Source organism: Anaerotruncus sp. AF02-27 (assembly GCF_003465835.1).
Taxonomy (GTDB): domain Bacteria; phylum Bacillota; class Clostridia; order Oscillospirales; family Ruminococcaceae; genus Anaerotruncus; species Anaerotruncus rubiinfantis.
The window spans coordinates 43,639-94,032 of the sequence record NZ_QSBX01000007.1 but is presented as its reverse complement, the minus strand read 5'-3'; the positions used below and the strand labels follow the sequence as shown (position 1 = coordinate 94,032).

Below are 50,394 nucleotides of genomic sequence, written 5' to 3'. Positions count from 1 at the left end.
GCGGACCGTCTCTTTGGAGCCGATACGGCTCGCCTGTAAAGTGTTTGCAGGCCCTCCCGAAACATCGTTCGTTCCCTTTTGGAAGGAATCCCCCCTGTGGCCGCGCGCTGGGAGCGCAAAGCGCTGCGTTCAGTCCTGAGCTGGCCGTTTTATTGGGAGCGGCCGCGGCGCAGGTTGCGAAGCCTAAGGGAGCCGCCGCCTTTGCGAAGCAACCAGCGGCGGCGGGGGCCGCGGGGACTCCCCGCGCGTGTTCTTTCTCCTCTTTCTTGCACGAGCAAGAAAGAGGACCGCCGGAGGCAACTCCCCGGGCGCGCGAAGGGCGCGAAAATCAGCCGCGCATGTCGCGCCACTTGGTGATGGCGAAGTCCGCGATCGCATCGTAATCCTCATCGGTCCAGGCGGGCTTGGTGAGATAGTTCTCCATCAACTCCAGCCCAACCGTGTCGCCGCCCCAGGAGGCGGGCGCGCCGTGATAGGGCGCGGCCAGCGTGTGGCCGGTTTCCATATAGGCAAGAATGCTGTTGCCAAGCGCATTGTTCAGCTCGGTGGTTGACGGATCGGCATTGTAGGGGATGAAGTCGAACTCATCGGTCACATAGCGTTTGCCGGTTTCAGAGGTATTCAGCCAGACAAGGAATGCTTCGGCCGCCTCAATGGTCGCCATGTCCTTGTTCGCGTTGATCGCATAATACATTGGGACAAAAACCGGAATCGAAGAGTTGAATTTTTCGACCGTGAGCCCCTCCACTTGGATTTCCTCCTGGGTGATCGGCAGTTTGACCGGCACGAAGGTCAGGTGGGCTGCCATGTCCGCATCCAGATTCGCAATCGCGGGTGCGACCCAGTTTCCGTTTTTCATGAAGAGCGCCTTGCCGTCGACAAACCGCTGCAGGGTCGGGTCATATCCGTAGTTGGTCGCAACGATGAAATCCTGTCCGCGTGCGGTCGGGCCGTCGCTTCCGGCGAGATAGGTGGTCTTGAGGTCAAGCGCCTTTGCGAAATCGCGGATCGGCCCGCGCAGCTGTTCAAGCTGTTCATCGGTTGCGTTGGCGGCGGACGCCACGTTCGGGAAGACCGCGTTCAGCGCGACGTTGACCATGTGATCGCCATAGGTCCACTTTTCGCTGGCCGCGACCGCGAACACGCCGGTCAGATTATTGGCGAGATTCGATTTTTCCGCTTTGAAGGCATAGCTGTTGCCGTTGAGGGTAACGCTGGCAGCGGACGGTGCCTTGATATAGGCGTCAACCGCCTGTACAAAAGCTGCGAACTCGTCATACGAAGAAGCGACCAGGTCGTTGAAGACAGCGGTTTCATCCGCGTCCATCAGGTCTGCGAGCATCCGGTGGTCGAGGATGTAGCCATAGCCCTCCACGTTATAAGGCACCCCATAGCTGTCCGCGCCGTCGGTGGTCAGACGCATATTTTCCGGGATTGCATCCACCATGTCCTTGAAAGCGCCGGCGGGGGCCTTCTCGAAATTATAGGCCGCGCCTGAATCGCGCCATTCGATCAGCTCCTTATAGCCCTGGATGGTGAAAATGGCGGGCTGGTCGGCGGCTTTGCCCTGCATTTCTGCGCGCAGGGTTTCCATATGATCCTGGCCGGAACCGATCGAGAAGGAACGCACCTTCACGCCGGTTTCCTGCTCGTAAGCTTTACACATTGCTTCAAATTGGGTTGCGGTCTCGCCTTTGGAAGAATAGATATACAGTTCCGGCGTCCCGGTGGGGGTTCCTGTCCCACCGGACGCGGTGCCGGAGGACGAACCGCCTGATTCCTTTTTGGTGCAGCCCGCGCATGCGGCGGACAGGAGGATGACGGAAAGTAAAACAGATAACAGTCGATGTGCGTTTTTCATATGCTTTCTCCTTTGGAATCAAAATCTGGAAGGTCTTACGTTCTAAAAGTATGGTCGGTTTTTCAGCCGGTTATGCCTGTGGGACGGTATTTTCAGGAAGCCGTGCGGATATATTGTATGGAAGCGGTCCCAGAGTTTGCCGGAAAATTGCCAAAAGCATACGAAATTCGTAGAATTTTCTTGTTTTTTAGGCGGAAAACAAATTGACCGGAAAAATGATTCGTGATAAGATAAAATAGCTGATATTATAGCGTTGCGGGATATCCGGCCCGCCGCGCTTTTGCCGCCCAAAACGGCGGAATAGAAAGGGAGAATTGAATGGGAATGACAATTGGAATCGACATCGGTTCCACCACGGTCAAGATTGTCGTGGTACAGAATAACAACATGGTGTACCAGCGGTATGAGCGCCATATGTCCCAGGTGCGCCAGAAGACTCTGGAACTCGTGCGCGACGCGCGTGAAGCGATCGGTGACGAGCCGTTCACGATTGCGTTTTCCGGCTCGGCGGGGCTTGGCGTCGCGAAATCCGCGGGCATGCCCTTCATCCAGGAGGTCTTTGCCACCGGCGAGGTGGTCAAGACGATGGAGCCCGGCACCGACGCGGTGATTGAGCTGGGCGGAGAGGACGCGAAGATCATCTTCTTCACCGGCGGGCTCGAGGAGCGGATGAACGGCTCCTGCGCGGGCGGCACCGGCGCGTTCATCGACCAGATGGCGACGCTGCTCGACGTGACGCCTACCGAGCTTGATGAACTTTCGCTCAGGAGCGAAAAACTTTATACGATCGCGTCCCGCTGCGGCGTATTCGCCAAGAGCGACATCCAGCCGCTCCTGAATCAGGGCGCGCGCAAGGAAGATATCGCCGCCTCAATCTTCAAGGCGGTTGTCGACCAGACGATCACCGGCCTTGCGCAGGGACGGCGGATCACCGGCAAGGTGCTGTTCCTGGGCGGCCCGCTCTACTTCTTCAAAGGCCTGCGCCGGGAATTTGTCCGGTCGCTGCACCTCTCGCCCGAAAACGCCGTATTCCCGGAGATGGGGCGGTTCGCGGTTGCGCTGGGGACAGCGCTTTATGCGGAAAAAACCAGCCAGCCGATCGATTACGAAACATTGGTTGCAAAGATTGAGGACACCACCAATGAGGTGCGTGCCTCCCGGCTGCTCGACCCGCTTTTCAGGGAGAAAGCGGAATATGAGGCGTTTTGCGCGCGGCACGCGCGCGACACAGTCGAGAAACGGGACCTTATGGAATACGAGGGGGAAGCTTATCTCGGCATCGACTGCGGCAGCACCACCACAAAACTGGTGCTCATGAGCGAACAGGAGGAAATCCTCTACGAATATTACAGCGCCAACCGGGGAAATCCTGTCCAGATTGTGAAGGAGCAGCTCGAATACCTGCTGCCGAGGTGCGAGGGCCGCATCGAAATCAAGGGCTCGGCCGCGACCGGCTATGGTGAGGATCTCATCAAAAACGCCTTTTCGGTCGACGCGGGGCTGGTCGAAACGATGGCCCACCTGAGAGCCGCCCGGCATTTTAACCCGCTGGTCGACTTCATCCTCGATATCGGCGGCCAGGACATCAAATGCTTCAAGGTCCGCAATAATTCGATCGATTCGATCATGTTAAATGAAGCCTGCTCGTCTGGCTGCGGTTCGTTCATCGGCACCTTCGCCCAATCGATGGGCTATACGGTTGCGGATTTTGCCAAGCTCGGACTGCTGGCAAAATATCCGGTCGACCTTGGTTCCCGCTGCACCGTTTTTATGAATTCGTCGGTTAAACAGGCGCAGAAGGAAGGCGCTTCGGTGGAGGACATCTCCGCCGGCATTTCGATCTCGGTGGTCAAAAACGCGATTTACAAGGTCATCCGAGCCTCGTCTGCCGCCGAACTCGGCGAACACATTGTGGTGCAGGGAGGCACCTTTCTGAACGACGCGGTGCTGCGTGCGTTTGAGATGGAGCTTGGGCGCAATGTGGTCCGTCCGGAGATTGCCGGACTGATGGGCGCTTACGGCGCCGCGCTCTACGCAAAGGAGCTGGGACTCGCAGAGTCCACGCTGATTTCAGCGGCAGACCTCAGGGAATTCGTACATACTTCCAAATCGGCAATCTGTCAGCATTGCACCAACCACTGCAACCTGACGGTCAATTCATTCGGAAAAGGCAAAAAGTTTATCAGCGGAAACCGCTGCGAGCGCCCCCTTGGCAACTTCACGGTGGATACCCTGCCGAACCTTTACCGCTACAAGCTCCAGAAAATCAAAGAGCTCGCGCCGGTGCGCGGGCGGCGTGGGAAGATCGGTCTGCCGCTGGGACTCAATATGCTGGAGAACGTGCCGTTCTGGCATGCTTTTTTCAGTGATCTGGGCTTTGAAGTCGTGCTCTCAGACATCTCCACCCGCGAAACCTACACCAAAGGGCAGTTTTCGATCCCGTCGGACACCGTCTGCTACCCGGCCAAGCTTCTGCACGGGCATATTGAGAACCTGCTCGAAAAAGGTGTGACCGACATCTTTTATCCCTGTCTCACCTACAATTTTGACGAGGAAAAGGGAGACAACCATTATAATTGCCCGGTTGTCGCCTACTATCCGGAGCTGCTGCGCGCGAATGTCGCGGAACTCTCGCAGGAGCCGGTCAATTTCATCTATCCGCATGTGGGCATCCACATCCCCCGCAAAATGGGAGAAAAGCTTTATGGAGAACTGTGGAAGTCGTTCCCAACGCTCACGCTCCATGAGGTCCGGCACGCTGCCAAAACAGCATATGAGGCCTATGATGCCTGGATGCGGGATGTGAAGGCCGAAGGGCGGCGCGCGATCGATTACGCACGCGGGCACGGCAAAAAGATCATCGTGCTTTCCGGACGGCCCTATCACATCGATCCGGAGATCAACCACGGTATCGACCGGCTGATCTCCTCGTTTGGGATCGTAGTGGTTTCGGAGGACTGTGTGGCTGATCTGGTTGAGCCGGTCAAGGTGCATGTCCTCAACCAGTGGACCTACCATTCCCGGCTCTATAACGCCGCCAAATACGTCACCACCCAGCCTGACATGGAGCTGGTGCAGCTCGTGTCATTCGGCTGCGGCATCGATGCGATCACCACCGACGAGGTGCGCGTGATTTTGGAGGACGGCGGCAAACTCTACACGCAGCTCAAGATCGATGAGATCTCGAACCTGGGTGCGGTAAAGATCCGCATCCGCAGTCTCCTGGAGGCGGTTGCCGAACGGGAACGCATGGCAAAGGAGGTGGGCGTCCATGGCTGAGGAAGAGCGCGTAGTCTTTACAAAAGAGATGAAAAAGGATTACACCATCCTGGTCCCGACCATGCTGCCGATCCACTTTAAATTGATGCTCAACATCCTGCGGGAGTACGGATACAAGGTCGAGCTTTTGGAAACGAGCGGCAAAGAGGTTGTGGACTGCGGCCTTCGGAATGTCCACAACGACACCTGCTACCCTGCGCTGCTGGTCATCGGCCAGCTCATCAACGCATTGGAATCCGGCAAATACGACATCCACAAGGTCGCCCTGCTGATGACCCAGACAGGCGGCGGCTGCCGCGCTTCGAACTATATCCACCTGCTGCGCAAAGCGCTGCAAAAGAGTGGTTACGGCTTTATCCCGGTCATCTCACTCAGTATGGGGATGGAGAAAAATCCGGGCTTTACCCTTTCTCCGATGATGCTTGACCGGATTTTTTATGCGGTCAGCTACGGCGATCTTTTGATGCTGCTGGCAAACCAGTGCAAGCCCTACGAGATGGTAGCGGGCGCGACCGACGCGCTGGTCGATCACTGGGCCTGGCATTTGACCAATGAGATGAAAGGGCGCGGACTCCTGAGCTATAAACAGGTGCGCGCCAATTACAAAAAGATCATTGCGGATTTTGCGGCGATGCCGCGCTACAGCCAGAAAAAAGTGCGGGTTGGGGTCGTGGGCGAAATCTATGTCAAGTTTTCGCCGCTCGGAAACAACAACCTTGAGGAGTTTCTGCTTTCGGAGGGTGCCGAGGTGGTTGTCCCCGGGCTTTTGGATTTTTGCCTCTACTGCATCTACAATCAGCTCATGGATCACAAGCTCTATGGCCGCCCGGGGGCGGTCAAAGCGTGGGTTTTTGAAAAGGTGTTCCGGATGCTCACCAAAAAGCAGGAGGACGTGATTGTAGCAATCGAACAGAACGGCGAATTTTCACCGGGCGGGTACTTCCCCCATACCATCAATCTTGTGCGCGGATATATTGGCCACGGCGTCAAGATGGGCGAAGGCTGGCTGCTCACCGCCGAAATGCTTGAACTGATTGAATCGGGCGTTTCCAATATCGTCTGTACGCAGCCGTTTGGCTGCCTGCCCAACCACATCGTGGGCAAGGGCATGATGCGCGTCATCAAGGAACGAAATCCCAAATCGAATATCGTGGCGGTCGATTACGACCCCGGCGCCACCAAGATCAACCAGGAAAACCGCATCAAGCTGATGCTTGCGAACGCCACCGCCATCGAAGAGGAAGAGGAAAAGCTGCGCGAAGCGCTTAAGCTGGTACTTGAACGGGAAAAGGAAATCGCGCCGGAGCCGGGTTCCCTGCCCGAATTGGCGGTCGGCACCAAGATGTAAACGGCGGGACAATTTTCATTTTTCCGGGAAAGGATACGGAAAAAGACCAACTATCTGAGGCGCGGCCCTGCGGCCGCGCCTCATAAAACGGTAAAATTGGGGGCAAAACATGACGGCAGTGGAGCTTTGCGGGATACTCCTGCTCTTTTTCATCTACGCCTTCCTCGGCTGGTGCTTTGAGAGCACTGTCTGCTCGGTCAGCCAGCATAAGCTGGTCAACCGCGGCTTTCTGAGCGGACCGGTGGTTCCGGTTTATGCCTGCGGCGCGCTGGCGGTGGTTTACTGCCTGTCCCCTGTGCAGGATAATCTGCCGCTGCTTTACCTTTGCAGCGTGGTGCTCATGAGCGCGATTGAATATTTTACCGGCTGGCTGCTCGAAACCCTGTTCCACACCAGATGGTGGGATTATTCCAGCCATAAATTTAATCTGCATGGCCGTATCTGCTTGGCCAACTGTCTGATCTTCGGCCTGATGGCGGTTCTCGCGCTCAAGCTGCTGCATCCGCTTGTGCTGCATCTGGTCGGGTCGCTTTCGCTGGTGGCGCTGGTTTGGTGGGCCTCCTCCTGTACCACTCTTTTCGCGGTGGATCTTTTCCTGTCAGTGCGCACCGCGATGCAGCTTTCCGGCAAACTGGATGCATTGCAGGCGGCGCTGGCGGAGGCTCGTGAACGCACCGAGGCAGTCATCGCCGAAAAGAAGCTCGCGGCCGAACAATTTGGCGGGATGTCCCTGTCCGAACGGGTCGACGCACTGCTGGAGCGGGGAGAGAGCCTTTCTCTGCACGACCGGCTGCATGAACTGACCCACAGTCACAATATGCTGCACCGGCGTATGCTGGACGCATTCCCAACCATGAAACCAAGGCACAATAAAGCGTCGCTTGACGAGCTGCGCGCCGCGATCGCAAAGGCGCGCCGGGAATATCGCGACGCGAAGGCGGCCCGAAAAGCAAAGAAGGCAAAGAACGCCTGATACGAGGCGGGATTGCTTTTTGATATGGACAGAAGGAAAGGATGTGCGATCTGTATGAAAAGACGGTTGGCAGCGGCTCTTTCGGTGCTGCTTATGCTGGGGACGGCGGTTCCGGCGTTTGCGGAGCAGGCCGCCTATTCTCAGCTTGCAAATGCGGAAATCAACGAATCCACGGTGACCCAGGGCGGCTATATCTATACCGCGGTCAAAGGCTTTATCGAGCGGATTAATCCGGCGACAAACGAGCGGATTACCGTGGCGGCCCAAAAGGACGCCTACAGCGTCGCGGACTTTTCAGTTTTGGACAATTGGGTCTACTGGTACGGCAAAAACGCTGTCTACAAGGCGAAAACGGATGGGTCCGGCCTTGTAAAGCTTGCGGCTGGCGGCAGTGGAGACGCGGCGGTATCGAATCTGCGGGTCACACCGAAGGGAATCTTCTACTGCCTCGGCGGAAAAACAGGCGGGCGCGCGGTCTATCGGATGAAGCTCGATGGGGCCGGCCGCGCGAAGCTGGAGATCGAACCGGTCAGCCGGTTCGAAGTGGATGGAGATTTCCTCTACTACCTTCCGGAGGGGGATGAGACGCTTTACCGGTGCGGGCTCGACGGCGGGGATATTGCGCAGGCAGCGCGGCTCGAGGGGGATGAGTGGCTGCCGGAGGTCTACAACGGCACGGTCTATTATCCGGACGCTGGGAAATGGTACTATGTGAACAAAAACAACCAGATTAAACAGAGCAATACGCCGTCCAAAATCCCCAACGAATACTATATTTCCGGCCTGCCCAGCTTTGACCCGTTCGGGGCCACCCCCAGCCGCGTGTCAATTGTCACCGCGGCCACCCGGAAATCTTTTGCACTCGAGAATGTATCGCGCTATTCCCTGCTTGGCTCGAAGGAACATTTGTACTATTACCAGTCCGGCGACAAGAAAGGGCTCTACCGCTGCGGCTGGAATGGCAAAAACAAAGAGAAGCTCGCGGACAGCGGCACCCCCATCCTGCTCGCGAACGGCTATATGGTCTACCTGAAAGGGAATGATATTGCCTGGGTGAAGGATTGAACGGAACCTGGCATTAAAAAGCGGTCCGCCGGAAGGCGGACCGCTTCGCTTTCTATGTGGGATTACCCGGCGGAGGAGCTCTCCGTCGTGCGTTTGAAGAGATCGTAAGGATTGGTCACGCCGATGGGCTCGAGCTCCGGGTCATCATTGCCGCGGTACATGAGGCTCTCGTCTGACGCAACGTCAAAATAGAATTCATTCATCGTCTCCCCCATCACCCCGCCTTCAAAATTACGGGACTCCACTTGCAAAGTGATGGTTTTGTCAGCCTCGTGAAAGAGATAACTCCCTTCGATCCGGCCCATTCCCGCGAAGAGGTTTACCCGGAAGAGGAAGGTTCCGTCCTTCCGCAGGGTGAGGGTTGGCCAGTATTGTTCATCCACCCCTTCCGGTTCGCTGACGTATTTTCCGGCAACGGCGGAAAGATCGGCCTGAGGAACGGCGGACTCCGCTTGGGCGGGGGCGCTTTCCCGGCCCGGCGCGGATGGGGATGCGGACGGCGCCGGGCCGCGCGAGCAGGCGCAGCAGAAGGCAAGCGACAGAATCAGAAGGCCGGTCAGAAAACGTTTCAAATTGGATTCCTCCTTTTTTAAAACCAGTGTTTTTTCTTAAAGAAGAGGATGAACAGCCCGACAACCGCGGCGCTTACGCAGATGACCACCGGATAGGCATATGGCCAGTGGTATTCCGGCATGGCAAGGTTCATCCCGTACCAGCCCGCGATCAGGGTCAGCGGCAGGAAGATCGCAGTGATCACAGTGAACACCTTCATGATCTGGTTGAGGTTGATATCAACCTGCGCCTGATAGGCTTCCCGCACCTGGGTGACGTAGTCCCGCAGATTCAGAACATGATTTTCCAGCCGGTTGATCCGCTGGGAGAGCAGCCGGAAATAGCGCAGCATGCCCTTTTCGCACAGCCCGTTTTCATTCTGTTCAATCCCTTCACAGATGGTGAAGAGCTGTTCGTAATACCGCTTGAGGGCCATCAGCCTGCGGCGCAGCGAGACGATCTCCCGGATGCAGGAGCTTTTTTCGTCGGTGATGAGCGCTTCTTCGAGTTCGGAAATCTCCTGCTCGATCGCTTCAAGCGTGAGGTAATCGTTTGAGGTGAGACGGTCGAGAAACAGATAGAGCACCTGCCCCAGGCCGGTGACGCGGTATTCCTCCGAGCGGATCGTCTCAAAGACCGCGTCGACCTCGGGGCTGCCGTCGGTGATGAAGATCAGCAGATCATGGGTCAGGCAGACGCTGAATTGTTCGGCCGGCGCAAGCAGATTGCCAAGATCGGGCAGGGCGAACGAGATATAGTCGAACTGATCTCGGCTTTCATGCCGCGCAACGCCGCTTTCAAGCAGCCGTTCGAGCAGCGGCGCGTTTTTGCCGAGCAGTGTTTTTGCCTCTGCGAGCTTTGTGGGCGGCGCGATGCACAGCCGTGGCCCGGCGGCGGCCGGGTCGTCGGGCAGGAGGTTGCCGTCCCGCAGCAGATAAACCATAGCGGATCACTTCCAAAGCTGTTTTTTCCATTTTACCATGTTCCGGGGGAAAATTCCATGCGTGGGAGTGGCATTTCGGGTGTTTTTCTCATAGAATGGATTACTTGCCGAATACGGCGGAGTTTGTTATAATGAATCCACAAAAGAAATGGAAAGGGGGACCGTTTGCCAAAAAAATTTAGGGAGGTGGATAACGAAAAAGAAGGAACTCTTAAGCGCCAGAACCGCATTCTGCGGTTGACGAGGTGGGAGGCGATCGAAAATTCGGCGGATGCCTCTCCGTCACGCTTCCAGGCGAAGCTGTCTGCTGAAAACTTCCGGGCAACCGGATCGACAAAGGGGACAGCGGGAAGTTGAAATTGCATTCGATTACACCTGCGCCGCATTCCGCGCGGCACGGGCAGGTGGCTTTTGATACATCAATTTGAGCCGCGCGGAGAAATCAGAGGTTTCTATGTGTGGAATTGTTGGTTACGCCGGCAGGAAACATGCTGCCAGCGTCCTTTTGAATGCCCTTTCAGGGCTTGAATACCGCGGGTATGATTCGGCGGGCATCTCGGTTTTTTCCGGGGAAAGCATCCTGACTGTCAAAGCGAAAGGCCGGCTGCAATGCCTTGCCGACCGGCTGAAGGATAATCCCGCGGTTGAAAGGGCTGTCTGCGGGATTGGACACACCCGCTGGGCCACCCACGGCGAGCCGTCCGATGTGAACGCCCACCCTCACGCCACCGAAAAGCTTTCACTGGTACATAATGGGATCATCGAGAACTATCAGCAGCTTCGCAGCCAGCTTGCCGCGAAGGGTTATGAGTTTCTTTCCCGCACCGACACTGAGGTCGCCGCCAAGCTGATCGATTCGCTCTACGACGGAGATCCGGTTGGTACCATCCGGCGCGCGTGCGCGCTTCTCGAAGGCTCCTATGCCTTCGCAATCGTCTTTGCCGACCACCCGGGAGAGGTCTACGCCACACGGCTCGGCAGTCCGCTGATCGCGGCCAAAGGCGACGGGGAAAACTTTCTCGCCTCGGATGTCCCGGCGATTTTGCAGTATACGCGGGATTACTGCCTCATCGCAGAAGGCCAGATTGTGAAAGTCACTCAGGACAGGATCGCGCTTTATCAGGCGGACGGCTCCCCCGCTCCGGTGGAGATGCTGCGCGCCTCCTGGACGGTGGAACAGGCCCAGAAGGGCGGATATGAACACTTCATGCTTAAGGAAATCTACGAGCAGCCCCGCGCGCTCGCGGACACGGTGCATCCCCGCATCCTCGACGGGCTGCCCTCCTTTGAGGGGCAGGACGACATTCCGGAAGGTTTCTGGAAGCAGTTTGACCGGGTATCGATTGTGGCGTGCGGCACCGCGTGGCACGCGGGCATGGTTGGGAAATATCTGATTGAACGGTTGGCGCGCATCCCGGTGGAATGCAGCGTCGCGTCCGAATTTCGGTACTGCGACCCGATCCTTTCAAAGCGCACGCTGGTAATTGTGATTTCCCAGTCGGGCGAAACAGCCGATACGCTCGCCGCCCTGCGGCTCGCGCAGCAGAAAGGTACAACCACGTTGGCGGTGGTGAACGTGACCGGTTCATCGATCGCGCGGGAAGCGGATTATGTCATCCATACCTTCGCGGGTCCGGAGATTGCTGTCGCCTCGACGAAGGCATATTCGGTCCAGCTTTCGGTGATGTACATGATCGCGGTTAAGCTGGCGCTGTGCGGCGGAAAAATCAGCGCGGACACGGCGCGCGATTTGACCGACGGCCTGCTCGAAGCGGTCGGCGCGGCAAAAGAGGCGCTTGCGCTCGACGATGAAATCAAAGCCTATGTCCAGCGCTACGAGGCGCTTAAAGACCTCTTTTTCCTCGGGCGCGGGCTCGATTACGCGCTTTCGATGGAAGGCTCGCTCAAGCTCAAGGAGGTCAGCTATATCCACTGTGAAGCCTACGCGGCGGGTGAACTCAAGCACGGGACCATTTCGCTCATCACACCCGGCGTTCCTGTGGTGGCGATGGCCACACAGGAGGTGCTGCTGCCCAAAATGGTCAGCAACATCAAAGAGGTTCATTCCCGCGGCGCGGATGTCCTGCTCATCGGCAAGAAGGGGCTTGAGATCGACCCGGAAATTTACGGAAGGCGCTTCGATCTGCCCGCGCTGGACGATCTGTTTATGCCGATCCCGGGCGTGGTTGTGCTGCAGCTGCTCGCCTACCATACGGCGGTGCTGCGCGGCTGCGATGTGGATAAACCCCGCAACCTTGCAAAAAGCGTCACGGTGGAATAACCGTAATGCCTGATATACAAAAGCCAAAACCCCCGGCCTAACCGTGCCGGGGGTTTTTCTGTACGGAAAATTGACCGCTGGAACCTTTTCGGGTATAATGATAGTATTAAGAATATTAAGATTATATAAAGATTTCATAAAGATCAAAGGGGGTGGAACAGGGGCAGACCGATGTGACTAGATAAAGGGAGGTTACACATGAATAAAAATTTGAGAAACAAGATCAAGGAGGCGTTGACCGCGGTTGTGCCAATCTGCGGGATCGTATTGCTTTTGCATCTGACCATCGCCCCGTTACCGGGCGGGACAATGGCGCTTTTCGGCGTTGGGATGCTGCTGCTGATCCTCGGTATGGGTCTGTTTATGCTGGGAGCGGATCTCTCCATGATGGCGATGGGCGAACGCATCGGCGCGCGCCTGAGCGAAAGCCGCAACCTGCTGCTTTTGGTCGCGGTATCCTTTGCCATGGGGATGTTCATCACCATCGCGGAACCGGACCTGCAGGTGCTGGCCACACAGGTGCCGTCAGTGCCCAATATGACCCTCATCCTGGCGGTTGCATTCGGCGTGGGGGTCATGCTGGTGTTTGCCCTGCTGCGTATTGTGTTTCAGTTTAAACTGGCGCACATGCTGCTCGTCTTTTATGCCATTGTATTCCTTTTTGCAACCTCCACGCCGCCGGGCTTTCTGGCGGTGGCGTTCGATTCGGGCGGCGTGACCACCGGCCCGATCACGGTTCCGTTCATCCTGGCGCTCGGCATCGGCGTGGCGGCGGTGCGCGGGGGCAAGACCGCCTATGAGGACAGCTTTGGACTGGTTGGGATCTGTTCGGTTGGACCGATCATCGCGGTCATGCTGTTGGGCTCAACCTATCAGGCCGCGCCGGGCGGGGATGCCGCGGCGGTTGTCTCAAATCCCGCGAACGCGGCAGAGCTGGCCGGGCTGTTCCTGTACGGGTTCCCGCATTACCTGCGGGAGGTTGGACTCGCGCTTGCACCGATCATCCTGTTTTTTATCGTGTTCCAGATGTGCAGCCTGAAATTGCCTCGCAGCCAGCTCATCAAGATCGCGGTCGGCATGGTCTATACCTTTCTGGGGCTGGTACTTTTCCTCACAGGGGTCAATGTAGGCTTCATGCCCGCCGGCAACCTTCTGGGTGCAACCATTGCGAACCTGCCGTACAATTGGGTGATCATCCCGATCGGCATGGTGATCGGATTCTTTGTGGTCGCCGCCGAACCGGCCGTCCATGTGCTCAATAAGCAGGTGGAAGAGCTTTCGGGCGGGGCGATCTCCCGCCGCACAATGATGGCGGGGCTCTCGATTGGCATGTCGCTGTCACTTGGGTTTGCGATGACGCGGGTACTGACGGGAATCCATATCTTCTGGTTCCTGCTGCCCGGATATCTGCTGGCGTTGGCACTCACCTTTTTTGTGCCCGGCGTGTTCACCGCCGTGGCGTTCGACTCGGGCGGTGTGGCTTCCGGGCCGATGACCGCGACGTTCCTGCTTCCGTTTGCAATGGGCGCGTGCGGCGCTGTGGGCGGCAATATCCTGACCGACGCGTTCGGCATTGTAGCGATGGTTGCGATGACGCCGCTTGTGACCATCCAGATTCTCGGACTCATCTACCGGCTGAAAACCCGTGGCGGAACGCTGCAGGCACCGGCTGAAGAAACCGGGGACGCGGAAACCGTCGATATCATCGAGCTTTAAGGAGGGTTTGCGAGATATGTCGAATGAACCTGTAAAGATATCCCTGATCATAACCATCGTCAACCGCGGCCGCGGGGAAAAAGCGGCCGAGATCGCGGGCCGTTACGGCGGGCTTTTTAACCTGTGCATGCTTGGACGGGGCACTGCGGACAGCGTCCTGCTCGATTACCTGGGTCTGGGGGAAACTGAAAAGGATGTGATGCTCAGCGCGCTGGCATCGGCCAAAGCGCCGCTGCTGCTGTCTGAGCTCTCCGCCGGGCTGGAACTTGCACGGAATGGGAATGGAATCGCCTTCACCATCCCGGCCAGCAGCGTGGGCGGACCGAAAACGATGCATTTTCTGGCGGGCCGGGATACGGAGGCCTGTGAAGAGGAGGAAATCATGAACGAGAAGAAATGCGAACTGATCCTGACCGTCGTTTCCCGTGGATTGGCAGACCTTGTGATGGAGGCGGCCAAAGAGCATGGCGCGACCGGCGGCACCATCCTGCATGCGCGCGGCACCGGTATCCACGAGGCGGAGAAATTTTTCGGCATCCCAATCACGCCCGAAAAGGAAGTGGTTATGATCCTTGCGAAGAAGGAATGCAAGCGGGCGATCATGCAGGCGGTCTGTGAAAAGGCCGGCCTTTCCACAGAGGCGCACGGGATTTCCTTCTCGCTGCCGGTGGATGACGTGGTTGGCGCGTCGAGCTTCCAGGAGTGAGCTGACAAAATCAGAAAACAGAAAAAACGAACGGATACGGCATTGCCGTATCCGTTCGTTTTTTGTTTCAGGTTATACAGAGGTGAGCATCAAAACCGCGGTCATACACAGGATGCTGATCGGGATGCTGATCGAATTCATAACAGCCGAAGGGGCCGGATCGATGCCGCAGCGGTCGGTAAAGACCGGCGCGAGGCAGGAGATCGGGGAAAAGACCAGGAGCGCGATGATCTGGCGGTAGAGCTGCGGCAGCGGCAGCAGAAAATAAACGGCACAGGCAAAAACGGCCGAAAGCAGGTAACGGCCAGCGAGCACCCGGACGATGACGCGCGCGGCGCCGGTGCCGCGGCCAACTTCAAACAGCATACCGAGCATCAGCATGGCCAGCGGCGCGCTTGCGGAACTGATCATGGAAGCCACCGAGATGATTGGCTCGGGCAGCCCCACATGCAGCGGGGAAAGCGCCAGGAGCACGACGTATAAAACGAACGGCGGCATCGAAAAAAGTGAACGCAGCAGCGCACGCATGGAAAATTTGGCGCCGCCGCGGCCAAGCACCGCACAGGCAACCGAATAGCTGACCCCATAACACATGATCGAACAGGCGATGTCAAAGACGCAGACGACCACGATGGCGGCGCCGGAAAAGAAGGCCTGCAAAAACGGCAGCGCAAAGGTGCCAAGATTGTAGGTGCAGGTGTTCAGGACACTGTAGGCCGCCTCCGGGCCAGGCCGCCTCCTGCCCAGCAGCCAGCCGGCGCCGAGCATCGAGAAATTGATGGCAAAGCTCACAAGCAATACCAAAAAGAGGTCATGATCGATTGAAACGCCCTGGAAGTTCACCAGGACGGCGGCCGGCACGGTCACGTTGACCAGCACCTTGGAAAGGACGATGCCGTCCTCCTTGCGAAACAGACCAACCCGCTTGAGGAAGTAGGCCAGCGCGATCAGAAACAAAAAACCGCATGCTTTGGTGAGGATGCCCGCCATGGGATAGCCTCCTTGCTGTCATGATCGTAAAAATGGGGCCGGGATTTCCCGGCCCCAGGGTTTGGCGGGATCAGAGGTGATCCCGCGCGGGGGATTTGCCCGATACCGGATCAGATGTCAAACCCAAAGAAATTTTTGGTATTGTTATAGCAGATATCCTCCACCATCTTGCCGAGCAGCTCGCGGTTGTCAGGATATTCGCCGTCTTCGACCCAGCTGCCAATCAGGTTGCAAAGGATGCGGCGGAAATACTCGTGGCGGGTGTAGGAAAGGAAGCTGCGGCTGTCGGTAAGCATGCCGATGAAGTTGCCAAGTAGCGAGAGATTTGCAAGGCTCACGAGCTGCTGCTCCATGCCGGCTTTGGTGTCGTTGAACCACCAGGCAGAACCGTGCTGGATCTTATTGTGATAACCGGCGCCTTGGAAACAGCCGAGCACGGTGCCAAGCATCGCATTATCCGCGCCGTTGAGGGAGTAGAGGACGGTCTTGGGAAGTTCGTCGGTGGCGTCGAGCGCGTCGAAGAAACGGGTCAGCGCAAACGCATCGAGGGTGTTGCCCATGCAGTCAAATCCGGTGTCCGCACCGAGTTTTTCGAACATGCGGGAGTTGGTGTTGCGTACCGCGCCGTAATGCAGCTGCATGACCCAGCCGCGGCGCGCATACTGGCGCGCAAGGAAAACAAGGATGCCGGTCTTATATTTGAGCACATCCTCCGCCGAAAGGGTTTTGCCGGCGAGCGCGTCCTTCACGATGCGGTTGAGCTCCTCTTTGGAAGCGGGTGCGTAGAAAGCGAAATCCAGCGCGTGGTCGGAGGCGCAGCAGCCCATCGAAGCGAAGAAGTCGAGACGGCTTTCAAGCGCGGCACAGACCGAATCAAAATCGGAGACCGCGACGCCGGAGACTTCGGAAAGGGTCTTGATGTAACCAGTATACGGGGCCTGCTCGATATTCATGGCCTTGTCGGGGCGCCATGCGGGCAGGACTTTTACCTCCCAATCGGGATCTTCCGCGAGCTTTTTGTGCCAGCGCAGGTCGTCAATCGGATCGTCGGTGGTGCAGATGAGCTTGACGTTCGATTTGCGGATGAGGCCCCGCACGCTCATGCTGGGATCAGCCAGTTTTTTGTTGCAGGTATCCCAGACCTGCTGGGCAGTCGCTTTGCCGAGCACGCCATCGTAATCGAAGTAGCGCTGCAGCTCGAGATGGGTCCAGTGGTAGAGCGGGTTTCCAATCGCCTTGTCGAGCGTCTCGGCCCAGGCTTCGAACTTGTCGCGGTCGCTGCCGGAGCCGGTCACATTCTCCTCCGGGGTGCCGTTGGTGCGCATCTGGCGCCATTTGTAATGGTCGCCCAGCAGCCAGGGCTGCGCGATGTTTTCGAAACGGCGGTCCTCGGCGATTTCAGCCGGGTTGATGTGGCAATGATAGTCGATGATCGGCATCTTTGCCGCGTGGTTGTGATAGAGGTACTTGGCGGTTTCGTTTTGAAGCAGGAAATCCGCGTCCATGAATTTTTTAGCCATCTCAATCATCCTTTACTGTATTTTAAAATTGGGGTGAATAAAACGCAAAGGTTAGAACCGTGTGGTGCGCCGCTGGATAAGCTCCCCGGAGAGCAGGGTTTTGGAAGGGAAATCCTTGCCGCCGAAAACGCCGAACAGAGTGGAAATGGCGGTCATGCAGAGCGCCTCCACCCGGCTGTCGACCGTGGTGAGTTCCGGCTCACAGCAGCGGGACAGGATGGAGTTATTATACCCAATGATCGACACATCACGCGGGACCTGCAGGCCGTGGGAAAGAGAAGCCTTGATCGCGGCGACGGCAAGCTCGTCCTCGGAAGCGACCACCGCGTCGAACAGGACGCCGCTGTCAAAAAGCTTGCCCACCGCTTCGATGCCGCCCGCGATCCCGTGTTCGCAGTAGACGATGAGCCGTTCATCCACCGGCATCCCGGCCTGGGTGAGCGCCCAGCGGTATCCTTCGAGCTTCTGTTTGCCGCTGTAGGTATCGGTGTCATAGAGATAAACCACCCGGCGGCGGCCCGCGCTGAGCAGGCATTTGACGGCATCGGAGACCGAGCCGAAATCGTCGCAGAGGACACAGTAGACATTGTCCGCCTTGAGGTATCCGTTGATAAGGATCACCGGGACCTCCTGCGCGGCGGAAATGATATAGGAGACGTCGCCGCTGACAAAATGGGAGCCGACCAGGATCACCGCGTCAACCCGCTTGGAAAGCAGCACGCCAAGATAGCTTTTGCGGTCCTCCTGTTCGCTGCCGGTGCAGCAGAGCAGCGCGTCATAGCCGCGTGCGCGCAATTCCCGCTCCAGTGCGGAAACGGCGGAGGCGAGATAGATATCCGAGACGTCCATGCACATGACGCCAACCGTTTTGATTGAGTTCAGCCCAAGCCCGCGTGCAAAGGCGTTCGGCGTATAGCCTTTTTCCGCCATGACGCTGAGCACCCGCTGGCGGGTGGCTTCGCTCACGCCCTTTTTTCCGTTGATGACGCGGGAAACGGTGGCGATGGATACGCCGGATTTTCGCGAAATATCATAAATAGTCATTGCAAAATCACCCCTGCAATTGCATTATAAGCGAAACGTAAGCGCTTTACAAGTGCTTTCACATTTTGAGAGAGAAATTCGTCAAAAGCAACAAATGAGGACGAAAATTTAGAAAGAAACCACAAGTTTTGAAAAAAGGAGATTAAAATTTATGGATGACTATTGACTTTTTTCAGAGCTGCATTTATGATGAAAACGTAAACGCTTACGTCGAAGCGAAAAAGATGGAGGAGACGATCTGAATATGAAAAACCTGAACAAAGACATGGCCAAAAAAGTTTCCCGCCCCATCGCCGTCATGCAGTACGGCGAAGGCAATTTCCTGCGTGCTTTCGTGGATTATATGATCGATATTGCAAATGAAAAAGGTGTGACCGATATGGGCATTGCAATCGTCAAGCCCATCACCTTTGGTTCCCTTGAGCGTTTTGACGCCCAGGACAACCTCTACACCGTGGTTCTGCGCGGCCGTCAGGACGGCAAAACCGTCAACGACGCACGCATCGTCACCAGCGTCGAGGAGGCGGTCGACGCCTACACCCAGTACGACCGCTATATGGAAATCGGGTGCCTCGACACCCTGAAGATCATTGTTTCCAACACCACTGAAGCTGGCATCGTTTTTGACGAGACCGATAAATTTGAAAGCACACCGCCCACTACCTATCCCGGCAAACTGACCAAGGTTCTCTATGAGCGCTTCAAGAAATTTAACGGCGCCGCTGACAAGGGCGTTATCATCATCCCCTGCGAGCTCATCGAGCACAACGGAGATAAACTGAGCGACTGTGTCAACAAGTTTATCGACCTGTGGAAGCTCGGCGAGGACTTCAAGGCCTGGGTCAATGAAAACTGCACCTTCTGCTGCACCCTGGTCGACCGCATTGTCACCGGCTATCCGCGTGACAGCATCGAGGAGATCACCGCGCAGCTGGGCTACAACGACCAGCTGGTCGACACCGCCGAGCCCTTCGGGCTCTGGGTCATCGAGAGCAAGAAACGCGACATCTCCGGCATCTTCCCGATCGATAAGGCCGGCCTGCCGGTTGTCTTTACCGACGACCAGACCCCGTACCGCGAGCGCAAGGTCCGCATCCTCAACGGCGCGCACACCTCCACTGTCCTGGCCGGCTACCTGGCGGGCTTTGAGATTGTGGGCGAGATCATGAAGGACCCGGATGTCCGCAAATATATGGAGACTGCGGTTTTTGAGGAGATTGTCCCGACCGTCCGTCTGCCGCACGACGAGGTTGTCGCGTTTGCCAACTCGGTATTCGAGCGTTTCGAGAACCCATTCATCCGTCACCGCCTGCTCGACATTTCGCTCAACTCGGTTTCCAAATGGAAAGCCCGCGTGCTGCCCTCCTTCCGCGACAATGTCGCCAAAAACGGCAAGCTGCCGAAATTCCTGACCTTCTCGTTCGCGGCGCTGCTCGCCTTCTATACCTCCGATACGCTTGTCGACGGCGTCCTCAAAGGCAGCCGCGGCGGCGAGAGCTACGACATCAAGGACGACGCTGCGGTGCTTGCGTTCTTCGCGAAGAATTCGAAAGCGCTTTCGTCCAAAGAATTTGTACAGGCGGCAGCTTCGGAAACCCGTTTCTGGGGCGAGGACCTCACCAAATACGAGGGGTTTGTCGATACTGTCGCTGCATACCTTGATGCCATTCACAAAGACGGCATGAAAGCCGTTGTGCATGAACTGGTAAAATAAAGACCTTTTCGCGGACGGCTTCGCAGATAAACGCGGAGCCGTCCTGCCGTCAGAGTAAAGATACAGGAGGATCTCCATGGTAAATTTCATTAAAATCCATCCCGATGACAATGTTGGCGTCGCGATCCGCCCGATTGCCAAAGGCGAGACGGTCGACGCGGGCGGCGTGCAGGTCACGGCGCTTGAGGAGATCAAAGCCGGGCATAAGATGGCGCTGGCCCCGATCAAAAAAGGCGAAAACGTCATCAAATATGGCCACGCCATCGGGTCCGCGCAGGCGGACATCGCAGCTGGCGAATGGGTGCATGTCCAGAACCTGCGGACCAATCTGAACGACAAGCTGGAATACACCTATTCCCCCGCCCTGCGGAATATTTCCCCGGAAAAGCCTCAGACTTTCCAGGGCTATGTCCGTCCGGACGGCAAGGTTGGCGTTCGCAACGAACTCTGGATTATCCCGACGGTCGGATGCGTCAACGGGATCGCGCAAATCATCGCGCGCGAGGCGCAGGAGCTGGTAAAAGGTTCCATTGACGGGCTTTATGCCTTTGCGCATCCATATGGCTGCTCCCAGCTTTCGGAGGACCATAAGATGACCCAGAAAGCCCTGGCAGGGCTTGTAAACCATCCGAACGCGGGCGGCGTGCTGGTGCTGGGGCTCGGCTGTGAAAACAACAACATCGGTGAATTCCAGAAGGTGCTGGGAGAGACCGACCCGCGCCGGGTCAAGTTCCTCAACTGCCAGGACGCGGATGACGAAGTGGCGGCGGCAGTCGGACTGCTGCGTGAGCTGGCTGAATATGCGGGCGGCTTCCAGCGGGAGGCCTGCCCGGCCGACAAACTGGTCATCGGCCTCAAATGCGGCGGTTCGGACGGACTGTCCGGCATCTCCGCGAACCCGCTGGTCGGCGCGTTTTCGGATATCCTGGTCGCGCAGGGCGGTACCAGTATCTTGACCGAGGTGCCGGAGATGTTCGGTGCGGAAACCATCCTGATGAACCGCTGCAAGGACGAGGCGACTTTTGAAAAGACAGTCGCGCTCATCAATAACTTCAAAGATTATTTCATCCGCTATGGGCAGGAGATCTATGAGAACCCATCCCCGGGCAACAAAGCGGGCGGCATTTCAACGCTTGAGGACAAATCCCTCGGCTGCACCCAGAAGGGTGGCAGTGCCACTGTCATGGACGTGCTCGCTTACGGCGACCCGGTCAAGGCGCATGGCCTCAACCTTCTGCAGGCGCCGGGCAACGACCTGGTTGCGTCGACCGCGCTGGCGGTTTCGGGCGCGCAGATCGTACTGTTCACAACCGGCCGCGGCACACCGTTCGGCTGCCCGGTACCGACTGTAAAGATTTCCAGCAACACCCCGCTCTATGAGCGCAAACGCGGCTGGATCGATTTCAACGCGGGCGCCTTCGTAGACGGCACGCCGATGGAAGAGCTCTCCCGCACCTTCTATGATTATATCCTGTCGGTCGCATCCGGCGAGCACACCACCGGCGAAAATCACGGCGTGCGCGACCTTGCGATCTTTAAGGACGGCGTCACCCTTTAAACCGAGCACAATATGTGCAAGAAGGCCCCAGCAAATCAAAGGATTTGCCGGGGCCTTTTTTTTACGTCTGCGGCGGATTAATGCTGGCTGATGTGATGCTCCATTTCGGTCGCAGCGGCCTCAAAGTTTCCGGATTTGATAAATCGCAGGATATTTTCATGTCCGTGCAGTGAGTGGAGATTGGCGTCATACTGCTCGTGCAGGAGATATTTTGGGAAACTGTGCCACAGCTTTTCAATCAGCTCAAGTAGGAGCGGAGATCCCGCCGCGTTATAAATGAGAAAATGGAAATCGGTGTTGAGCCTGTGCAGGGACTTCCAGTTCCCTGCTTTTAACTCCGTCCAAGCTTGCGCGAGGATGTCCCCCATCTGAGAGATATCCTCATCGCTCAGATGGCCGCGCGAATAGAGCACCGCCTTCGGTTCCAGAATACTGCGCACAAAGAGGATATCATCCATCTTTTGCCTTGAAAAGTTGGCAACCACATAGCCCTTGTCCATCTGGTTTTCGATCAGGGCGTCATTTTCCAGGATACGCAGCGCGTCACGCACCGGCATCCGGCTGACCCCCAGCTTGTCTGCAAGCAAACTTTGATTCAACCTTTCACCGGGGCGGAAATCCCCTTCCAGAATGCTTGTTTTCAGTTTTTCGTAGACCACCTCGTGTAAAGGGACCTTTTTGATGGTTTCAATCGCCACTGTTTGTCACTCCCTATTTTTAGATCGCTTCCCGTTGAACCGGCATGGCGGCGAGGGGAATCTATGACCACCGCCCTGGCGTGGGGCGGAATCATTTTACAGGTACAAAATTGGGCATTGGCGGCGCATAGGGTACAAACTGCCAGGAACCTGTCCCAATGGGGCCGATGTCCCGGTCGACAATCACGTCGAGTACGCATGGACGGTTGCTTTTTATCGCAGCTTCGAGTGCGGGGGCAAGGTCCTGTGGACGCTCCACGCGTACGCCGTCCGCACCGAACGCCCGTGCCAACGCGGCATAATCGGGGTTCCAGAGCTCCCCGGACACACTGTCACGGAAACTGGTGCACAATTCACGCTTGAAGTAACCGTTCTGCAGGTCGCGGATCGAGCCGAACGCGTGGTTGTTGATGATGACCCAAATTGCCGGGATGTGGTACTCGACTGCGGTTGCGACAATCTGGGGGGTCATCAGGAAGCTGCCGTCGCCCACGAAAGCCACTGCCGGCCGGTCCGGTGCGGCAAGCTTGGCACCCACAACGCCCGCGGTTGCGAAGCCCATGCAGGCGAAGCCCCAGGACTGCATGATCGTCTGACTTTCGTAAGCTTTCCAGAACTGAACCGCCCAGTTGTGGTGCACCCCCACATCGCTCAGGAAAATGCCGTTTTCCGGAAGTGCCTTTCGGATCTCGTTGATAAGGCGGCCCGGCGCGATGGGATATGCGTCGCTTTCGAGCAGCGGACGAACCGAAAGGTCCCAGATCCCCTGCCAATCCCGGATACGACCGATCCAGGCGGTGTAATCGGGCTTCTCACGTGAAAATTTTACCTCAGCGGCTTTGAGAAGCTGGGCCATGAAGAGCTTGATGTCGGCTACGATGCCGAGTTCAACCGGATAGGTGCGGCCGATTTCCCGCGGGTCAATATCGACCTGGATGAGCTTGTTCACCCGCATATCGTAGGTGATGCCATCGATCCAGCCGCTGGTGGAGCGGTCATCGAAGCTGGTGCCAAGCGCGATCAGCAGGTCGGCATGGATGCCAGCCTGGTTGGAGGCATAGGTGCCGTTGCGCCCGGTCGCGCCGAGACAAATGGGATCGCGTTCGTCAATGATCCCTTTGCCCATCGGACTGGTATGCACTGGAATGCCCATGAATTTTGCAAAAGCGAGAATCTCTGCGCCCGCTTCAGAGAGGACTGCACCGTTGCCGGCGACGATGAGCGGCCGTTCGGCCTTGACCAGCATCCCGAGCACCTTTTCGACGGCGGCGGGGTCGGCTTGGCAACGCTGCATGAGGCTGGGCAGCCAGTCGCGGTAATGCTGGCATTCGACCTCGTCCTCCTCCTGGAAAACGTTGAAGGGCACATCCAGGTTGACCGGCCCCGGACGTCCCTCGACACACTCATTATACGCCTGCCGGACAGCGATGGGAAGCATATCTACGCGTGTCGGCTGAAAACTTCTTTTGACATACGGCCGGATGACTGACGGGTAATCCCCCTGGAAGTAACGCCCGGTTTCCTGGAAAGGGCATTTGTTGAACTGCTGGGTGGGGGCATTGCCGGTGATCGCCAAAAAGGCGGAGGAATCCATAAAAGCGGTTGCCAGCGGCGTGACCATGTTGGTGGAACCCGGGCCGCAGGATGAGAAGGTTGCGAGCGGACGGTGCTTGACACGGTAGTAGACATCTGCGATGTGGCCGGCAGATTGCTCGTGGCGGACGGTGAGGGTCTTGATGGAGTCCTGCCGTTCGCAGAGCGAATCCATTAGCCCGATGATGCCGTGACCGCAAAGACCCACGGCATAGGGGACACCCGCCTCTACCAGATAATCGACGATGATATCGGCGCCTTTTTTCTTCAACAGTATACACTCCTTTTATGTTGTTGCTGAAAGATTGGGAATCAAGATCGGATAGTGTATATTGGATATCGGATATCGATATTATACGGGAATCCCAATTGTGATGCAAGCACAAATTTCAATTTTCGGGAAAAGTTCCTGTATTGCACAAAAAATCGTGGAAATGCTGCGCTATTGTGCAAAATTTGATTGGCAATAAGTCACAATCAGGCAAACTGAATATTATCCAACTTTCAATATTGATTAATTTTGGTTGAAATGTTATAGTAAAATTAAAGATTGGATATCGGATATTGGATAACGAAAAACTTAAAAAGCAAAGGCGGAAGTTATCGATGAAAGGTCATATCCAGATTACCGAGGTTGCACCGCGCGACGGATTCCAGATTCTTCCGCGCCGCATTCCGCTTGCGGAGAAAATCACCCTGATTGAAAAGTTGATCCGCGCGGGCTGTGAAGAGATCGAAGCCGCCTCCTTTGTGAGTCCAAAATGGGTTTTGCAGATGGCGGACAGTGCCGAAATCTGCAAGGCGTTTGCTGGGCGGCGGGAAACAGAGCTCACCTATCTAGTCCCCAACCTGCGTGGTGCACAGCTTGCGGTCGAAGCGGGGGCCAGGCAGCTTTTCGTCACCACCAGTGCGAGCGACAAGCACAGCCGCGAGAACCTTAACCAAACGATCGAAGAGGTACTCGCAGGCGCGAAGGAGATCGCACGCCTCGCTTACGCGCATGGCGTGACCTGCACAGCTAGCATTGCAGCGGCGTTTGGCTATTCCCCCGATCCGCATGGAGTCAGCCGCGAGCAGGTCTGTAGTATGGCAAAAACGCTGGCGGATGCGGGCTTTTCGGCTCTCACCCTCTGTGATACCTCCGGCGAAGCTGACCCGGATGGAATCGCATTTCTGTGCGACGCGACCGCGTGTGCGGTGGATCTGCCGCTCGGCGTACATCTGCACCAGGCGGGCGGGATCGAATATGCCAATGCGCTCGCCGCGCTGCAATCGGGTGTGCGGATCTTTGAAGCGGCGGTGGGTGGCTTGGGTGGATGCCCTTATATTAAAAAAGCGAAAGGAAATATCGCTACAGAGACGCTTGTCCGGATGTTCCATGCCATGGGCTACGAAACCGGAATCGATCTTAAAAAACTGGAAGAATGCGCAGCCAGAGCAAAAGCGCTGCAGGCAGCGTATGGAACCCCCGCGTGCGCGGACAACTGTGCCGCCCAGTAAGAAATTGGAAAGGGAGATTTAGAATATATGGATGAGAAAGCATATGTGCAGGAGTTAGTTACAAAAAGCCGCAAAGCGCAGGCCGTTGCATGGGATTATTCCCAACGGCGAGTCGACGAGCTTGCCGCGGCGATCATGTATAGCCTTTCCCGCCCGGCAATCGCCGCGGAGCTTGCAAAGCTGTCGTTTGAGGAGACCGGAATGGGCACCTATGAGGCGAAGGTCAAACGCTTCACCGGAAAACTCCCCCAGATCTGGGAGGAGATCAAGTCGGTGAAGACGGTGGGCGAGGTGGAACGAATTCCGGAAAAGGGTATTGTGAAGATCGCAAAACCGGTTGGCACCATCGCGGCCTTGATTCCCAGCACCACTGCGGACGCAACTCCGATCTTTAAAGGTGTACTCGGGCTGCGTGGACGCAATTCCGTAATTTTCGCGCCGCACCCAGGAGCAAAACGCACGACTTTCGCTGTGGTGGAAAAGATGCGAGAGGTGCTCCGTCTGAACGGAGCGCCCGAGGACCTCTTTCTCTGTATCGAGGAGCCGTCAAAACTGTTGGCCAAGGAACTGATGGCAGTTTGTGACATCACCTTCGCGACGGGAAGCCATGACATGGTGGTCGCGGCATATTCCTCCGGCAAACCGGCTTACGGCGTGGGGGTGGGCAACGCGGTGGTCGTTGTGGATGAGACGGCTGATCTTGCCAAGACAGCCGATATGATCCGTCTGAGCAAGACGACCGACAACGCCACCGGCTGTTCGGCGGAGAACTCGCTCGTCATCCAGGAAACTGTCTATGACGCCTTCCTCCAGGAGCTGGAAAAGCAGGGCGGCCACCTGGTGAACGCCGAAGAGAAGGAGAAGCTGCAAAAGACCATGTGGATTGACGGCAAGCTCAACCGCAAGATCGTCGCGCGGCCGGTTTCACATATCGCAGAGCTTGCGGGCATCCCTATCCCGGTGGGCACGGGGTTCCTGGTCGTCGAGGAGACCGGCTACGGCAAGCAGTTCCCCTTCTCAGGGGAAAAGCTTTCACTGGTGCTGACCGTCTACAAGTACAAAGAATTCCAGGAGGCCATCGACACGGTCAACGACATCCACAGCTATTCCGGCGCAGGGCACTCCTGTGGCATCCATTCGGTCGACGAGGAGCATATCAAAGCGCTTGCCCTAAATACCCGCACCACAAAAGTTCTGGTCCGCCAGCCCCACCGTGCGGGCAACAGTGGAAATTGGTTCAATGGTCTGGCGCGCACCTTCTCACTCGGCTGCGGAACTTGGGGGGGAAATATCGTTTCCGAGAACATCACCCAAAAGCATTTTATGAACACTACCTGGGTTTCGGTTCCGACCGGTCCCATCGGCGGCTGTCCGTACACCGAGGAGGAAATTTTTGGGGATATCCTCAAAGATGTAAAGCTGCTCTGAAACGGCCGATTTTATAGAAAGAAGGGATGTTTCAATGATAAAACTGGGCGTCAACACCTATTCCTTCCTGTGGAACGAATCGCTGGAGGACTCGGTAAAGATTCTTGGCAAAGCGGGATTCAAAGGGATTGAATTCCTTGTGTCACCCCCGCAGTGGGATCTCGACAACTATCGCCCGGGACAGTTCCGGGAGCTTAAAAAGATCATGGACGATTACGGGATGAAGGTGCTGTCGCTCAACATCCCAAGCCTCGACATGAACGTGGCCAGCCCGTTCCCAGAAATGCGCCGTATGACCCTGGAACTCTATAAAAAACTGACGGCAATCTGTCTCGAATTGGACGCGGAGATCCTGCTCGTGCTCGCGGGCAAACGGCACCCGCTTTTGCCGCCTGATTTTGAACTTATCTTCGACTACTGTAAGGATACGCTTGGCAAGGTGCTCGATTACACGAAATACACCGGCCTTACCATCGGCATCGAAACCTGTCCGGCGCTGTTTGTCGACAAGGTCGCGCAGCTCAAACGCCTTAAGGAGGAGCTTGCCGATCCACGAGTAAAGATCGTTTTCGACGCTGCGAACGTTTTTTCGCAGGAGGATCCCGCCCAAGCACTCGAAACGGTCAAGGACGATTTGTGCCTTCTGCACCTTTCGGATACCACAACCGTCAAGTGGGAGCACAACATTCTCGGCACCGGCGCGGTGGACTGCGTGTCCTTTATCAAAGCGGCAGAAGCAGCCGGATACGACGGTTATCTGGTGCTGGAGATCATCAACGACTGTGGCATTGCAGGGATTGAACAAAGTGTGAAATATCTGGAGGAGCGGGGAATCCATCTTTCCAGATAGGCCGATCCATCAGAAACGACGAAAAGGGGATGAACCTGTTGGGAAAAATAAAGGCTGGCGCAAAGGTCAAAGAAGGGTTGGGAAACTTCGAGGTCATCGAGATTGAAAAGCCCCGCTTGCGGGATGTGGACGACGTTCTTTTTCGGGTGACCTCGGTCGGCATGTGTGGCACCGACGTTTCCATCTACAAATGGACCGACACCATCGCACGCGAATACCATCCACAGTTTCCATTGGTTATCGGGCATGAGATGTCCGGGATCGTGGAGGAAGTTGGTACGAACGTGACCAAATTCAAACCTGGCGACCATATCACAGTCAACGAGCATATTTTCTGTGGAAAATGCGACCAGTGTAAAGCGGGGCGTACCTGCATATGCAGCGATCGGGATATCCTGGGCTGTCACATCAACGGCGGTATGACCGAGTATATGGTCGTGCGCCAGAAAAATTGCTTCAAGCTGCCGGATTGTGTCCCCCATTACGCGGGTTCGATTGCTGAGCCGCTTTCGGTAGCGGTGCACGCCGCCGAACGGGTTCCGGTGGAAAGGGGCCAGATTGTGGTTGTTTACGGTGTTGGTACCATCGGGCTCGGTGTTTGCATCGTACTGCTCGAGGCGGGCGCGAAGGTAATTGCTGTGGGTGTGGAAAAGGATGAGAAGCGTCTCGCAATTGCAAAGGAGCTGGGCGCGGTCCCGGTTGTGACCCGCCGTCCGGAGAGCGCCGACATTTTGGATGTCGTGCGCGCACTTGGAGGCACAAGCGGCGCGGATGTGGCCTTTGAATGCTCCGGCGCCTCGCCCGCGCTCGTGAGTGCGCTGGAAGTTATCCATCCCGCTGGCAAGGTGTGCGAGGTCGGCATACCGGGCAAGGACATCGCGCTTGACGTGGGTGGACAGCTTGTATTCAAGGAAAAGACCGTAGTGGGTTCGCGTGCCTTCTATCATTCCACCTGGGACAAAACCATGAAATTGCTTGAAACCAATGCGGACAAAGCCGAAAAACTGATCACGCACCAACTGCCGCTCGAAAAATTTGCGGACGCAATCGACCTGATCCAGTCGGGCGAATGTATCAAAGCAGTGGTCTGTCCGTCAAAGAACTGACAGCGCAACCCTTCCAGGACAAAGCACTAGGAAAGCCCCGTCCAGAATCGTAAGCATATACCGGTATGAACGAAAGGAGCAAAAAATGAAAAAACTGACATCCCTGATGATCGCAGCAGCTATTCTGATTTCCCTCTTCACCGCATGCCAGGGCTCCAATGCCTCGCAGAGCAGTGCCGTGCCGACAGCCGGTGCATCGGCCGGTGGAGACGCCTCCCCGGCTGTACCGGTGGCCGAGGGGGAATTCCTTATCAAGCTTGGCCATGTCGAGCCGGTTGATTCAAATGAAAACGCCTGTGCGCTAAAATTTGAGGAACTACTGGAGGAGCGCAGCGGCGGGCGCATTCAGGTGGAGGTTTATCCGGCCAGCCAGCTTGGAAACGAAAATGATCTGGTGGAGAGCGTCAAGATGAACGCGGTGCAGATCACCATTCCGTCGGCGGGCGCGGCAGCGCGCTTCTATTCTCCGCTCAACATCTTTATGATGCCGTTTTATCTCGATGGAAAGGATGAAATGGAGAAATATCACAACCTGATGGGGGCGATTGACGCGGTTTGGGACGACCTGAATGCCGGGCTCATCGAAAAATCCAGCCTGCGGATGCTGGCGCCGTTCTGGTATGGCGACCGCTGCGTCACCAACAGTAAAAAGCCAATTGTGAAAGCCGAGGATCTCAAAGGGCTCAACATCCGCGTGCCGGATCAGGATATCTATGTACAAGTATTTTCAGCACTCGGTGCGACACCCACACCGCTTGCTTTCAGCGAGCTTTATATGGCGCTGAGCCAGGGTGTTGTGGACGGACAGGACAATCCCGCCTACACCGACTATGTGAAAAACTTCTATGAGGTGCAAAAATATCTGACTGTCACCGGTCACATCACCCAGATCCAAATTCCGCTTATCGGAGAAAAGTTTTATCAGAGCCTGCCGGAAGATTTGCAGAAGATGGTGGTCGAATGTATGGACGAGGCGGCTTCTTATGCTTCTGAATTGCAGGCGCAGGCGAACATTGATATTGTGGATAAACTGGTAGAGCTGGGCATGGAACTGTCGGAGGCGGATCGCGAGAGCTTTGTTGAGGCGACCAAGGACATCCCGTCGGTTATGCTTGATGAGGAAGGCATGGTGTTTTATCAGACACTGCAAGAGGCGCTTTCCGAAGTCTACGGGAAAAACGGCTGAATATAAAGCCTGGGGCCGGGATACCTTTTTCCGGCCCCACAGGAAAGGCGGGAGATTCCATATGAAACTTGCGGTCAACACCTACTCCTGGCTTTGGAATAAAACGTTGGAAGATACGGTGCGTATTCTTGGGGACAACGGGATAAGCGGCGTGGAGTTTCTGGTTTCTCCGCCACATTTTTACCTGGCGGACTACCGGCCCGGAGTGTACCGAAAGCTGCGGAGAACTCTGGAGGAATACGGGATGGAGGCGGTTTCGCTCAATATCCCGAGTATGGATATCAACATTGCCAGCCCTTTTCCAGAAATGCGGGAGATGACCTTGGGGCTTTACCGGCGTGCGGCGCTTGCCGCGCAGGAGCTGGGCGCAAAGATCCTGGTCATCCCACCTGGAAAGCGCCATCCGCTGCTGCCGCCGGACTATGACCTGATCGCCTCTTACGCGAAGGATTCACTTCTCCGCCTGGCCGACTATCTTCAGGACACCGGCCTTACGGTTGGGCTTGAGACCCTGCCATCCAATTTCATCGATACAGCCGCGCAGCTCCGACAGCTGGTACGTGAGGTGGGAAGCGACCGGGTGAAGGCCGTCTGCGACACGGCAAACGTGATTGCGTGGGAGGACCCCGCCAGTGCGGTTCTGACGCTGCGGGAGGAGCTTTGCCTCCTACACCTGTCGGACACCCGGTGCGGAAAATGGGTGCACGATGTGCTCGGCTCTGGAGAGGTGGACTATACATCCTATCTGCGTGCCGCCAAAGAAACCGGTTATGACGGCTACCTGGTGCTCGAGATGATCAGCAAAGATGGAATCGGTGGGATACTGCGCAGTATTGAAATGCTGCGCGGACAGGGGCTGCACCTCTGACTTTAGCGGGAAGCTTCAAACGAGAAAGAGAGGAAACAGTATGAAGAACTTGTATGAGATGGAAGGCAAAGTCGCGATTGTCACGGGCGGCGCGCATGGGATCGGTTTTGCCTATGCGAAGGGATATCTCGAACATGGCGCGAAGGTCGCCATCTGCGATGTAAACCAAGCATACATCGATGAAGCGAAAGAGAAGCTCATGGAATACGGCGATAGCCTGCTGGCCGGAAAGGTCGACGTGACCGACGAAGCGCAGATCCATACTTTCGTGGAGCAGGTGCTCGCCGCGTTCGGGCAGATCGACGTGCTGGTCAATAATGCGGGCGTGCTCATCCGCAAATTCCCGGAGGAGATGGACGGAAAAGATTGGGATTTTGTCATGGACATCAATGTCAAGGGAACTTTCCTCTTCTCGGTTGAGGTCGGCAAATGGTTCATCGCCCAGAAGCGCCGCGGAAAGATCATCAACATTTCCTCCCAGACCGGACTGCGCGCGGCCGACCGGCGGCTGGCCTACTGCACTTCCAAGGCCGCGATTATTCAATTCACCCGTACGCTTGCGAGCGAATGGGGCAAATACGGAATCAATGTCAACGCCATCGCCCCTGGTTACATCAAGACCGATATGAACAAGGATTTGCGTTCGGACGAAAAGGTTTACCAGAGTATGAAGGACGAGATTCCAATGGGCGACTTCGGATTGCCGGAAGACATCGTAGGAACCCTCATCTATCTGTCGAGCGAAGCTTCGGATTATATCACCGGACAGGTCATCTTCACGGACGGCGGCCTGGTGACCAAATAAATACGACAGAAGAGAGCAATGTTATGAGAGGAGATCGCAGAATGAATAAACTAATGCGCTGTGCAGCGGCCTGTACGGCGGTGCTGCTGTTCGCGGCATGTTCCGCAAAATCTGAAAAACCATCCGCCGCGAGCCAATCTAGAAGCGGTGCGCCCACGGGACAGTCTGAACTGGCCCCTGCGGCAAAGGATCCGATCGTCATCAAGATCGGCCACGAGCAGACGATCGAATCGAATTCCCACAAGGCATTTGAAAAGTTCGAAGAACTTGTAGAAGCCGGATCGAAGGGGCAGATTTCGGTGGAGATCATGCCGAACGCCCAGCTTGGTAACGAAAATGACCTGGTCGAAGGGGTCAAGATGGGGACGCTTCACATGTCGGTCCCGTCCGCGGGCGCGCTTTCACGGTTCTATGCGCCGTTCTCGGTCTTCATGGTGCCGTACTACCTCGACGGAAGCGGCGAGGCGGAGCAGTACCAGAACCTGGTGAAGATCGCGAACAGCGAGGTGGGCGAGCAGATCAACAATGGCCTGATCGAAGCCACCGGCATGCGTGCGCTCGACATCGCCCAGTGGTACGGCAACCGCAATATCACCTCCAACGTCCCGATCAGAAAGCCCGAGGATCTCAAGGGTATCCGCATCCGCACCCCGGACGCGCCGGTCAACACCGAGCCGATGAAGGCCTGCGGCGCCGCGGTCACCCCGATGGCGTTCGGCGAGGTCTATATGGCGCTCAGCCAGGGGGTGATCGACGCGCAGGAGAACCCGAACATCGTCATCTTCAACAAGAAATTTTATGAGGTGCAGAAATACCTGAGCCTGTCCGGCCACATCTCCCAGAACCAGGTGGTCATCATCAACGAGGCCTTCTTCCAGAGCCTGACGCCCGAACAGCAGGAGCTGTTGCAGGGCGCCATGAAGGAAGCGGACGTCTATGCGTCCGAATTGCAGGTCAAGGAGAATAACGACATCCTGGACACGATGGCGGGCATGGGAATCGAGATCATCCGCGACGTGGACGTCGCCGCCTTCAAGGAGGCGACCAGTTCGGTGGCCAACGTGATCCTCGACGAGGAAGGCCTTGCGCTTCTGGAGAAGGTCCGCGAAGTACAGAAATCATAAGGCGCCGCAGAATGCCGGCCATGGGTAAAAATCACCCATGGCCGCGCTAGGCGCCGCTGAGAGAGGATGAGAAGGTAGATTCTATGAAACATTTCATTGATAATTTTGAGGAGTATGCCGGCACCGCCTTCACACTGGCAATGGGGATTGCCGTAACGCTGGGGGTAATCTCCCGTCTGTTCGAACTCTCGCTCGACTGGACCAGCGAGGTGGCACGGTATTCGTTCATCTGGGCCGTTTTTCTTGGGGCCATCGTCGGCACCAAACGCAACAGCCACATCATCATCGAAGTTTTTATAAACCTGTTTCCGGAAAAGGTACGCAAAATACTTTTTATCGTCACCAACGCGGCATCGCTTCTTCTGCTTGCGATATTGGTCTACTATGGATTTATTCTGACCGCAGAATTTTGGGATACCAAGATGTCTCTGCTTCCTTACCCGATGGGTTTGGTCTACATGTCGCTGCCGGCCTGTTCCCTTTTGATGTTTGTGCGGATTCTGCAGATCCTCTGGCGGCAGCTTAAAGAATTCCACGCTGGAAAGGATGGTGCAAACACATGACACTTGTTCTGATGCTTGTTTTTGCCATCTCCATTGTGATCGGCATGCCGGTGGCACTGGCAATCGCGCTCGGATGCCTCTGCGGATTCCTCAGCAACGGAACCATCCCGCTGATGGCGCTGCCGCAGCGGATTGTGATGGGGCTCGATTCCTTTCCCATGCTGGCGATTCCGCTATTTGTCATGGCGGGCGACCTGATGAACTCGGCCGGTATTACCAAACGGCTGATCAACCTCTCCCAGAGACTGGTGGGCCACATCAGCGGTTCGCTGGCGCAGGTGGGCTTTCTGACCAATATTTTCATGGCCTGCATTTCCGGTTCCGGGCTTGCCTCGGCGGCGGCCACCGGTTCGGTGCTGATCCCGGAGATGAAGGAGAAGGGCTACAGCAAGGGCTTTTCCGCTACGGTCATCGCGGCGGCCGCCACCATCGGCCCCATCATCCCGCCGAGCGTCCCGCTGGTGCTCTACGGCTCGATCGCGGAGGTTTCGGTTGGCCGGCTGTTCTTGGGCGGTGCCATCCCGGGCCTCATCATGGGAATCAGCATGATGTTTATCACCTATTTTATCGCGCGTAAGCGCGGCTATGGTGTTTCTCCCAAGGCGAGTCCAAAAGAGATCTTTCAGGCGATCATGGATGCGCTGCTCGCCTTGCTCGCGCCGATCGCGATTGTGGGAGGGATCATTTCCGGTTGGGCGACCGCTACCGAATCCGCGGTTATCGCTGTCTGGATTTCGATCCTGCTGGGCGTGTTCGTCTATAAAGAACTGACCTTCCAAAAGATCATCGCCGCGGTCACCTCCTCGATGGTGACCACCGGGACCATCTGCTTTATCATCGCGGCGAGCGCGCCGTTTGGCTGGATCATGGCGTGGGAGAACGTGCCGACCCGCGTGCTTGCGAGCATGGAGGGCATCATGCACATCCCGTGGCTGGTGCTGCTGCTCGTCATGCTCTGCCTGCTGGTGCTGGGCATGTTCCTCGACGGAACCCCGATCATCATCCTGACCACCCCGATCCTGCTGCCGGTCATGAAACAGATCGGCATCGACCCGGTGCATTACGGGGTCATCCTCGCGATCAACACGATGGTCGGTACCATCACGCCGCCGGTGGGCACGCTGATGTACGTGACGACCCGTATCGCGGGCTGCAGCATCGCGGAATTCTCAAAGGAGGCGTGGAAATATATGCTGCTGCTGGCGGTGGTGCTGCTGGCGTTTGCGTATATCCCGCCGCTGGTCACCTGGCTGCCGGGCGTGCTGATGCCAATGTAAAAGCTGAGGAGCTGATGAGATGTCCTCCTTCTTCACGACGCTGAACGTCGTATTGCCCATCTGCCTAATGGTGGAGCTGGGTGTGCTTTTGCGCGCCGGCCGCATCCTGGACGACGGCTGCTGCGCGGCCCTGAACGGTACGGCTTTCAACGCCCTGCTCCCCTGTATGATCTTCACGAACATTTACACGGGCGCCGCGCAGGAGGCGGGCTATGGCAAGCTGCTGCTCTTTGCCGGGCTTGGGTTTATAGCCGCATACCTGTTCCTGATGCTGGTGGTGCCGCGCTTTGAGAAAACGCCCGCCAAACGCGGGGTGATCGTGCAGGGCTGCACCCACAACAGCTTCCTGATCATCGGCATGGGGTTGGCCGCCAACCTCTACCCCGGCATGGACTATGCCGTGATGGGGGTGCTGGCAGCGCTGGCCATCCCCATAAACCACATCACTTCGGTCCTCGCATTGCAGATTTTCCAGGATCGGAAATACCGGCTGCGGGAACTCTTCCTGCAGCTTGCGAAGAATCCGTTGCTGCTCGCGAGCCTCCTGGCGATCTTTGCGAACGCGGTTCGCCTGCCCCTTCCAAAGGTGCTGCTGTCCGCCATGACGACCCTTGGGGGCGCGGCGGTGCCAATCTGTCTTTTGGCGCTGGGCGGGGGCTTTCGGTTCTCGAGCCTCTCGAACGACCGGTGGCAGGTAGCGTTTGCCTGTGTGGTAAAGCTCCTGCTGCTGCCGCTCTGTTTCCTGCCGCTTGCCGTCCTGCTGGGCTTCCAGGGGCTTCCGCTGCTTTCGCTGCTGGTCTTTTTTGGGACTCCGACGGCCCCGGTCACCTACACGCTCTCCGCTTCAATGGGCGGAGATGCGGGGCTCACCTCCAGGGTGGTCCTGTTTTCCAACTGCTTTGCAGCCATCACCCTGTTTGGATTCATCGATGTGCTGCTGTCCATAGGGTTCTTATAACCCATCCTCTCTCGCGGCATTGTAAACGAAAGCAGGCGCCCCGTTCGGGGCGCCTGCTTTCGTTTATGTAACACCTTTTATTTTGCGAGTGGGGAAAGGTCGAGCCGGTCAAACCCAGTGAGCAGCTCCTTTGCGATGGTGACGATCCGGTCGCAGTCGCCGGGACGGTTGCCCTCGAGGTTGAGCGGCATGAGCGGGTCGTGCAGCGAAAGCCGCAGCAGCATCCAGCCCTGCGTTTCGGTCCCGGTGAACGAAAGCCGGACCCCCTCGTAGGAATTCGGCGCGACCGTGTAGCCGGCGGCCTTCGCACGGCCCTCAAATACCTTGAGGACCTCCTGCCCGTAGGCTTTGAAGTTTTCGCCCAGAAGGTTCATGCGGTATTCGCGGCATTCGAACTGCCGGGGGAGCTTCTCGATAAGCGAATCCACCTGCTTTCCCTGCTTGCGGGCGTTTGCGGCGGCGATCAGCAGCTTGACCGCCAGATAGGCGCCATCGTCGAGAAAATAATTTTCGGAAAGAGCGCCGTGGCCGGAGGTTTCAATGGCGAGCGGCGAAACGGTGCCTGCGTCATTGAGGCGTTTGGACTCGTTGATGACATTTTTGTAGCCACGTTTGAAGCGGTGATGCCGAAGGCGCAGCGTATTTTCAAGAAAATCGGTGAGCTTGTCGGAGGTGACCGAGTCGGTCACAATGGTCGAGCCGGGGTAGTCCTTTGCAAGAATGGCGGCCATCATCGCAATAATCGCATCGCGGCAGACCTCGGTGCCGTCGTGCAGCACAGCGGACATCCGGTCGACGTCAGTATCAAAAATAATCCCCAAATCGGCATGATTCGACACGGTCGCGTGGCGTATGGCGTCCATTGCCGCTTTGTTTTCCGGATTTGGGATGTGGTTGGGGAACATGCCGTCCGGCTCCAAAAACTGGCTGCCGGTGGTGTCCGCGCCGAGCGGAGCCAGGACCTGCTCAACAAAGAACCCGCCCGCTCCGTTGCCAGCGTCGACCACGATTTTGAGCCCGGCGAGCGGGTGGTCATAGTCCTGCGCATTCACGCCGAGGCGGATTTTTTCGCAGAGGCTTTTGGCATAAAGCGGAATGAGGTCGGCCTTGCCTGCGGCGGAAAGATCCGCATCCTGAGCCGAAAGCAGCGCCGCGGTTTCGAGCAATGCGGTGATATCGGCCTTTTCAAGCCCGCCGTCCGGGGTGAAAAATTTAAGGCCGTTCCGGTTATACGGCAGGTGGGACGCGGTGATCATAATGGAGCCATCAAAGGCGGTCTCTGGAAATACGATTGACATGAACATCGAAGGCGTGGAAGCGAGCCCGCAGTCATAGGCCCCGACGCCTTGCGCGAGCAATCCCGCGAGCACCTCGCGCCCCAGCGCGGGCGCGGAAATACGGGAATCGTGTCCAACGCCGATTTTCAGCTCATGAATGGGTTTGCCGGATTTTTCAGAAAGCCAGCGTGCGAACGCCGCCGCAATCCGGTTCGCGGCCTCTCCGGTCAACGTGACCGGCTGTCCTTCGACGCCGCCGACGGCAACGCCGCGCACATCGCTGCCATTTTGCAGCTTCAGGATATTTTCCCGGGAAATAGACATATGATAAGCCCTCCTCAGACGAAAATAAATACAGCCCACAAAAATAAGCGCATACCGCCTTTGGCGGCAAATCCGCGTTTATTATAGCACAGCGGCAAGCCTTTCAGGCTTGTGCGCCGCTTTGCGGCGTGATCCCAGCTTGTGCCGGGATCCGCTGTGATGCAATAAGCGCGGCGCGCAGCAAAGCTGCACTGGGCCCGCCTAGTGCGGGCGGCAATTGGCAGAAAGCCAATTGCCCGCGCTTATTATAGCACATTTCCGACATGGTTTGTTGCAAAATTTCCAAGTTTCGTGCTAGAATGTTCCACAGAAAGGAGGAGAACCGATGGAGTGGCTTTTACAGGCGGATCTGGCCGTTACAGGCTGGATCAACACACATCTGCACACGGCGCTTCTGGATGCGGTGCTGCCGTTTGTCACTACGCTCGGCGACAACGGCTTTATCTGGATTCTTTTTACCGTCTGCTTGCTGCTGTTTAAAAGGACCCGCCGCTGGGGGATGGTCTGCGGGATCGCTCTGCTGACCGGCTATCTCACCGGCGAGGTGTTCCTAAAAAATCTGGTGGCCCGTGCGCGGCCGTTTACCCATCTTGAGGGCTTTCAGCTGCTGATCCCCGAACCCGCGGGTTTTTCGTTTCCCTCTGGGCATTCGGCCTCCTCTTTTGCGGGCGCGACCTCTCTTTTTTTTATGAACCACAGAAACGGCTGGTGGGCGTACCCGCTTGCGGGCCTGATCGCGTTTTCACGGGTCTATCTTTCGGTGCATTTTGTCACCGATATAACGGCGGGGATTCTTTTGGGGGTGGCGAGCGCCTTTTTTGCCCGTTGGCTCTGTGACCGTTATCTGGCCCGAACCCCATAAAAAGAAAACGCGGCTTTCGTCAAAAGGCGAAAGCCGCGTTTGTATTCCTTCAGCCCTGATACTGGTCGATAAGTGACTGCATCCCGCTGATGAGCGCGCGGTTGCGCGCGCGTTCCGCTTCGTAGAGCGCTTTATAGTCAGTGCCCACGGGAGTGAGATGGTTGTAACCGCCTTCCCGGATGATCGTGGGGTAATCTTTATAGCTCACATCCAGGTCGATCGCGCCGGTCACACCGGGGATCGAACCGGAACCGCTGTACTGCCAGATGGAAGTCTCGCCCTGATAGGTGAGCCGGTCGGCATATTGCGCCACCCAGTGGTCGTATTTCTGAAGCTGGCTGTCATAGATCCAGTTTTCATACCAGTCCTTGGAGGCGTACATCATGGGGTAGTAGCCCTGACGGCGTACCTCCTCCAGAAATGCGATGCAGATGTTGGTGCGCTTCTGACGGGTCAGCGCCATGATCTGGCCGTCATATTCCTGGTCAAACGCCACCGGATAGGTGAGCTGGTATGGTGCGATGGCTTTGAGGCAGGCGTCTGCCTCGATACGCGCCTGTTCTTCATTTACCGCGCGGCTGTACCAGTAAACGCCGGTATCAAGTCCGGCCGCCTGCGCGTTTTTGAGCTGCTGCACAAAAGATTTGCTGATATAACCCGAAAAGCCACTGGTACTGCGCAGGCCGTAGCCAACCCGCACCATGGCGAACGCGCGCCCGGAGATTCTGACGGCGTCGAAGTTGACCAAGCCGGTTCCGCCGTTATTGTTGGAACTGGTGTCCACGCCTTCATACATGGATATCCCTCCTCCTTCCCCAAATTGTCAAAATGCGGCAGGACCCGGCTAAATCCGCGCAGGCTCCGCGACGCTTGGGGATATTTTTCGATCCGCGCCGGGAAAAGCGCGGATACCACAGTGTATGCAGGAATGGGGGAATCCTTTCCCAAGGCGGAACGAGAAAAAGCCTCCGCACAGTTTTTTGTGCGGAGGCTTTGCTGGCGGAAGCGGTGGGATTCGAACCCACGGTCCCTTTTACAGGATTACTCGATTTCGAGTCGAGGCCGTTATGACCACTTCGATACGCTTCCTTATCAGAACTGGAACACCCAGTTACGGATCATTATTATATCAGGACTGGCATGAAAAGTCAATGATCTTTGTGAAAATCATTCCCGGAATGAAGTTTTTTCGGTATGGGAACCTTCTTGATTATTTTGGGGATGTGTATTATGATAAGAACGGCAATTTGGGACGGGCGCCGGAAGGCGGCGGCCAGTTTACGGAAGTTTGAAAGGGGAAAGGAAGAACACTATGGATCAAAAACGCGCAAAAGAACTGGAGATTATCGCTACGAAGATCCGCCTTGCTGCATTGGATGCGGTTTATACCGCTGCTTCCGGGCACATAGGAGGATCTTTGTCGGTTGCGGATATTCTGACGGTGCTTTATTTTGAAAAAATGCATATTGACCCCCAAAACCCCAGAGACCCGGAGCGGGACCGCTTTGTGCTCTCCAAAGGGCATTGCACGCCCGCGCTTTATCCCACGCTCGCGCTGCGCGGCTACTTCCCGGCGGAGGATCTGAAGCTCTTCCGTTCGATCGAAGGGCATATGTCCGGCCATCCGGATATGGTGCATGTCAAAGGGGTGGATATGTCCACCGGCTCGCTGGGACAGGGCCTTTCCGCGGCGGTCGGCATGGCGTTGGCCGGAAAGATTGACGGGAAATCCTACCGGGTGTATGCTGCCGTGGGCGACGGCGAGGCGGAAGAAGGCCAGATCTGGGAAGCCGGGATGGCCGCCGCGAAATACCATCTGGACAACCTGTGCGTATTTCTCGATGTGAACGGCCTGCAGATTGACGGCGCGACTGCCGATGTCATGCCTTCCGAGCCGCTCGACAAGAAGTGGGAGGCGTTCGGCTGGAATGTTCTGAAGATCGACGGCCACGATTACGCGGAGATTTCCGGCGCGCTCGACAAGGCCGAAACTGTAAAAGGCAAGCCGACCATGATCCTTGCCAGGACGGTCAAGGGCAAGGGCGTCTCCTACATGGAGAACAACGCGGGCTGGCACGGCAAAGCGCCCGGCAAGGAACTCTATGAACAGGGGCGGGCGGAACTTGAAGCATTTTTGAAAGGTCTGGAGGGTTAAACGATGGGAGAAGTAATTGCAACGCGCGCGGCCTACGGAAAGGCGCTTGTGAAATTCGGCGGGCTCAACCCGAACCTGGTGGTGCTTGACGCGGACCTTTCCGCCGCCACCATGACCAATGGCTTCGCCAAGGAATATCCGGATAAATTTTTTAATATCGGCATTGCCGAGGCGGATATGGTCGGCATCGCCGCGGGCCTTGCGACCTGCGGGAAGATCCCGTTCGTCAACTCGTTCGCGATGTTTTCGGCTGGCCGCGCTTGGGAACAGGTGCGCAATTCGGTCTGCTATCCGCGCCTGAACGTCAAGGTGGTCGGTTCACACGGCGGCCTTTCGGTCGGTGAGGACGGCGCTACCCACCAGTGCTGCGAGGATTTCGCACTGATGCGGGTAATCCCTGGTATGACGGTGCTCTGCCCCTGCGACGGCAACGAAATGACCGCCGCTGTGGAGGCGCTCATGAGCTATGAAGGGCCGGTCTATATGCGCCTTGGGCGACTGGCGGTCGAAACGGTGACCGACACAATCCCAGGCTATCACTTTGAAATCGGCAAGGGCGTACAGCTGGTGGATGGGTCGGATGTCACGATTATCGCCATTGGCATGATGGTGCAGGAGGCGCTCAAAGCCGCAGACCTGCTCAAGGCGGAAGGCGTTTCGGCGCGCGTGATCGACATGCACACGATAAAGCCCCTTGATACCGAAATGCTGCTCAAGGCGGCCCGGGAGACCGGCTGCATTGTGACGAGTGAAGAGCACAATGTGATTGGTGGGCTTGGCAGCGCGGTGAGCGAATTCCTTTCGGAGAACTGCCCGGTTCCGGTGGTCAAGCACGGTGTGGAGGATCAGTTCGGCCGTTCGGGCAAAGCGCCGCTGGTGATGCAGGCCTACGGCCTCACGCCGGAGAAGATCGCCGCGAAGGCGAAAGAAGCGATCGCCAAAAAGAAGTAAACCAAATCAAATGTTTCGTCAACCTTTTCAAAGGTTGCGGGGGTCGCGGGGACGGCGTCCCCGCGCCGCGCTTCGCAAAGCGCGGAATCCTGTTTGGGCCCGCGGCCCTGCTGTAAGCGTATTTGGGGGTCCGGGGGGATTTACAAGAAAAATCCCCCCGGACCTTTCCGATTCCACAGGCAAAAACCAGCGGACGGACGGCGTATGCCGTCCGGCCGCTTTTTACGTTTCGTATCAATCGGAACCGGATCGGGAATGGGGAGCCGCGTGCCCCGGCCCCCCAAACCCCTCTCTCGCTTGCAGTGGGCGCCGCGGCGCCAGGCTGCGGGGGGCGCCGTCCCCCGCGCCCCCGGCAAACCTTTGAAAAGGTTTGATCGAAACTTTTGTCCGGGACCGGCTCGCCGATCAATTCAATTCGTCGCGCGGGTAACAGACGAGCGTCACCCGGTTGGGCATGCAGACCGCCCGGTCGCCCGGGCTTTCGCACCAGCCCGCCTTCTCACAGATGTGGTCCGGGCAGGTCACGTTCACAAAACGGATCTTCCCGTCCAGCACCTCAAAACTGACCGGCTTTCCTTTCAGTGTGAAAACCTCATCCTTTGCGTGTGCGAGATCGATCCGCCGGACTTCCTGGGAATCCGCTGTAATCACCGCGATCGTGTCGCCGCCGCGCGGCCGGTACAGATAAAATCCCCACGCCGCGCAGGCAACGAGCAGTGCGGCGATGAGGACGATTTCAAATTTACGTATTTTCATAAAAGCCTTGCCGCCAGTCCCGCGAAGTCAACCGTCTCCAGATGGATGCAGCGCTCGCGTTCGGCGATATCCTCCAAATAATGCGCGTCAGAGCTTGTGACAATATAATACCCTTCCTTGAGATCGGCATGTGCGCCGTCCCCGAAAAAAATGTCCGGCTTGGCAACCTCAAGCGTGCGAAAGCCGCATTCCGGCGGGATGAAACCCAGGTTCGAGAGCACGCTGTAGGAATTGCGGTCGACATGCGCCGGGTAACAAAGCCCGCCGTAGGACTGCACCAGCGCGGGCACGTCGGAAATTTCGATCGTGGTCGCATTGACCAGGAGCTTTTTTACACTGCCCGCGACCGCATCGTTTTCATCCAGGATGAACTGGTCGCCGAAAATGGACGGCTCATTGTCGATGTCCGCGAGCCGTTCGTACACATAGGAATCGAACGCCATGGCGTTTTCGAGCGTGGGAAACAGACAGACCACATGGATTTCCTCCGCTGTGGTCAGCTCCATGCCGGGCAGCACCTGAAGGCCGCTGCCCTCGGCAGCCTTCAGGATCGCCGGGCAGTTTTTGCAGGAGTTGTGGTCGGTCAGCGCGATCAGGTCCAGTTCCTTCAAAAGCGACATGTTCAGGATGTTGTTGGGGGTCATGTCGTTGTCGCCGCAGGGCGACAGACAGGAATGGATGTGCAGATCGTAGAAAACCGGCTTCACGGATGGAGCTCCCGGTCGATCTCCCTTGCCGTATCGTAAACCGGCCGCGGTGAGGCAAGCACCGCGATGTCGTTCTGTTCGGCTTTCTGTTTCGCTTCGTCGTCGAACTGCGCGCCTTCGGCCAGCACCACACAGGCCACATCGGCCAAAAGCGCCACAGCCATCGCGTTGACATTCCCCATCACCGTCACCCAAGCGCTGTCCGCCGGGGCGCGTCCCATCACAAAACTCAATAAATCGCAGCAGTAGACGCATTCGATTTCCCGTCCGAGCGCCTCGCCTCCGGACAGGACCGAAAGCCCCAGCTTCTGCGCCGCCTGTTGTACCGTCATCCGATCACCTCATTTGTCGTTCTGTTCGTCATCCACCGCCTCGGAGGGACGCGGCATGAATTTCGAGAGCCGGGAGAGGCCCTCCGCCATGGCACGCATTTCGTCGCGCAGCTTGAAGATGCAGGCCTCCTCAGTGGAAAACCCGCGCACGATATCCTCGGCCAGCGCCTTGCAGGACGGCGCGCCGCAAGAGCCGCAGTCCATGCCGTAGAGCCGGCCTTCGATCTCGCGCATCTTGTTCATCTTTTCCATCGCGACCTTGAAGTTCTCATCGAGCTCGAGCACCGGCTCGTATTCGACCGGCGCGTCCCACTGATAAGGGGAGATTTCGTCGTCCGGCAGATGGTTGCAGGAAACCGGACGGTATTTGCGGATACGTTTGAGCTTGGCTTTGGCGACATACGGGTTCTCGACTGTCAGCACGCCGCCGACGCAGCCGCCGGAACAGGCGTTGAGCTCGACGAAATCGAGGTCGTAGAACTTCTCGTCCTCGAGATCCTCGAGGACGCGGATGACGTTTTCGATCCCGTCGGCGGCCAGATACCGCTCCTTGAGAGCGGCTGCCGCCTCTCCCCCGCTGCTGCCCCAGCCGATGCCCATCCGGCCAGCCTGGGTCAGATCGACCGTCTGCGGGACGTTTTTCATCAGCGAGATGAGCTTCGGGTAGACCTCGCGGATGGCGATCACCGCGTCGACCGCGCTTTTTTCCGCTCCGAGCGGCATCTTGACAGCCGTCACCTTGGCCGGGCAGGGGCTGATGAAGATGACGCCGATCTCCTCCGGCGCGAAGCCGGTCTTTTCCATCGCCGCTTTGCGCGCGAGCCGCGCGGCAACCTCGATGGGCGCGTGCAGCGGCAGGACGTTGTCAATGAGTTCCGGGAAGCGCACCCGGATGAGCCGCAGGACGGCCGGACAGGCGGAGGAAATGACCGGCCGCTTGACATCGGGCCGGGCCATATATTTGCGGGTTGCGTCCGAAACGAGCTCGGCCGCCCGCGCGACCTCAAACACCTCGTCGAACCCCATCATCTGCAAAGCGCCGAGGATGATGTCGATGTCGTCAAGGTTGTTGAACTGCCCATAGAGGGCGGGCGCGGGGAGCGCCACCTTGTATTTATAGGTATCCATGACCGAAAGCGGGTCAAAGATGGCCTGTTTCGCGTGGTGCGGGCAGACGCGGATGCACTCGCCGCAGTCGATGCAGCGCTCCTTGATGATGCGCGCCTTACCTTCCCGCACCCGGATCGCTTCGGTCGGGCAGCGTTTGACACAGTTGATGCAGCCGTGGCATTTGTCACGGTCGAGCGTCACCGAATGGAAAAAATTTGCCTTGTTCATCGCAATCTCCTTCACAGGAGCGTTGGGATGGCGCCGGGGTCTAGGCCACGTGAACCTTCATGTCCACGGTGGTGCCTTCTCCCACTACGCTTTGTATCTCCATCTCATCGCTGTATTTTTTCATATTGGGCAGCCCCATGCCTGCGCCGAACCCAAGGTTGCGCACGCTTTCGGGCGCGGTGGACCAGCCTTCCTGCATGGCAAGGCTGATGTCCTTGATGCCGGGGCCGTGGTCGACCAGAGACATGGTGATGCATTCGGGGGAAATCTCCACCGTGATATGCCCGCCGCCGCCATGGATGACCATGTTGATTTCCCCTTCATACATCGCAATGGCTACCTTGCGCACCACGTTCGAATGCAGGCCCAGCTTTTTGAGCACCGCCTTGACGTCGCTGGAGGCCTCGCCCGCACGGGTGAAGTCATCGCCGGGCACGTCGTATTCGAGCTTGATTACCTCAGACATCGCTTTCACAACCGCCTCTCAATCCATTGCTGTAAAGCAGCCCGCAGGCCGCGAACATCCGGTATGGGGTGGTCATCACCGCGATACCGCGTTCCTGCGCGAGGTCGATGATCGCCTGGTCGGGCTGCTTTCCGCGCACAAAGACGATGCAGACCATGTCCATCATTTCGGCGGTGCGCACCACCTGGGAATTCACAAGCCCGGTGAGCAGCACGCTCTGGTCCTTGACAAAAGCCAGTACGTCGCTCATCATATCGCTGCCGCAGGCGGTGTGCACTTCGGCGCCGAGGCCGTCGCCCTCACAGAGGACGTCCGCCTTTAAAATTTCCTTGATATCCTGAACTGTCATAGAGGATACTCCTTTCAAGATGTTGCATGGGGCTGGCTGTTTGTCCTTTCCGACAAATATTTACCCCTGCATTATAACATTTTGTTTAATTTTGTGCAATGGATAAACGGCACCAATCGGGTTTTCAAAAGCTGTATAATCTGCACGCGCCCACGATGTATTTTGTGGGAAAGCGGGTGAAAAAGCCGGCGCATGAAAATCAAAACGGCCGCGGCAGAGCCGCACGGCCATTTTGGATTGCGGAGCAATAAAAAATATACATGGCTGCTCAAAAATATTTTGGCATTAACGCCGAATAAAGAAAAAACACCACAAATATTTTGTATTTTTCCAACAGAAAAACATGTAAAAGATCTGGACGGCCATATCAATATCTGTTATAATTGTAACAATTAAGCTGGATGCGTGCGCGTAGGCAATGTTTGCCTGTATGGATATCCTGATGTCGTTCCCGCGGACACCTGTGATTCGGCCAATTCCCGGCCGCGGTTTCCGGAGGAGTTTTTATATGATATCCGGTGCGCGCACCGCCAATTATTCAAGGAGGTAAAGACTAGATGGCGAACACCAAAACGGTCGTACCTTTCAAAGGGACGCCGGAACAGGAAGAGAAGCTCAAGGCGCTCATGGCACAGCACAGGGGAGAAAAGGGAGCGCTCATGCCGGTGATGCAGGGTGCGCAGGAGATCTATGGCTATCTGCCGATCGAAGTGCAGAAGATGATTTCCGAAGGCATGGACATTCCGCTGGAAGAGATCTACGGCGTGGCCACATTCTACGCGCAGTTCACCCTCAACCCGAAGGGCGAGCACAAGATTTCGGTCTGCCTGGGAACGGCCTGCTATGTCAAGGGCGCGGGCGATATCTTCAACAAGCTCTCAGAGAAGCTCGGGATTTCGAGCGGCGGATGCACTCCGGACGGAAAATTCAGTTTGGACGCCTGCCGCTGTGTCGGCGCATGCGGGCTTGCTCCGGTCATGATGATCGACGATGAGGTCTATGGCCGGCTGACGGTTGATGAGATCGATTCGATCCTGGCGAAATACGGCGCCTGAGCGTGATGCAGGAACTGTCGCTGAATGTGCTGGATATCGCGCAGAATTCGGTGCGCGCAAAGGCGGATCTCATTGAAATCACGGTGGATGAACAGCCAGGGAAAGACCTTCTCACCATCACGATCGCGGACAACGGCTGTGGGATGAGCGCCGAACAGGTACATAAAGTGATCGACCCGTTTTTTACCACCCGCACGACCAGAAAGGTCGGGCTGGGCGTGCCGTTTCTCAAAATGGCGGCGGAGATGACGGGCGGGACGCTTGCAATCGACTCCAAAGTGAATGTGGGGACGACGGTAACAGCCACATTTGGGCTGACCCACATCGACCGGATGCCCTTGGGGGACATGGCGGGGACAATCAGCTCGCTGGTTCAGTGCAATCCGGATATTGATTTCGTCTATACCTACCGCCGCGGGGAACAGGCATTTGCGGCGGATACACGGGAGTTCCGGCAGGTGCTCGCGGGCGTGCCGCTTTCCAATCCGGAAGTGGTGGGATTCATCAGTTCGTTCATCCGGGAGAACATGACGGAAATCCAGGGGAATGGATAACCAGGCAATAAGCGTATTTGTGGATGGAGGATAACAGATTATGAAAAGTTTAGCGGAGCTTCAAGCTCTCAGGGACAAAGTGAAAAGCAATATGGGCATCCGGGAGGATGACACAGGCAACACCCGTGTCGTGGTCGGCATGGCAACCTGCGGAATCGCCGCGGGCGCGCGCCCTGTGCTGCAGGCGTTCACCGAGGAGGTCGCCAAACGCAATCTCCAGAACGTCACCATCGCACAGACCGGCTGTATCGGCATCTGTCAGTATGAGCCGGTTGTGGAGATCATGGAACCCGGCAAGGAAAAGGTCACCTATGTAAAAATGACTGCGGAAAAAGCTGCGCAGGTGGTTGCGAACCATCTGGTAAACGGCAACGTCATGACCGAATACACCATCGGCGCTGTCGCGCAGAAAGCATAAATGAAGGAGGAGACACATCATGTATCGTTCCCATGTTCTGGTTTGCGGAGGTACAGGTTGCACTTCCTCCGGCTCCGCAAAGGTCATCCGTGCCTTTGAGGACGAACTGAAAGAAAAAGGCCTTGAAAACGAAGTCAAGGTTGTCAAAACCGGCTGCTTCGGCCTGTGCGCGCTCGGCCCGGTCGTCATCGTCTATCCGGAGGGCTCGTTCTATTCCCGGGTCAACGCGGAGGACGTGCGCGAGATCGTCGAGGAGCACCTGCTCAAAGGACGTATCGTCAAGCGTCTGCTCTACACCGAGACCGTCCAGGAGGACACCATCAAGTCGCTGAGTGACACCGACTTTTATAAAAAGCAGAAACGCGTCGCGCTCAGAAACTGCGGCGTGATCGACCCCGAGGACATCAACGAATACATCGCATATGACGGCTATCAGGCGCTGGGCAAAGTGCTCACTGAGATGACCCCGGACGACGTCATCGACGTCATCACCAAATCCGGGCTGCGCGGCCGCGGCGGCGCGGGCTTCCCGACTGGACGCAAATGGGCGTTCGCAAAGGCTTCGGTCAACGACCAGAAATATGTCTGCTGCAATGCCGACGAAGGCGACCCGGGCGCGTTCATGGACCGTTCGGTGCTCGAAGGCGACCCGCACGCGCTGCTTGAGGCGATGACGATTGCCGGTTACGCGATCGGCGCAAACCAGGGTTACATATATGTCCGCGCGGAGTATCCGATCGCGGTCAAGCGGCTGGAAATCGCCATCGGCCAGTCGCGCGAGATGGGACTGCTCGGCAAAAACATCTTCGACTCCGGATTTGATTTCGACATCGACATCCGCCTTGGCGCGGGTGCGTTCGTCTGCGGCGAGGAAACCGCGCTGATGACCTCGATCGAGGGCCACCGCGGCGAACCGCGTCCGCGTCCGCCGTTCCCGGCGGTCAAGGGCCTGTTCGCGAAACCGTCGGTCCTCAACAACGTTGAGACCTACGCGAACATCCCGCAGATCATCCTGAAGGGCGCCGATTGGTTCGCCTCGATGGGTACTGAAAAATCGAAGGGCACCAAGGTTTTCGCGCTCGGCGGAAAGATTCACAACACCGGTCTTGTTGAAATCCCGATGGGCACCACCCTGCGGGAGATCATCGAGGAAATCGGCGGCGGCATTCCCAATGGCAAAAAGTTCAAAGCGGCGCAGACCGGCGGGCCTTCCGGCGGATGTATCCCGGCCTCCAAGATGGACGTTGAGATCGACTATGACAACCTGATCGCCATCGGTTCAATGATGGGTTCGGGCGGACTCATCGTCATGGACGAGGACAACTGTATGGTCGATATCGCCAAGTTTTTCCTCGAGTTCACCGTCGACGAGAGCTGCGGCAAGTGCGCGCCGTGCCGCATCGGCACCAAGCGCCTTTATGAGATGCTTGATAAGATCACCAAGGGACAGGGTACCCTGGAGGATCTCGACAAGATGGAAAAACTCTGCTACTACATCAAGGAAAACGCCCTGTGCGGACTCGGCCAGACCGCTCCGAACCCGGTGCTTTCCACCCTGCGCTATTTCCGCGACGAATACGAAGCGCATGTCGTGGACAAAGTCTGCCCCGCGCATGTGTGCAAACATCTGCTGAGCTACTCGATCGACGCGGATAAGTGCAAAGGCTGCACGCTCTGCGCGCGCCAGTGCCCGGTGGGCGCGATTTCCGGCAAGGTCAAGGAAGCGCACGTCATCGACCAGCAGAAGTGCATCAAATGCGGCGCCTGCATTGAGAAATGTAAATTCGGCGCGATTGTGAAGAAATAAGAAAGGAGTGTACCTAAAGATGGAAATGGTAAATATCAAAATTAACGGTATGCCCTTGTCCGTGCCGAAGAATAGTACAATTCTCGAAGCCGCAAGAAGTGCCGGCATTCAGATTCCCACCCTGTGCTACCTCAAGGAGATCAACGAGATCGGTGCCTGCCGGATCTGCGTTGTCGAAGTCAAGGGCGCAAGGACCCTTGTGACCGCCTGCGTGTACCCGGTTTCGGAGGGCATGGAGATCACCACCAACTCCCAGAAGGTGTTTGAAGCCCGCAAAACCACCCTGGAGCTGATCCTCTCGACCCACAAGAAGGAGTGCCTGACCTGCGTGCGCGCGGACAACTGCGAACTGCAGAAGCTCTGCCACGACTTCAAGGTTGACGACCAGGATAAATACGCCGGCATCAACCCCACCTATCCGGTGGACGATTCCGCGGTGCATATGTTCCGCGATGACAACAAATGCATTCTCTGCCGCCGCTGCGTGGCTGCCTGCGCCAAATGGCAGGGCATCGGGGTCATCGGCCCGAACGAGCGCGGTTTCAACACCCATATCGGCTGCGCGTTCGAGCAGAACCTCGATGAGGTGGCCTGCGTTTCCTGCGGACAGTGTATCGTCGTCTGCCCGACCGGCGCCATCGCGGAGAAGGATCAGACCCAGGAGGTCTGGGATGCGCTGGGCGATCCCCAAAAACATGTCATTGTGCAGACCGCGCCTTCGATCCGCGCCACTCTGGGCGAAGCGTTCGGCAATCCGGTTGGCACCAATGTTGAAGGCAAGATGGTCGCAGCCCTGCGCCGACTCGGATTCGAGAAGGTGTTCGACACCGACCTCGCGGCCGACATGACCATCGTCGAAGAAGCCCATGAGTTTGTTGAGCGCGTGACGGGCGGCGGCGTGCTGCCGATGATCACCTCCTGCTCGCCGGGCTGGGTCAACTACTGCGAGCACTACTTCCCCGACCAGCTGGCGCACCTGTCGACCTGCAAATCGCCGCAGCAGATGTTCGGCGCCACGGTCAAGACCTGGTACGCGAAAAAGATGGGTTGGGACCCGAAGGATATCTATGTAGTGGGTATCATGCCCTGCACCGCGAAAAAGTCCGAGGTCAAACGTCCGGACGAGGACGCCGCGGGCGTGCCCGATGTGGACGTTTCCCTGACCACCCGCGAACTTGCGCGGATGATCAATCGTGCGGGCATTCAGTTCAATGATCTGCCGGATGAGCAGTTTGACAGCCCGCTGGGCGAATCGACCGGCGCGGCGGTCATCTTCGGCGCGACCGGCGGCGTTATGGAAGCGGCGCTGCGCACCGCGGCAGAATGGGTTGGCGGCAAACCGCTCGGCGATGTCAAGTTCCAGGAAGTCCGCGGCACCGACGGTATCAAGGAAGCCACCTATCAGGTGGGCGACCTCGAAGTCAAGGTTGCGGTTGCATCCGGTCTCGCGAACGCAAAGGTCATCATGGAAAAGATTCGCTCCGGCGAAGCCCCGTGGCATTTCGTTGAAATTATGGCCTGCCCGGGCGGCTGCGTC

45 protein-coding genes and 1 tRNA gene are annotated in these 50,394 nt (G+C 57.1%); 29 read left to right on the top strand and 17 right to left on the bottom strand.

Features of this window, described 5'->3' with window-relative positions; translation table 11 throughout:
- Positions 1-328: 328 nt before the first annotated feature.
- On the bottom strand, positions 329-1,861 hold the full coding sequence (locus tag DWV16_RS07810) for an extracellular solute-binding protein (protein ID WP_118478585.1): 1,533 nt from the start codon (positions 1,859-1,861) through the stop codon (positions 329-331).
- 318 nt (positions 1,862-2,179) lie between these two features.
- Here DWV16_RS07810 and DWV16_RS07805 point away from each other — a divergent pair, with 318 nt between their 5' ends.
- The 4 genes from DWV16_RS07805 to DWV16_RS07790 all read left to right on the top strand — a co-directional run bounded on the left by DWV16_RS07805 (position 2,180) and on the right by DWV16_RS07790 (position 8,526).
- Complete coding sequence (locus tag DWV16_RS07805; RefSeq protein ID WP_066455871.1) at positions 2,180-5,140, top strand: acyl-CoA dehydratase activase; 2,961 nt, start codon at positions 2,180-2,182, stop codon at positions 5,138-5,140.
- Positions 5,133-6,488: a 2-hydroxyacyl-CoA dehydratase gene (locus DWV16_RS07800; RefSeq protein WP_066455873.1), complete on the top strand. Its 1,356-nt coding sequence runs from the start codon at positions 5,133-5,135 to the stop codon at positions 6,486-6,488. Before DWV16_RS07805 ends, DWV16_RS07800 begins: the two co-directional genes overlap by 8 nt.
- Before the next feature lie 109 nt (positions 6,489-6,597).
- On the top strand, positions 6,598-7,461 hold the full coding sequence (locus tag DWV16_RS07795) for a putative ABC transporter permease (protein ID WP_066455876.1): 864 nt from the start codon (positions 6,598-6,600) through the stop codon (positions 7,459-7,461).
- 54 nt (positions 7,462-7,515) lie between these two features.
- Complete coding sequence (locus tag DWV16_RS07790) at positions 7,516-8,526, top strand: DUF5050 domain-containing protein (protein WP_158572819.1); 1,011 nt, start codon at positions 7,516-7,518, stop codon at positions 8,524-8,526.
- Positions 8,527-8,588: 62 nt separating this feature from the next.
- Here the strand turns inward: DWV16_RS07790 and DWV16_RS07785 are convergent, their stop codons facing one another.
- On the bottom strand, positions 8,589-9,098 hold the full coding sequence (locus DWV16_RS07785) for a hypothetical protein (protein ID WP_118478581.1): 510 nt from the start codon (positions 9,096-9,098) through the stop codon (positions 8,589-8,591).
- A gap of 17 nt (positions 9,099-9,115) precedes the next feature.
- Positions 9,116-10,021 (bottom strand): CorA family divalent cation transporter, encoded by a 906-nt coding sequence (locus DWV16_RS07780; RefSeq protein WP_066455881.1) that lies wholly within the window; start codon positions 10,019-10,021, stop codon positions 9,116-9,118.
- 165 nt (positions 10,022-10,186) lie between these two features.
- On the opposite strand from DWV16_RS07780, the gene DWV16_RS07775 reads away from it, so the two are divergent.
- The 4 genes from DWV16_RS07775 (at position 10,187) to DWV16_RS07760 (ending at position 14,724) form a co-directional block, all read left to right on the top strand.
- Positions 10,187-10,378 carry a hypothetical protein gene (locus DWV16_RS07775; RefSeq protein WP_118478579.1) on the top strand — a complete coding sequence of 64 codons (192 nt, stop codon included), beginning with the start codon at positions 10,187-10,189 and terminating at the stop codon, positions 10,376-10,378.
- 97 nt (positions 10,379-10,475) lie between these two features.
- Positions 10,476-12,302 (top strand): glutamine--fructose-6-phosphate transaminase (isomerizing), encoded by a 1,827-nt coding sequence (gene glmS / locus DWV16_RS07770; protein WP_118478577.1) that lies wholly within the window; start codon positions 10,476-10,478, stop codon positions 12,300-12,302.
- A 198-nt stretch (positions 12,303-12,500) separates the two neighbouring features.
- Positions 12,501-14,018 (top strand): DUF1538 domain-containing protein, encoded by a 1,518-nt coding sequence (locus DWV16_RS07765; RefSeq protein WP_118478575.1) that lies wholly within the window; start codon positions 12,501-12,503, stop codon positions 14,016-14,018.
- A gap of 16 nt (positions 14,019-14,034) precedes the next feature.
- Positions 14,035-14,724, top strand: coding sequence for a hypothetical protein (locus DWV16_RS07760; RefSeq protein ID WP_066455897.1), 690 nt, complete (start codon positions 14,035-14,037; stop codon positions 14,722-14,724).
- Between the two features lie 72 nt (positions 14,725-14,796).
- On the opposite strand, the gene DWV16_RS07755 is transcribed toward DWV16_RS07760, so the two are convergent.
- The 3 genes from DWV16_RS07755 to DWV16_RS07745 all read right to left on the bottom strand — a co-directional run bounded on the left by DWV16_RS07755 (position 14,797) and on the right by DWV16_RS07745 (position 18,278).
- Positions 14,797-15,714 carry an AEC family transporter gene (locus DWV16_RS07755; RefSeq protein WP_118478573.1) on the bottom strand — a complete coding sequence of 306 codons (918 nt, stop codon included), beginning with the start codon at positions 15,712-15,714 and terminating at the stop codon, positions 14,797-14,799.
- Between the two features lie 110 nt (positions 15,715-15,824).
- Entirely contained in the window at positions 15,825-17,234 is a 1,410-nt protein-coding gene (gene uxaC / locus DWV16_RS07750) for a glucuronate isomerase (RefSeq protein ID WP_066455907.1), read from the bottom strand.
- Positions 17,235-17,285: 51 nt separating this feature from the next.
- Entirely contained in the window at positions 17,286-18,278 is a 993-nt protein-coding gene (locus DWV16_RS07745) for a LacI family DNA-binding transcriptional regulator (protein ID WP_066455910.1), read from the bottom strand.
- Between the two features lie 244 nt (positions 18,279-18,522).
- Between DWV16_RS07745 and DWV16_RS07740 the strand changes: the two genes are divergently transcribed.
- A complete protein-coding gene (locus tag DWV16_RS07740; protein WP_066455918.1) occupies positions 18,523-19,992 on the top strand; it encodes a tagaturonate reductase in 1,470 nt (489 codons plus the stop codon).
- Between the two features lie 76 nt (positions 19,993-20,068).
- Positions 20,069-21,550 carry a UxaA family hydrolase gene (locus DWV16_RS07735; RefSeq protein WP_066455921.1) on the top strand — a complete coding sequence of 494 codons (1,482 nt, stop codon included), beginning with the start codon at positions 20,069-20,071 and terminating at the stop codon, positions 21,548-21,550.
- 77 nt (positions 21,551-21,627) lie between these two features.
- Here the strand turns inward: DWV16_RS07735 and DWV16_RS07730 are convergent, their stop codons facing one another.
- Positions 21,628-22,248: a GntR family transcriptional regulator gene (locus tag DWV16_RS07730; protein WP_118478571.1), complete on the bottom strand. Its 621-nt coding sequence runs from the start codon at positions 22,246-22,248 to the stop codon at positions 21,628-21,630.
- Between the two features lie 91 nt (positions 22,249-22,339).
- A complete protein-coding gene (locus DWV16_RS07725; protein ID WP_199719772.1) occupies positions 22,340-24,112 on the bottom strand; it encodes a thiamine pyrophosphate-binding protein in 1,773 nt (590 codons plus the stop codon).
- Positions 24,113-24,447: 335 nt separating this feature from the next.
- Here DWV16_RS07725 and DWV16_RS07720 point away from each other — a divergent pair, with 335 nt between their 5' ends.
- The 11 genes from DWV16_RS07720 (at position 24,448) to DWV16_RS07670 (ending at position 35,506) form a co-directional block, all read left to right on the top strand.
- Positions 24,448-25,341: a hydroxymethylglutaryl-CoA lyase gene (locus DWV16_RS07720; protein WP_118478567.1), complete on the top strand. Its 894-nt coding sequence runs from the start codon at positions 24,448-24,450 to the stop codon at positions 25,339-25,341.
- Positions 25,342-25,368: 27 nt separating this feature from the next.
- Positions 25,369-26,769: an aldehyde dehydrogenase family protein gene (locus DWV16_RS07715; protein ID WP_118478565.1), complete on the top strand. Its 1,401-nt coding sequence runs from the start codon at positions 25,369-25,371 to the stop codon at positions 26,767-26,769.
- Between the two features lie 34 nt (positions 26,770-26,803).
- Entirely contained in the window at positions 26,804-27,619 is an 816-nt protein-coding gene (locus DWV16_RS07710; RefSeq protein WP_118478563.1) for a sugar phosphate isomerase/epimerase, read from the top strand.
- A gap of 38 nt (positions 27,620-27,657) precedes the next feature.
- Entirely contained in the window at positions 27,658-28,725 is a 1,068-nt protein-coding gene (locus DWV16_RS07705; protein ID WP_158572818.1) for a zinc-binding dehydrogenase, read from the top strand.
- A gap of 85 nt (positions 28,726-28,810) precedes the next feature.
- Positions 28,811-29,911, top strand: a complete 1,101-nt coding sequence (locus tag DWV16_RS07700; RefSeq protein ID WP_118478559.1) for a DctP family TRAP transporter solute-binding subunit — start codon at positions 28,811-28,813, stop codon at positions 29,909-29,911.
- Positions 29,912-29,972: 61 nt separating this feature from the next.
- Complete coding sequence (locus tag DWV16_RS07695; protein ID WP_158572817.1) at positions 29,973-30,779, top strand: sugar phosphate isomerase/epimerase; 807 nt, start codon at positions 29,973-29,975, stop codon at positions 30,777-30,779.
- A gap of 40 nt (positions 30,780-30,819) precedes the next feature.
- On the top strand, positions 30,820-31,584 hold the full coding sequence (locus DWV16_RS07690; protein ID WP_158572816.1) for an SDR family NAD(P)-dependent oxidoreductase: 765 nt from the start codon (positions 30,820-30,822) through the stop codon (positions 31,582-31,584).
- Between the two features lie 41 nt (positions 31,585-31,625).
- Positions 31,626-32,708, top strand: a complete 1,083-nt coding sequence (locus tag DWV16_RS07685) for a TRAP transporter substrate-binding protein (RefSeq protein WP_158572815.1) — start codon at positions 31,626-31,628, stop codon at positions 32,706-32,708.
- An 83-nt stretch (positions 32,709-32,791) separates the two neighbouring features.
- Positions 32,792-33,271, top strand: coding sequence for a TRAP transporter small permease (locus DWV16_RS07680; protein ID WP_118478551.1), 480 nt, complete (start codon positions 32,792-32,794; stop codon positions 33,269-33,271).
- A complete protein-coding gene (locus DWV16_RS07675; protein WP_118478549.1) occupies positions 33,268-34,548 on the top strand; it encodes a TRAP transporter large permease in 1,281 nt (426 codons plus the stop codon). The genes DWV16_RS07680 and DWV16_RS07675 overlap by 4 nt, the downstream gene beginning before the upstream one ends.
- A 19-nt stretch (positions 34,549-34,567) precedes the next feature.
- Positions 34,568-35,506 (top strand): AEC family transporter, encoded by a 939-nt coding sequence (locus DWV16_RS07670; RefSeq protein WP_118478547.1) that lies wholly within the window; start codon positions 34,568-34,570, stop codon positions 35,504-35,506.
- A 77-nt stretch (positions 35,507-35,583) separates the two neighbouring features.
- On the opposite strand, the gene DWV16_RS07665 is transcribed toward DWV16_RS07670, so the two are convergent.
- Positions 35,584-37,107 carry a phosphomannomutase/phosphoglucomutase gene (locus DWV16_RS07665; RefSeq protein WP_118478545.1) on the bottom strand — a complete coding sequence of 508 codons (1,524 nt, stop codon included), beginning with the start codon at positions 37,105-37,107 and terminating at the stop codon, positions 35,584-35,586.
- Between the two features lie 325 nt (positions 37,108-37,432).
- On the opposite strand from DWV16_RS07665, the gene DWV16_RS07660 reads away from it, so the two are divergent.
- Positions 37,433-37,969, top strand: a complete 537-nt coding sequence (locus DWV16_RS07660; RefSeq protein ID WP_066455927.1) for a phosphatase PAP2 family protein — start codon at positions 37,433-37,435, stop codon at positions 37,967-37,969.
- A 49-nt stretch (positions 37,970-38,018) separates the two neighbouring features.
- Here the strand turns inward: DWV16_RS07660 and DWV16_RS07655 are convergent, their stop codons facing one another.
- On the bottom strand, positions 38,019-38,765 hold the full coding sequence (locus DWV16_RS07655) for a glycoside hydrolase family 25 protein (protein WP_066455932.1): 747 nt from the start codon (positions 38,763-38,765) through the stop codon (positions 38,019-38,021).
- A gap of 201 nt (positions 38,766-38,966) precedes the next feature.
- Positions 38,967-39,058, bottom strand: a tRNA-Ser gene (locus DWV16_RS07650).
- Between the two features lie 223 nt (positions 39,059-39,281).
- Between DWV16_RS07650 and DWV16_RS07645 the strand changes: the two genes are divergently transcribed.
- Positions 39,282-40,124, top strand: a complete 843-nt coding sequence (locus DWV16_RS07645; RefSeq protein WP_118478543.1) for a transketolase — start codon at positions 39,282-39,284, stop codon at positions 40,122-40,124.
- Positions 40,125-40,127: 3 nt separating this feature from the next.
- Positions 40,128-41,075, top strand: coding sequence for a transketolase family protein (locus DWV16_RS07640; RefSeq protein ID WP_066455937.1), 948 nt, complete (start codon positions 40,128-40,130; stop codon positions 41,073-41,075).
- A 405-nt stretch (positions 41,076-41,480) separates the two neighbouring features.
- Here DWV16_RS07640 and DWV16_RS07635 read toward each other — a convergent pair whose 3' ends face one another.
- Genes DWV16_RS07635 through DWV16_RS07610 form a run of 6 tightly spaced genes read right to left on the bottom strand, consistent with a single transcriptional unit; the run spans position 41,481 to position 45,023 of the window.
- A complete protein-coding gene (locus DWV16_RS07635; protein WP_066455940.1) occupies positions 41,481-41,831 on the bottom strand; it encodes a NusG domain II-containing protein in 351 nt (116 codons plus the stop codon).
- A complete protein-coding gene (locus tag DWV16_RS07630; RefSeq protein ID WP_066455943.1) occupies positions 41,828-42,538 on the bottom strand; it encodes a PHP domain-containing protein in 711 nt (236 codons plus the stop codon). The genes DWV16_RS07635 and DWV16_RS07630 overlap by 4 nt, the downstream gene beginning before the upstream one ends.
- Positions 42,535-42,870 (bottom strand): DRTGG domain-containing protein, encoded by a 336-nt coding sequence (locus tag DWV16_RS07625; protein ID WP_066455945.1) that lies wholly within the window; start codon positions 42,868-42,870, stop codon positions 42,535-42,537. Before DWV16_RS07625 ends, DWV16_RS07630 begins: the two co-directional genes overlap by 4 nt.
- Before the next feature lie 9 nt (positions 42,871-42,879).
- Positions 42,880-44,208, bottom strand: coding sequence for a [Fe-Fe] hydrogenase large subunit C-terminal domain-containing protein (locus tag DWV16_RS07620; RefSeq protein ID WP_066455948.1), 1,329 nt, complete (start codon positions 44,206-44,208; stop codon positions 42,880-42,882).
- A 40-nt stretch (positions 44,209-44,248) separates the two neighbouring features.
- On the bottom strand, positions 44,249-44,674 hold the full coding sequence (locus DWV16_RS07615; RefSeq protein ID WP_066455949.1) for an ATP-binding protein: 426 nt from the start codon (positions 44,672-44,674) through the stop codon (positions 44,249-44,251).
- Complete coding sequence (locus DWV16_RS07610) at positions 44,667-45,023, bottom strand: DRTGG domain-containing protein (protein ID WP_066455951.1); 357 nt, start codon at positions 45,021-45,023, stop codon at positions 44,667-44,669. Before DWV16_RS07610 ends, DWV16_RS07615 begins: the two co-directional genes overlap by 8 nt.
- A gap of 557 nt (positions 45,024-45,580) precedes the next feature.
- Between DWV16_RS07610 and DWV16_RS07600 the strand changes: the two genes are divergently transcribed.
- From DWV16_RS07600 to DWV16_RS07580, 5 genes are all read left to right on the top strand, one after another.
- Positions 45,581-46,078, top strand: a complete 498-nt coding sequence (locus tag DWV16_RS07600) for an NAD(P)H-dependent oxidoreductase subunit E (RefSeq protein WP_066455956.1) — start codon at positions 45,581-45,583, stop codon at positions 46,076-46,078.
- A 2-nt stretch (positions 46,079-46,080) separates the two neighbouring features.
- Positions 46,081-46,632, top strand: a complete 552-nt coding sequence (locus DWV16_RS07595; RefSeq protein WP_066455957.1) for an ATP-binding protein — start codon at positions 46,081-46,083, stop codon at positions 46,630-46,632.
- A 40-nt stretch (positions 46,633-46,672) separates the two neighbouring features.
- The gene (locus tag DWV16_RS07590) at positions 46,673-47,050 is read left to right on the top strand and encodes a ferredoxin (protein ID WP_066455959.1); all 378 of its coding nucleotides are present in this window, start codon (positions 46,673-46,675) and stop codon (positions 47,048-47,050) included.
- Between the two features lie 19 nt (positions 47,051-47,069).
- Entirely contained in the window at positions 47,070-48,857 is a 1,788-nt protein-coding gene (nuoF, locus tag DWV16_RS07585; protein ID WP_066455961.1) for an NADH-quinone oxidoreductase subunit NuoF, read from the top strand.
- Between the two features lie 19 nt (positions 48,858-48,876).
- The coding region (locus DWV16_RS07580; RefSeq protein WP_243007289.1) for an NADH-dependent [FeFe] hydrogenase, group A6 at positions 48,877-50,394 on the top strand (1,518 nt) is incomplete at its 3' end.

Bases quoted from the DNA above. Each gene is read 5' to 3' on its own strand.
- DWV16_RS07685 (WP_158572815.1), top strand. From the start codon at position 31,626: ATGAATAAACTAATGCGCTGTGCAGCGGCCTGTACGGCGGTGCTGCTG.
- DWV16_RS07625 (WP_066455945.1), bottom strand. From the start codon at position 42,870: ATGACGGTACAACAGGCGGCGCAGAAGCTGGGGCTTTCGGTCCTGTCC.
- DWV16_RS07755 (WP_118478573.1), bottom strand. From the start codon at position 15,714: ATGGCGGGCATCCTCACCAAAGCATGCGGTTTTTTGTTTCTGATCGCG.
- DWV16_RS07765 (WP_118478575.1), top strand. From the start codon at position 12,501: ATGAATAAAAATTTGAGAAACAAGATCAAGGAGGCGTTGACCGCGGTT.
- DWV16_RS07780 (WP_066455881.1), bottom strand. From the start codon at position 10,021: ATGGTTTATCTGCTGCGGGACGGCAACCTCCTGCCCGACGACCCGGCC.
- DWV16_RS07610 (WP_066455951.1), bottom strand. From the start codon at position 45,023: ATGACAGTTCAGGATATCAAGGAAATTTTAAAGGCGGACGTCCTCTGT.
- DWV16_RS07805 (WP_066455871.1), top strand. From the start codon at position 2,180: ATGGGAATGACAATTGGAATCGACATCGGTTCCACCACGGTCAAGATT.
- nuoF (WP_066455961.1), top strand. From the start codon at position 47,070: ATGTATCGTTCCCATGTTCTGGTTTGCGGAGGTACAGGTTGCACTTCC.
- glmS (WP_118478577.1), top strand. From the start codon at position 10,476: ATGTGTGGAATTGTTGGTTACGCCGGCAGGAAACATGCTGCCAGCGTC.
- DWV16_RS07670 (WP_118478547.1), top strand. From the start codon at position 34,568: ATGTCCTCCTTCTTCACGACGCTGAACGTCGTATTGCCCATCTGCCTA.
- DWV16_RS07810 (WP_118478585.1), bottom strand. From the start codon at position 1,861: ATGAAAAACGCACATCGACTGTTATCTGTTTTACTTTCCGTCATCCTC.
- DWV16_RS07700 (WP_118478559.1), top strand. From the start codon at position 28,811: ATGAAAAAACTGACATCCCTGATGATCGCAGCAGCTATTCTGATTTCC.
- DWV16_RS07675 (WP_118478549.1), top strand. From the start codon at position 33,268: ATGACACTTGTTCTGATGCTTGTTTTTGCCATCTCCATTGTGATCGGC.
- DWV16_RS07790 (WP_158572819.1), top strand. From the start codon at position 7,516: ATGAAAAGACGGTTGGCAGCGGCTCTTTCGGTGCTGCTTATGCTGGGG.
- DWV16_RS07665 (WP_118478545.1), bottom strand. From the start codon at position 37,107: ATGTCTATTTCCCGGGAAAATATCCTGAAGCTGCAAAATGGCAGCGAT.
- DWV16_RS07740 (WP_066455918.1), top strand. From the start codon at position 18,523: ATGAAAAACCTGAACAAAGACATGGCCAAAAAAGTTTCCCGCCCCATC.
- DWV16_RS07600 (WP_066455956.1), top strand. From the start codon at position 45,581: ATGGCGAACACCAAAACGGTCGTACCTTTCAAAGGGACGCCGGAACAG.
- uxaC (WP_066455907.1), bottom strand. From the start codon at position 17,234: ATGGCTAAAAAATTCATGGACGCGGATTTCCTGCTTCAAAACGAAACC.
- DWV16_RS07645 (WP_118478543.1), top strand. From the start codon at position 39,282: ATGGATCAAAAACGCGCAAAAGAACTGGAGATTATCGCTACGAAGATC.
- DWV16_RS07680 (WP_118478551.1), top strand. From the start codon at position 32,792: ATGAAACATTTCATTGATAATTTTGAGGAGTATGCCGGCACCGCCTTC.
- DWV16_RS07690 (WP_158572816.1), top strand. From the start codon at position 30,820: ATGAAGAACTTGTATGAGATGGAAGGCAAAGTCGCGATTGTCACGGGC.
- DWV16_RS07655 (WP_066455932.1), bottom strand. From the start codon at position 38,765: ATGTATGAAGGCGTGGACACCAGTTCCAACAATAACGGCGGAACCGGC.
- DWV16_RS07615 (WP_066455949.1), bottom strand. From the start codon at position 44,674: ATGTCTGAGGTAATCAAGCTCGAATACGACGTGCCCGGCGATGACTTC.
- DWV16_RS07695 (WP_158572817.1), top strand. From the start codon at position 29,973: ATGAAACTTGCGGTCAACACCTACTCCTGGCTTTGGAATAAAACGTTG.
- DWV16_RS07710 (WP_118478563.1), top strand. From the start codon at position 26,804: ATGATAAAACTGGGCGTCAACACCTATTCCTTCCTGTGGAACGAATCG.
- DWV16_RS07735 (WP_066455921.1), top strand. From the start codon at position 20,069: ATGGTAAATTTCATTAAAATCCATCCCGATGACAATGTTGGCGTCGCG.
- DWV16_RS07640 (WP_066455937.1), top strand. From the start codon at position 40,128: ATGGGAGAAGTAATTGCAACGCGCGCGGCCTACGGAAAGGCGCTTGTG.
- DWV16_RS07590 (WP_066455959.1), top strand. From the start codon at position 46,673: ATGAAAAGTTTAGCGGAGCTTCAAGCTCTCAGGGACAAAGTGAAAAGC.
- DWV16_RS07620 (WP_066455948.1), bottom strand. From the start codon at position 44,208: ATGAACAAGGCAAATTTTTTCCATTCGGTGACGCTCGACCGTGACAAA.
- DWV16_RS07800 (WP_066455873.1), top strand. From the start codon at position 5,133: ATGGCTGAGGAAGAGCGCGTAGTCTTTACAAAAGAGATGAAAAAGGAT.
- DWV16_RS07635 (WP_066455940.1), bottom strand. From the start codon at position 41,831: ATGAAAATACGTAAATTTGAAATCGTCCTCATCGCCGCACTGCTCGTT.
- DWV16_RS07745 (WP_066455910.1), bottom strand. From the start codon at position 18,278: ATGACTATTTATGATATTTCGCGAAAATCCGGCGTATCCATCGCCACC.
- DWV16_RS07720 (WP_118478567.1), top strand. From the start codon at position 24,448: ATGAAAGGTCATATCCAGATTACCGAGGTTGCACCGCGCGACGGATTC.
- DWV16_RS07660 (WP_066455927.1), top strand. From the start codon at position 37,433: ATGGAGTGGCTTTTACAGGCGGATCTGGCCGTTACAGGCTGGATCAAC.
- DWV16_RS07760 (WP_066455897.1), top strand. From the start codon at position 14,035: ATGTCGAATGAACCTGTAAAGATATCCCTGATCATAACCATCGTCAAC.
- DWV16_RS07715 (WP_118478565.1), top strand. From the start codon at position 25,369: ATGGATGAGAAAGCATATGTGCAGGAGTTAGTTACAAAAAGCCGCAAA.
- DWV16_RS07795 (WP_066455876.1), top strand. From the start codon at position 6,598: ATGACGGCAGTGGAGCTTTGCGGGATACTCCTGCTCTTTTTCATCTAC.